Source organism: Pantoea piersonii (genome assembly GCF_003612015.1).
GTDB lineage: Bacteria > Pseudomonadota > Gammaproteobacteria > Enterobacterales > Enterobacteriaceae > Pantoea > Pantoea piersonii.
On record NZ_RARB01000003.1, the window covers coordinates 412,384 to 468,640 of the forward strand.

At 59.2% G+C, this 56,257-nt stretch carries 57 protein-coding genes and 1 other RNA gene (2 of these 58 running past the window's edge); 20 read left to right on the top strand and 38 right to left on the bottom strand.

Annotated elements, in window-relative coordinates; genetic code table 11:
• The 3 genes from D7S44_RS11430 to D7S44_RS11440 form a co-directional block, all read left to right on the top strand.
• Positions 1-28, top strand: the 3' portion of a protein-coding gene (locus D7S44_RS11430; protein ID WP_120454939.1) for a DoxX family protein. The gene continues 386 nt to the left of window position 1, outside the view; the window shows 28 of its 414 coding nt (coding positions 387-414); its start codon lies beyond the left edge, outside the window; its stop codon occupies positions 26-28.
• A gap of 75 nt (positions 29-103) precedes the next feature.
• A complete protein-coding gene (locus D7S44_RS11435; protein ID WP_120454941.1) occupies positions 104-1,078 on the top strand; it encodes a glutathione S-transferase family protein in 975 nt (324 codons plus the stop codon).
• A gap of 129 nt (positions 1,079-1,207) precedes the next feature.
• Positions 1,208-1,690: a YlaC family protein gene (locus D7S44_RS11440; RefSeq protein ID WP_120454943.1), complete on the top strand. Its 483-nt coding sequence runs from the start codon at positions 1,208-1,210 to the stop codon at positions 1,688-1,690.
• On the opposite strand, the gene D7S44_RS11445 is transcribed toward D7S44_RS11440, so the two are convergent.
• The 3 genes from D7S44_RS11445 to rsmI form a co-directional block, all read right to left on the bottom strand.
• Positions 1,687-3,090, bottom strand: coding sequence for an aminotransferase-like domain-containing protein (locus D7S44_RS11445; RefSeq protein ID WP_120454945.1), 1,404 nt, complete (start codon positions 3,088-3,090; stop codon positions 1,687-1,689). The genes D7S44_RS11440 and D7S44_RS11445 overlap by 4 nt on opposite strands.
• A 151-nt stretch (positions 3,091-3,241) precedes the next feature.
• Positions 3,242-3,619: RNase P RNA component class A (gene rnpB, locus D7S44_RS11450), an RNA gene on the bottom strand.
• A 33-nt stretch (positions 3,620-3,652) separates the two neighbouring features.
• Entirely contained in the window at positions 3,653-4,516 is an 864-nt protein-coding gene (gene rsmI, locus D7S44_RS11455) for a 16S rRNA (cytidine(1402)-2'-O)-methyltransferase (protein WP_120454947.1), read from the bottom strand.
• Between the two features lie 62 nt (positions 4,517-4,578).
• Between rsmI and D7S44_RS11460 the strand changes: the two genes are divergently transcribed.
• The 4 genes from D7S44_RS11460 to dolP are packed head-to-tail and all read left to right on the top strand — an operon-like array spanning position 4,579 to position 8,142.
• The gene (locus D7S44_RS11460; RefSeq protein ID WP_120454949.1) at positions 4,579-6,600 is read left to right on the top strand and encodes a penicillin-binding protein activator; all 2,022 of its coding nucleotides are present in this window, start codon (positions 4,579-4,581) and stop codon (positions 6,598-6,600) included.
• A complete protein-coding gene (locus D7S44_RS11465; protein ID WP_120454951.1) occupies positions 6,558-6,953 on the top strand; it encodes a YraN family protein in 396 nt (131 codons plus the stop codon). The genes D7S44_RS11460 and D7S44_RS11465 overlap by 43 nt, the downstream gene beginning before the upstream one ends.
• A 14-nt stretch (positions 6,954-6,967) precedes the next feature.
• Positions 6,968-7,555 (top strand): DnaA initiator-associating protein DiaA, encoded by a 588-nt coding sequence (diaA, locus tag D7S44_RS11470; RefSeq protein ID WP_120454953.1) that lies wholly within the window; start codon positions 6,968-6,970, stop codon positions 7,553-7,555.
• A gap of 14 nt (positions 7,556-7,569) precedes the next feature.
• A complete protein-coding gene (dolP, locus tag D7S44_RS11475) occupies positions 7,570-8,142 on the top strand; it encodes a division/outer membrane stress-associated lipid-binding lipoprotein (protein ID WP_120454955.1) in 573 nt (190 codons plus the stop codon).
• A 42-nt stretch (positions 8,143-8,184) separates the two neighbouring features.
• On the opposite strand, the gene D7S44_RS11480 is transcribed toward dolP, so the two are convergent.
• Complete coding sequence (locus D7S44_RS11480) at positions 8,185-8,889, bottom strand: pirin family protein (protein WP_120454957.1); 705 nt, start codon at positions 8,887-8,889, stop codon at positions 8,185-8,187.
• A gap of 130 nt (positions 8,890-9,019) precedes the next feature.
• Here D7S44_RS11480 and D7S44_RS11485 point away from each other — a divergent pair, with 130 nt between their 5' ends.
• Complete coding sequence (locus D7S44_RS11485; RefSeq protein ID WP_120454959.1) at positions 9,020-9,919, top strand: LysR family transcriptional regulator; 900 nt, start codon at positions 9,020-9,022, stop codon at positions 9,917-9,919.
• 45 nt (positions 9,920-9,964) lie between these two features.
• Here D7S44_RS11485 and D7S44_RS11490 read toward each other — a convergent pair whose 3' ends face one another.
• The 11 genes from D7S44_RS11490 to pmbA form a co-directional block, all read right to left on the bottom strand.
• Entirely contained in the window at positions 9,965-11,875 is a 1,911-nt protein-coding gene (locus D7S44_RS11490; protein ID WP_120454961.1) for a BglG family transcription antiterminator, read from the bottom strand.
• A 130-nt stretch (positions 11,876-12,005) separates the two neighbouring features.
• A complete protein-coding gene (gene dagF / locus D7S44_RS11495; RefSeq protein WP_120454963.1) occupies positions 12,006-12,746 on the bottom strand; it encodes a 2-dehydro-3-deoxy-phosphogluconate aldolase in 741 nt (246 codons plus the stop codon).
• On the bottom strand, positions 12,743-13,864 hold the full coding sequence (locus tag D7S44_RS11500; RefSeq protein WP_120454964.1) for a DgaE family pyridoxal phosphate-dependent ammonia lyase: 1,122 nt from the start codon (positions 13,862-13,864) through the stop codon (positions 12,743-12,745). The genes dagF and D7S44_RS11500 overlap by 4 nt, the downstream gene beginning before the upstream one ends.
• On the bottom strand, positions 13,848-14,981 hold the full coding sequence (locus D7S44_RS11505; RefSeq protein ID WP_120454966.1) for an amidohydrolase/deacetylase family metallohydrolase: 1,134 nt from the start codon (positions 14,979-14,981) through the stop codon (positions 13,848-13,850). The genes D7S44_RS11500 and D7S44_RS11505 overlap by 17 nt, the downstream gene beginning before the upstream one ends.
• Before the next feature lie 45 nt (positions 14,982-15,026).
• Entirely contained in the window at positions 15,027-15,668 is a 642-nt protein-coding gene (locus D7S44_RS11510; RefSeq protein ID WP_120454968.1) for a DUF4310 family protein, read from the bottom strand.
• Between the two features lie 10 nt (positions 15,669-15,678).
• On the bottom strand, positions 15,679-16,455 hold the full coding sequence (locus tag D7S44_RS11515) for a DUF4311 domain-containing protein (RefSeq protein WP_120454970.1): 777 nt from the start codon (positions 16,453-16,455) through the stop codon (positions 15,679-15,681).
• Between the two features lie 28 nt (positions 16,456-16,483).
• Positions 16,484-16,783, bottom strand: coding sequence for a DUF4312 family protein (locus D7S44_RS11520; RefSeq protein ID WP_120454972.1), 300 nt, complete (start codon positions 16,781-16,783; stop codon positions 16,484-16,486).
• 2 nt (positions 16,784-16,785) lie between these two features.
• Positions 16,786-17,148, bottom strand: coding sequence for an SFCGS family glycine-rich protein (locus tag D7S44_RS11525; protein WP_120455125.1), 363 nt, complete (start codon positions 17,146-17,148; stop codon positions 16,786-16,788).
• Between the two features lie 15 nt (positions 17,149-17,163).
• The gene (locus D7S44_RS11530; RefSeq protein ID WP_240629457.1) at positions 17,164-17,496 is read right to left on the bottom strand and encodes a glycine dehydrogenase; all 333 of its coding nucleotides are present in this window, start codon (positions 17,494-17,496) and stop codon (positions 17,164-17,166) included.
• A 293-nt stretch (positions 17,497-17,789) separates the two neighbouring features.
• Positions 17,790-18,176, bottom strand: a complete 387-nt coding sequence (cybC, locus tag D7S44_RS11535; RefSeq protein WP_120454975.1) for a cytochrome b562 — start codon at positions 18,174-18,176, stop codon at positions 17,790-17,792.
• A gap of 69 nt (positions 18,177-18,245) precedes the next feature.
• The gene (gene pmbA, locus D7S44_RS11540; protein WP_120454977.1) at positions 18,246-19,586 is read right to left on the bottom strand and encodes a metalloprotease PmbA; all 1,341 of its coding nucleotides are present in this window, start codon (positions 19,584-19,586) and stop codon (positions 18,246-18,248) included.
• Between the two features lie 117 nt (positions 19,587-19,703).
• Between pmbA and yjgA the strand changes: the two genes are divergently transcribed.
• Positions 19,704-20,246 carry a ribosome biogenesis factor YjgA gene (gene yjgA / locus D7S44_RS11545; RefSeq protein ID WP_120454979.1) on the top strand — a complete coding sequence of 181 codons (543 nt, stop codon included), beginning with the start codon at positions 19,704-19,706 and terminating at the stop codon, positions 20,244-20,246.
• 102 nt (positions 20,247-20,348) lie between these two features.
• Here yjgA and mpl read toward each other — a convergent pair whose 3' ends face one another.
• Positions 20,349-21,701, bottom strand: a complete 1,353-nt coding sequence (mpl, locus tag D7S44_RS11550; RefSeq protein ID WP_120454981.1) for a UDP-N-acetylmuramate:L-alanyl-gamma-D-glutamyl-meso-diaminopimelate ligase — start codon at positions 21,699-21,701, stop codon at positions 20,349-20,351.
• 168 nt (positions 21,702-21,869) lie between these two features.
• Between mpl and fbp the strand changes: the two genes are divergently transcribed.
• Positions 21,870-22,874: a class 1 fructose-bisphosphatase gene (gene fbp / locus D7S44_RS11555; RefSeq protein WP_120454983.1), complete on the top strand. Its 1,005-nt coding sequence runs from the start codon at positions 21,870-21,872 to the stop codon at positions 22,872-22,874.
• A gap of 83 nt (positions 22,875-22,957) precedes the next feature.
• Here fbp and D7S44_RS11560 read toward each other — a convergent pair whose 3' ends face one another.
• Positions 22,958-24,517 (bottom strand): methyl-accepting chemotaxis protein, encoded by a 1,560-nt coding sequence (locus D7S44_RS11560; protein ID WP_120454985.1) that lies wholly within the window; start codon positions 24,515-24,517, stop codon positions 22,958-22,960.
• Between the two features lie 156 nt (positions 24,518-24,673).
• On the opposite strand from D7S44_RS11560, the gene D7S44_RS11565 reads away from it, so the two are divergent.
• From D7S44_RS11565 to ppa, 3 genes are all read left to right on the top strand, one after another.
• Positions 24,674-25,087 carry a lysozyme inhibitor LprI family protein gene (locus tag D7S44_RS11565; protein ID WP_120454987.1) on the top strand — a complete coding sequence of 138 codons (414 nt, stop codon included), beginning with the start codon at positions 24,674-24,676 and terminating at the stop codon, positions 25,085-25,087.
• A gap of 71 nt (positions 25,088-25,158) precedes the next feature.
• Positions 25,159-25,608, top strand: a complete 450-nt coding sequence (locus D7S44_RS11570; RefSeq protein WP_120454989.1) for a DUF441 domain-containing protein — start codon at positions 25,159-25,161, stop codon at positions 25,606-25,608.
• Positions 25,609-25,707: 99 nt separating this feature from the next.
• Positions 25,708-26,238 carry an inorganic diphosphatase gene (gene ppa, locus D7S44_RS11575; protein ID WP_120454990.1) on the top strand — a complete coding sequence of 177 codons (531 nt, stop codon included), beginning with the start codon at positions 25,708-25,710 and terminating at the stop codon, positions 26,236-26,238.
• Between the two features lie 135 nt (positions 26,239-26,373).
• Here the strand turns inward: ppa and D7S44_RS11580 are convergent, their stop codons facing one another.
• From D7S44_RS11580 to tamA, 3 genes are read right to left on the bottom strand one after another with little or no spacing between them, the layout of a single operon-like run.
• Entirely contained in the window at positions 26,374-26,730 is a 357-nt protein-coding gene (locus D7S44_RS11580) for a gamma-glutamylcyclotransferase family protein (RefSeq protein ID WP_033792318.1), read from the bottom strand.
• 2 nt (positions 26,731-26,732) lie between these two features.
• Positions 26,733-30,503 (bottom strand): autotransporter assembly complex protein TamB, encoded by a 3,771-nt coding sequence (tamB, locus tag D7S44_RS11585; protein ID WP_120454992.1) that lies wholly within the window; start codon positions 30,501-30,503, stop codon positions 26,733-26,735.
• On the bottom strand, positions 30,500-32,215 hold the full coding sequence (gene tamA, locus D7S44_RS11590; protein WP_179256416.1) for an autotransporter assembly complex protein TamA: 1,716 nt from the start codon (positions 32,213-32,215) through the stop codon (positions 30,500-30,502). The genes tamB and tamA overlap by 4 nt, the downstream gene beginning before the upstream one ends.
• Positions 32,216-32,686: 471 nt before the next feature.
• Here tamA and paeA point away from each other — a divergent pair, with 471 nt between their 5' ends.
• Positions 32,687-34,015 carry a polyamine export protein PaeA gene (paeA, locus tag D7S44_RS11595; protein ID WP_120454996.1) on the top strand — a complete coding sequence of 443 codons (1,329 nt, stop codon included), beginning with the start codon at positions 32,687-32,689 and terminating at the stop codon, positions 34,013-34,015.
• Positions 34,016-34,048: 33 nt separating this feature from the next.
• Here paeA and D7S44_RS11600 read toward each other — a convergent pair whose 3' ends face one another.
• Positions 34,049-34,255 carry a DUF1107 domain-containing protein gene (locus D7S44_RS11600; RefSeq protein ID WP_033754894.1) on the bottom strand — a complete coding sequence of 69 codons (207 nt, stop codon included), beginning with the start codon at positions 34,253-34,255 and terminating at the stop codon, positions 34,049-34,051.
• Positions 34,256-34,570: 315 nt separating this feature from the next.
• Here D7S44_RS11600 and D7S44_RS11605 point away from each other — a divergent pair, with 315 nt between their 5' ends.
• On the top strand, positions 34,571-35,125 hold the full coding sequence (locus D7S44_RS11605) for a YtfJ family protein (RefSeq protein ID WP_120454998.1): 555 nt from the start codon (positions 34,571-34,573) through the stop codon (positions 35,123-35,125).
• Between the two features lie 33 nt (positions 35,126-35,158).
• Here D7S44_RS11605 and cysQ read toward each other — a convergent pair whose 3' ends face one another.
• Complete coding sequence (gene cysQ, locus D7S44_RS11610) at positions 35,159-35,899, bottom strand: 3'(2'),5'-bisphosphate nucleotidase CysQ (RefSeq protein ID WP_120455000.1); 741 nt, start codon at positions 35,897-35,899, stop codon at positions 35,159-35,161.
• Positions 35,900-36,171: 272 nt separating this feature from the next.
• On the opposite strand from cysQ, the gene D7S44_RS11615 reads away from it, so the two are divergent.
• A complete protein-coding gene (locus D7S44_RS11615; RefSeq protein WP_120455002.1) occupies positions 36,172-38,115 on the top strand; it encodes a bifunctional 2',3'-cyclic-nucleotide 2'-phosphodiesterase/3'-nucleotidase in 1,944 nt (647 codons plus the stop codon).
• 93 nt (positions 38,116-38,208) lie between these two features.
• On the opposite strand, the gene bamJ is transcribed toward D7S44_RS11615, so the two are convergent.
• Positions 38,209-38,829 carry a BamJ family beta-barrel-assembly machinery protein gene (bamJ, locus tag D7S44_RS11620; RefSeq protein WP_120455003.1) on the bottom strand — a complete coding sequence of 207 codons (621 nt, stop codon included), beginning with the start codon at positions 38,827-38,829 and terminating at the stop codon, positions 38,209-38,211.
• Between the two features lie 218 nt (positions 38,830-39,047).
• Between bamJ and D7S44_RS11625 the strand changes: the two genes are divergently transcribed.
• Positions 39,048-39,719: an OapA family protein gene (locus D7S44_RS11625; protein ID WP_158591251.1), complete on the top strand. Its 672-nt coding sequence runs from the start codon at positions 39,048-39,050 to the stop codon at positions 39,717-39,719.
• Positions 39,720-39,818: 99 nt separating this feature from the next.
• Here D7S44_RS11625 and rplI read toward each other — a convergent pair whose 3' ends face one another.
• Genes rplI through rpsF form a run of 4 tightly spaced genes read right to left on the bottom strand, consistent with a single transcriptional unit; the run spans position 39,819 to position 41,259 of the window.
• A complete protein-coding gene (gene rplI / locus D7S44_RS11630; protein ID WP_120455007.1) occupies positions 39,819-40,268 on the bottom strand; it encodes a 50S ribosomal protein L9 in 450 nt (149 codons plus the stop codon).
• A gap of 39 nt (positions 40,269-40,307) precedes the next feature.
• The gene (gene rpsR / locus D7S44_RS11635) at positions 40,308-40,535 is read right to left on the bottom strand and encodes a 30S ribosomal protein S18 (protein WP_000135199.1); all 228 of its coding nucleotides are present in this window, start codon (positions 40,533-40,535) and stop codon (positions 40,308-40,310) included.
• A 4-nt stretch (positions 40,536-40,539) separates the two neighbouring features.
• Positions 40,540-40,857, bottom strand: a complete 318-nt coding sequence (gene priB / locus D7S44_RS11640; RefSeq protein ID WP_120455009.1) for a primosomal replication protein N — start codon at positions 40,855-40,857, stop codon at positions 40,540-40,542.
• Positions 40,858-40,863: 6 nt separating this feature from the next.
• Positions 40,864-41,259 (bottom strand): 30S ribosomal protein S6, encoded by a 396-nt coding sequence (rpsF, locus tag D7S44_RS11645; RefSeq protein WP_120455011.1) that lies wholly within the window; start codon positions 41,257-41,259, stop codon positions 40,864-40,866.
• A 373-nt stretch (positions 41,260-41,632) separates the two neighbouring features.
• Here rpsF and D7S44_RS11650 point away from each other — a divergent pair, with 373 nt between their 5' ends.
• Positions 41,633-41,839, top strand: coding sequence for a hypothetical protein (locus D7S44_RS11650; protein WP_120455013.1), 207 nt, complete (start codon positions 41,633-41,635; stop codon positions 41,837-41,839).
• Between the two features lie 46 nt (positions 41,840-41,885).
• Here the strand turns inward: D7S44_RS11650 and yjfP are convergent, their stop codons facing one another.
• Positions 41,886-42,635, bottom strand: coding sequence for an esterase (gene yjfP / locus D7S44_RS11655; RefSeq protein WP_120455014.1), 750 nt, complete (start codon positions 42,633-42,635; stop codon positions 41,886-41,888).
• Positions 42,636-42,791: 156 nt separating this feature from the next.
• Between yjfP and D7S44_RS11660 the strand changes: the two genes are divergently transcribed.
• Together D7S44_RS11660 and bsmA are read left to right on the top strand one after the other, a co-directional pair.
• Positions 42,792-44,723 (top strand): methyl-accepting chemotaxis protein, encoded by a 1,932-nt coding sequence (locus tag D7S44_RS11660; RefSeq protein WP_120455016.1) that lies wholly within the window; start codon positions 42,792-42,794, stop codon positions 44,721-44,723.
• Positions 44,724-44,779: 56 nt separating this feature from the next.
• Positions 44,780-45,106 (top strand): biofilm peroxide resistance protein BsmA, encoded by a 327-nt coding sequence (bsmA, locus tag D7S44_RS11665; RefSeq protein WP_120455017.1) that lies wholly within the window; start codon positions 44,780-44,782, stop codon positions 45,104-45,106.
• On the opposite strand, the gene D7S44_RS11670 is transcribed toward bsmA, so the two are convergent.
• The 10 genes from D7S44_RS11670 to hfq form a co-directional block, all read right to left on the bottom strand.
• Positions 45,080-46,708 (bottom strand): isovaleryl-CoA dehydrogenase, encoded by a 1,629-nt coding sequence (locus tag D7S44_RS11670; protein ID WP_120455019.1) that lies wholly within the window; start codon positions 46,706-46,708, stop codon positions 45,080-45,082. The genes bsmA and D7S44_RS11670 overlap by 27 nt on opposite strands.
• An 85-nt stretch (positions 46,709-46,793) precedes the next feature.
• Positions 46,794-47,528 (bottom strand): 23S rRNA (guanosine(2251)-2'-O)-methyltransferase RlmB, encoded by a 735-nt coding sequence (gene rlmB / locus D7S44_RS11675; RefSeq protein WP_081140753.1) that lies wholly within the window; start codon positions 47,526-47,528, stop codon positions 46,794-46,796.
• 83 nt (positions 47,529-47,611) lie between these two features.
• A complete protein-coding gene (gene rnr / locus D7S44_RS11680) occupies positions 47,612-50,041 on the bottom strand; it encodes a ribonuclease R (RefSeq protein WP_120455020.1) in 2,430 nt (809 codons plus the stop codon).
• 16 nt (positions 50,042-50,057) lie between these two features.
• Positions 50,058-50,501 carry a nitric oxide-sensing transcriptional repressor NsrR gene (nsrR, locus tag D7S44_RS11685; RefSeq protein WP_120455022.1) on the bottom strand — a complete coding sequence of 148 codons (444 nt, stop codon included), beginning with the start codon at positions 50,499-50,501 and terminating at the stop codon, positions 50,058-50,060.
• Positions 50,502-50,720: 219 nt separating this feature from the next.
• The gene (locus D7S44_RS11690; RefSeq protein WP_120455127.1) at positions 50,721-52,019 is read right to left on the bottom strand and encodes an adenylosuccinate synthase; all 1,299 of its coding nucleotides are present in this window, start codon (positions 52,017-52,019) and stop codon (positions 50,721-50,723) included.
• Between the two features lie 164 nt (positions 52,020-52,183).
• A complete protein-coding gene (locus tag D7S44_RS11695; protein WP_120455024.1) occupies positions 52,184-52,384 on the bottom strand; it encodes a DUF2065 domain-containing protein in 201 nt (66 codons plus the stop codon).
• Between the two features lie 56 nt (positions 52,385-52,440).
• The gene (gene hflC / locus D7S44_RS11700) at positions 52,441-53,445 is read right to left on the bottom strand and encodes a protease modulator HflC (protein ID WP_120455026.1); all 1,005 of its coding nucleotides are present in this window, start codon (positions 53,443-53,445) and stop codon (positions 52,441-52,443) included.
• Positions 53,446-53,448: 3 nt separating this feature from the next.
• Positions 53,449-54,684, bottom strand: coding sequence for an FtsH protease activity modulator HflK (gene hflK / locus D7S44_RS11705; RefSeq protein WP_120455027.1), 1,236 nt, complete (start codon positions 54,682-54,684; stop codon positions 53,449-53,451).
• 183 nt (positions 54,685-54,867) lie between these two features.
• On the bottom strand, positions 54,868-56,148 hold the full coding sequence (hflX, locus tag D7S44_RS11710; RefSeq protein WP_120455029.1) for a ribosome rescue GTPase HflX: 1,281 nt from the start codon (positions 56,146-56,148) through the stop codon (positions 54,868-54,870).
• Positions 56,149-56,229: 81 nt separating this feature from the next.
• Positions 56,230-56,257 carry the final stretch of an RNA chaperone Hfq gene (hfq, locus tag D7S44_RS11715; protein WP_081140747.1) on the bottom strand. The gene runs 284 nt beyond the window's last position, so only the last 28 of its 312 coding nucleotides appear in the window; its start codon lies off the right edge, out of view — the gene reads right to left on this strand; its stop codon occupies positions 56,230-56,232.

Here is a 56,257-nt window from a genome sequence, read left to right on the forward strand (position 1 = left end):
AGCGCAGCCGGTGGGCGCACTTCGCTAAGCACACATCTGGCGTAATGCCGCATATACTTAGCAGGGCGAGGAGACTCCTCGCCCTGTTTGCACTGGAGGCGATATGGGCCAACTGATCGAAGGTGTCTGGCATGACACCTGGTACGATACCAAATCAACCGGCGGACGCTTCAAGCGCACTGAAGCGGTCTGGCGCAACTGGGTAACAGCGGACGGCAGCGCTGGCCCAACGGGCGAAGCGGGCTTCAAAGCTGAACGCGATCGCTATCATCTGTATGTTTCTCTCGCCTGCCCCTGGGCGCACCGCACGCTGCTGATGCGTAAGCTGAAAGGGCTGGAGTCGATGATCGACGTCTCCGTGGTGCATCCTTTGATGCTGGAAAACGGCTGGACATTCGACGACGATTTTCCCGACGCCACCGGCGACAAGCTCTATCAGAACGAATTTCTCTATCAGCTCTATCTGCATGCCGATCCCCACTACACCGGACGCGTCACCGTGCCGGTTCTGTGGGATAAGCAGCAGGGCACCATTGTCAGCAACGAATCGGCGGATATTATCCGCATGTTCAACAGCGCTTTTGACGCTGTCGGCGCCCGCGCCGGGGATTACTATCCTCCCGCCCTGCGCGAGAAGATAGACGAGCTGAACGGCTGGATTTACGACACGGTTAACAACGGCGTCTACAAATCGGGCTTCGCGACTTCGCAGGCGGCCTATGACGAGTCGGTGACGGCGCTGTTTCACTCGCTGTCGCGGCTGGAGCAGATTCTGGGCCAGCACCGCTACCTGACCGGCGATCAGCTGACCGAAGCGGATCTGCGCCTCTGGACCACGCTGGTGCGTTTCGATCCGGTTTACGTCACCCACTTTAAGTGCGACCGTCATCGCATCGGCGACTACCTCAACCTGAGCGGCTTTCTGCGCGATATCTATCAGATGCCGGGCATCGCCGATACCGTGAATCTGCCCCATATCCGCCATCACTATTACGTCAGCCATAAAACCATCAACCCGAACGGCGTCATTTCGCTGGGTCCGGCGTTTGACTGGGATGAGCCGCACGGCCGCGGTTAATCGTTCGCGCCGTCTCCTTGCCGGGACGGCGTGCGTCTGAACTGTTATAAAAATTCTGCGCGGTTCTGTGTCTCCTCCGGCTCACTGTTATCTGTTCTACTGAGCAGAAAAGTGACGGTGAGGTGAACAATGGACGCCATTAAACAAATCTTAATCGATGAGATCGCTACGCTTAATCGTGAGGAACGCCGCGACAACCGCCCGCGTTTTAGCTTCTCTTTTCTGAAAACCCATCCCGGGCTTTGGGCAGTCATGTATCTCTGCTACGCCCTGTGCGTGGCGCTGATTTTTTCTACCGAAATGCTGGGCTGGCCCGCCTTCTGGTTCGCTACCATTTTCGTACTGGTCATGAGCTTTCTGATGCTGCTGGATATCAACCCGAAATACCGCTTCGAGGATATCGACGCGCTGGATCTGCGCGTCTGTTATAACGGCGAGTGGTACTACGTGCAGCCGGTTTCTGAAGGCGGCGTGAAGAAGATTTTGAATCTGCCGGATGCGCCGGAGCAGGTGAAAAGCGGCATTCATCGTCTGCTACAGCAGAAAGGCGAAGTCGATTTCTATGACATCTACTATCTGACCTGGGGCCACCAGCAGGCAGCGCAGGTTTAAATCTTACGCTGTTCGGCAATCAGCCTTCCCAGCGTCTCGACCGCCGCTTCGGCGCGTGTATCCCACGGCCAGGCGGCGTTAATGCGAAAACAGTGGGTAAACTCCTCGCCCGCTGAAAACAGCCGCCCCGGCGCGATGCTGATCCCCTGCTGTAACGCCTGCTGATAAAGCTGTGTCGTGTCATAGCCGCGCGGCAGCGTTACCCACAAAAAGAAGCCGCCCGGCGAATCGCTCACGCTGGCGCCGTCCGGCAGCACGCGGCGCAGCGCCTGACGCACCCACTCTTTACGCCGCGCCAGCGTCTGCCGCAGTTTTTTCAGATGGCTATCGTAGCGGCGCGTGGCGAGAAAATCCGCCAGCGCCAGCTGCATCGGCGCGCTGGTAGAGAGCGTGCTCATCAGCTGCAGGCGCTGGATGCGCTGCGCGTGCTGTCCCGCCGCGACCCAGCCGACGCGGAACCCGGCGACCAGACATTTGGAAAAGGAGCCGCAGTGCAGCACGTCGCCGCCGCGATCCCAGTATTTCGCCGGATGCGGCGGTTCATCGCCTGTCCAGAGTTCAGCGTAAACATCATCTTCTATCAGCGGCACCTGATAGCGCGCCAGCAGCGCTACCAGCTGCGCTTTGCGCGCGGGCGAAAGGGTAACGCCAAGCGGATTTTGCAGCGTAGTCATCAGCCAGCACGCTTTCACCGGCCAGCGCTGCAGCGTCTCTTCCAGCTGCTGCATATCAATGCCCTGCTGCGCGTCGCTCGGCACCGCGAGCGCTTTCAGCTTCAGCCGCTCGATCGCCTGCAGCGCGCCATAAAAGGTCGGCTGCTCGATAACCACATAATCGCCTGGTTCGGTAAGCGCCTGCAGGCTGAGATTGAGCGCTTCCAGCGCACCGTTGGTAATCACGATTTCATCTGGCGACAGCGTAATGCCCTGCCGCGCATAGCGCTGCGCCAGCATCTGCCGCAGCGCCGCATTGCCGGGTGGAAGATTATTGAGCGCGTCGAGCGGCGTCAGCTGATGTGAGACATTGGTCAGTGAGCGCATCAGCTGACGCTGAGGAAAGAGTTCGGGGTCGGGGAAGGCGGAGCCAAAAGGTACAATGCCCGGATCGCGGATCGCCTGCAGCACGTCGAAGACAAAATCGTTAATATCGACCTGCTCGCTGAGCGCCACCTGCGCTGGCGCGGTTTGCAGCGCGCGCGGCGCGACGTAGTAACCGGACTGCGGACGCGAGACAATCCAGCCCTGGCTTTCCAGCACCTCGTAGGCGTGCATCACCGTCATCAGGCTTAGCCCGTGCTGCGCCACCTGCTGACGAAGCGACGGCAGCTTCGTGCCTGGCAGCCAGATACCCGCCTCGATCTGCTGCTGAATCTCATCCGTCAGTTGCTGGTATTTCGCCACGGGCTGCTCCTTTCGTTGCCGCCGCGCAGTTTAGCATGGCAAGGTCCTGAGGCAACGGGGAAGCCCCAAACGCAGCGAGCGTGGCGCAAACGCGGGCGGCAGCTTGCTCCAGAAAGCAAAAACCCCGCTTGCGCGGGGTTTTCACCTGAAAAGTCGAAACTGACCGATAAGCCGGGTTCTGTCGTGGACAGTCATTCATCTAGGCCAGCAATCGCTCACTGGCTCAAGCAGCCTACCCGGGTTCAGTACGGGCCGTACCATGCGAACCCCTATTTGGCCTTGCTCCGGGTGGAGTTTACCGTGCCGCGAACTGTTGCCAGACGCGCGGTGCGCTCTTACCGCACCCTTTCACCCTTACCTGATCCCATAAATGGGCCATCGGCGGTTTGCTCTCTGTTGCACTGGTCGTAGGCTTGCGCCCCCCAGGCGTTACCTGGCACCCTGCCCTATGGAGCCCGGACTTTCCTCCCCTCTGCCCGTCTCCCTACAAGAGGGACGACGACAAAGCGGCGACTGTCTGGTCAGCTTCGGCGCCGGATGATAGGGCATTCGCCCGCAATTGTCACGTCTCTTGCTGATCAAGAGCAAAGCGATAGAGCGCATTTTTCTTCACGCCGTGGATTTCCGCGGTCAGCGCCGCCGCCTTTTTCAGCGGCAGCTCTTTCTGCAGCAGCGCCAGCGTGCGTAGCGCTTCGGCGGGCAGCGCCTCTTCGTCCGGCTTATGCCCTTCGACGACCAGCACCATCTCCCCTTTGCGACGATTCTCATCTTCTTTGACCCAGGCAAGCAGCTCGCCCACCGGCGCGCCATGAATCGACTCCCAGGTCTTGCTCAGCTCGCGCGCCAGCACCACATAGCGCCCGGGGCCCAGCTCGTTCGCCATATCCTGCAGGCTGTCGAGCAGACGATGAGTAGACTCGTAGAAAATAAGGGTGCGCGGCTCCTGCGCCAGCGCGCGCAGCGTGTCGCAGCGCGCCTTGGTTTTGGCGGGCAGAAACCCTTCGTAACAGAAACGATCGGACGGTAACCCGGCGGCGCTTAATGCTGTGACGGCGGCGCAGGCGCCTGGCAGCGGCACCACGCGAATGCCCGCCTCGCGGCAGCGGCGTACCAGATGGTAACCCGGATCGTTAATCAGCGGCGTCCCGGCATCCGAGACCAGCGCGATGCTCTGCCCTTCCTGCAGCTTCGCCAGCAGCAGTTCGGCCTTCTGCTGTTCATTGTGGTCGTGAAGTGCGAAGAGCCGCGCAGCGATGGCGAAATGTTGTAGCAACAGTCCGGTATGACGTGTATCTTCCGCTGCGACCAGATCGACGCCCGAAAGCACCGTCAGCGCCCGCTGGGTGATATCACCCAAATTACCAATCGGGGTTGGAACGATGTAGAGCGTGCTGGCAGAAATCTCTGCCCGATCGAGTTGTTTCATTGTTTCATCCGAATTGCCGATTTAATATTGAGCATCTTGAAAAAAACATCACTGGATACAGTATGCTTCCTTCAAAAGTCGTTCGTCATAAAGCAGGACGCTTTGTGCCTGTCCTTCTTGCTGGGCTGATTTTAGCCGCCTGTAGCGGTCAGGGGCCGCAAACCTCAAACGTTAATATTCAGGGACCCGTGACCGGCGGGTCTGATTACTATCTGCAGCAAGTGCAGCAAAGCAGCGATGATAGCAGGACAGACTGGCAATTACTTGCCATCCGTGCCCTGATGAAAGAAGGAAAGTATCCACAGGCTGGCCAGCAGCTTAACCAGCTGCCGAGCCGCCTCAGCGACACGCAACAGCAGGAACTGCTGCTGCTTAAATCGCAGTTCCTGTTTAGCCAGCAGAACGTGCCGGGTGCGACGCAGCTGTTGAATCAGGTGAAAGTCGACGACCTGTCGAAAGAGCAGCAGGCGCGCTACTACGGGCTGCAGATCGCCGCCGCGCAGGGTAAAACCTCGCTGGCGCTGCTGCGCGCCTATATTGCGCAGGAGCCGCTGCTGACCGGCGACGATCATCAGAAAAATATCGATGCCACCTGGCAGGCGCTGACGCAGATGACGCCGCAGGAAGCCAGCAGCCTGGTGATCAACGCCAGTGAAAATACCCTGCAGGGCTGGCTGGATCTGCTTAACGTCTGGCGCGCCAACGCGCAGGACGGCGAGATGCTGAAGTCCGCACTTAAAGACTGGCAGACGCGTTATCCGCAAAACCCGGCGGCTAAAACCTTGCCGACGCCGTTAAGCCAGGCGCAGAACTTTACCAAAGCGTCAACCAGCACCATCGCGCTGCTGCTGCCGCTGAACGGTCAGGCGCAGGTCTTCGCCAGCGCGATTGAGAAAGGTTTCAACGATGCGAAAAACGGCGCCCTGAACGCTGCGCCGCAGCCGACCGCGCCGACCGCAGCAACAGGCGCGCAGCCTGCGCCAACCGGCGCAGCTAACGCGGTGGTCAGCCCGGCAGCCGCCTCGATCACGCCAGCCGAGTCCCCGCAGCCCGCCGCGCAGCAGCAGCAGCAGCAGCAGCAGCAGCCAGCCAGCGCTCCCTCCAGCAGCGCGCAGGTCAAGGTGTATGACACCAGCAGCCAGCCGATTCAGCAGGTGATGCAGCAGGCGCAGCAGGACGGCGCCACCCTCGTGGTCGGTCCGCTGCTGAAAAACAACGTTGAAGCGGTCGCTAACAGCCAGACGCCGCTCAACGTTCTGGCGCTTAACGCGCCGGAGCAGATCCAGAACCATCCGAATGTTTGCTACTTTGCGCTTTCTCCTGAAGACGAAGCGCGCGATGCCGCGCACCATATGTGGGATCAGGGCAAACGCCAGCCGCTATTGCTGGTGCCGCGCAGCAGCTTCGGCGATCGCGTGGTTAATGCGTTTGCGCAGGAGTGGCAGAAACTGGGCGGCGGTGCGCCGCTGCAACAGCGCTTCGGCTCGACTGCTGAGCTGAAACAGGGCATCAACAGCGGCGCAGGCATTACGCTGAGCGGCACACCGGTTACTACGCAGCCGGCTGAACCGCAGGGCGTTGCCATCGCCGGGCTGAACATTCCCTCGCCGCAGCAGAGCGCGCCGCCAGCGGCGAGCAGCGGCGGCAACGTCGATTCGGTCTATATCGTTTCGACGCAGGATGAGCTGCAGCTGATCAAGCCGATGATCGCCATGCGCACCGGCAGCCGTAGCGCAGCGTCGCTCTACGCCAGCTCGCGCAGCTATCAGGCTGGCGCAGGCCCCGATTTCCGCCTGGAGATGGAAGGACTGCAGTTCAGCGATATTCCGCTGCTTTCAGGTCGTAATCCGGCGCTGATGCAGCGGGCAGCGCAGTCGTTCAACAACGACTATTCGCTGGTTCGCCTTTATGCAATGGGCATTGACGCCTGGACGCTGGCGAACAGTTTTAATCAGATGCGCCAGATGCCGGGCTTCACCATTGACGGCAATACCGGCAAGCTGAGCGCGAATCAGGATTGCGTGATCAACAGGGCGTTGTCATGGAGCCAGTACCGTCAGGGCGCGATCGTTCCCGCCTCCTGACCTCGCGGCGCCTTGGCGCTGAACAGGAACAGCGCGCCCGGCGCTATTTAGAGCGCGCCGGGTTGCGCTGGATCGCCAGCAACGTGACTTATCGCGGCGGCGAGCTGGATCTCATCATGCGCGACGGCGCATGCTGGGTGTTTGTGGAGGTGCGCTACCGGCGCGATGCGCGCTACGGCGGCGCGCTGGCCAGCGTCACCCGCCTCAAGCGGCAAAAACTGTTGCGCGCCGCCGCCCTTTGGCTGTCGCAGCGCGGCGGCAGTTTTGATACGGTGGATTGCCGTTTCGACATCATCGCCATTACCGGTACGGCGCTGGAGTGGCTGCCCAATGCCTTTAATGCAGACGTATAGAACCAGGTGGTCGTGTGCAGGACAGAATTAAAGCGTGTTTTACTGAAAGTATCCAAACCCAGATTGCCGCCGCGGAAGCGCTGCCGGATGCCATTTCCCGCGCCGCGATGACGCTGGTGCAGTCCCTGCTTAACGGCAATAAAATTCTCAGCTGCGGCAATGGCGCATCGGCCGCCAACGCGCAGCATTTCGCCGCCAGCATGATTAACCGCTTCGAGACTGAGCGTCCCAGCCTGCCTGCGCTGGCGCTCAGCGCGGATAACGTGATGCTGACGGCGATCGGCAACGATCGTCAACACGATGAAATTTACGCCAAACAGGTGCGCGCGCTGGGTCAGACCGGCGACGTCCTGCTGGCGATCTCCACCCGCGGCAACACGCGAGATATCGTCAAAGCGGTAGAAGCCGCGGTTACCCGTGATATGACCATCGTTGCGCTCACCGGCTATGACGGCGGCGAGCTGGCGGGCCTGCTGGGTCCGCACGACGTGGAAATTCGCATCCCGTCGCACCGTAGCGCCCGCATCCATGAGATGCATATGCTGACGCTGAACTGTCTGTGCGACCTGATTGATAACACCCTGTTTCCACACCAGGAATGACTGAAGGAGCAAACATGAAAGCATTGAATGCTGTCGCCATCCTGTTAACCGCCATGCTGTTGCAGGGCTGCGTCGCCGTTGTCGCCGGCGGCGCGGCCGTCGCCACCAAAACCGCCACCGATCCGCGCACCGTAGGCACCCAGGTAGACGACGGCACGCTGGAGCTGCGCGTCAGCAACGCGCTGGCAAAAGATCAGCAGATTAAAACCGACGCGCGCATCATCGCCACCGCCTATCAGGGCAAAGTGCTGCTGACCGGCCAGGCACCGTCGCAGGATATCGCCAGCCGCGCTAAGCAGATCGCCATGGGCGTAGATGGCGCGACCGAGGTCTATAACGAAATTCGCATCGGCCAGAAAGTGAGCCTGGGCACTTCGTCGTCCGATACCTGGATCACCACCAAAATCCGCTCGCAGCTGCTGGGCAGCGATCAGGTGAAATCGTCGAACGTGAAGGTGACGACCGAGAACGGCGAAGTGTTCCTGTTAGGTCTGGTGACGCAGGAAGAGGCGAAAGCAGCGGCGGATATCGCCAGCCGGGTCAGCGGCGTGAAGCACGTCACTACCGCATTCACCATGCTGAAGTAACAGGCAAAGAAACGGAACGGGCGGCCTGAGCCGCCCGTTTTTTTATACCGGTATATCAATCACCAGCGCCCGCGTCGCGGTTTTCGCCCGCAGCCGGATCTGCTGCTCCTCCTGCAAAAACGCCCCGTCGCCGCAGCCCAGCTTCTCCTGCCGCTCGCCTGAAGTTGCCGCCTCCAGCGAACCGTGAATCGACTGCAGATAGGCACGTGGCCCGCGCAGCGTCAGCGACTGCTCTTCGCCTGGCGCCAGCAGCAGCTGGTGAACCCACACCTGCTGACGCAGTTGCAGGCTGTTGCCCGCGCCGTCCGGCGAGGCGATCAGCTGCAGCTTGCCGCGCTCCGACAGCGCAATCTTCTGCAAGGTCGGGTTTTCACGCTCGGGACAGGCAGCCAGCCAGAGCTGCATACGCGTCAGCGGCTGGTCCTTGCGCAGGTTGATTTCGCTGTAGCTGACGCCCTGCTGCGTGGCGAGCAACAGCGCTTCGCCCTCGCGCGCGACGATATGATTGCCTTCGCTGTCGCGGTACTCCGCCTCGCCCTGCAGCACGATATTCAGCACGTCGACCTGCGGATAGGTGCGCGGCTGAAAGGCGGCCCCTGGCGCCAGCACTTCCTGATTCAGCACCCGTAGCGAGGCATAGCCCATGAGTTTGGGATCGAAATAGTGACCAAAAGAGAAACTGTAGCGTGCCTGCAACCAGCCGAAATCGGCCTGACCGCACGCGGACGCGCTGCGCGTCGTTATCATAATTTACCTCCAGCTCGCTGCGGCAGAGAGCGGCCGCAGACCTGATACCCATTATGGTAAAAGGCTGGACGCCGTATTGTTAGCCAGTTAATCTGCCGTGCATATTCAAATTTCCTGAAAGAGAGTTCGGATGGCTAAAGAGCGTGCCTTAACCCTGGAAGCGTTGCGCGTGATGGATGCGATCGATCGTCGCGGCAGTTTTGCGGCGGCCGCGGATGAACTGGGGCGTGTGCCATCGGCGCTCAGCTACACCATGCAAAAGCTGGAAGAGGAGCTGGACGTGGTGCTGTTCGACCGCTCCGGCCACCGGACGAAATTCACCAACGTCGGGCGCATGCTGCTGGAGCGTGGACGCGTGCTGCTGGAGGCGGCGGACAAGCTCACCACCGACGCCGAAGCGCTGGCGCGCGGCTGGGAAACGCATCTGACTATCGTTACCGAGGCGCTGGTGCCGACCGACGCGCTCTTTCCGCTGGTGGAGAAGCTGTCGGAAAAAGCCAATACCCAGATTTCGCTGGTGACTGAGGTGCTGGCGGGCGCGTGGGAACGGCTGGAGCAGGGTCGCGCGGATATCGTTATCGCACCCGATATGCACTTCCGCGCCTCGACCGAAATCAATACGCGTAAGCTCTACACCATGATGAGCGTCTATGTCGCCAGCGCCGACCACCCTATTCATAACGAGCCGGAACCGCAGTCGGAAGTGACGCGCGTGAAGTATCGCGGCATCGCGGTAGCCGATACGGCGCGCGAGCGCCCGGTTCTGACAGTGCAGCTGCTGGATAAACAGCAGCGCCTGACGGTGAGCAGCATGGACGACAAACGCCGCGCGCTACTGGCGGGCCTTGGCGTCGCCACTATGCCCTATTCGCTGGTGGAGAAAGATATCGCGGAAGGTCGGCTGCGCGTCGTCAGCCCGGAATATACCCGCGAAGTGGATATTATTATGGCGTGGCGACGCGACAGCATGGGCGAAGCCAAAGCCTGGTGCCTGCGCGAGATCCCGCGTCTGCTGGCGAAAAAAAGCTAAACGCGTTCCTGCTCCAGTCGGCCCTCAGCAGGCTGGAGCCTTATCTTACAGCCGCCCCAGACACTCAATTGCCACCGCCTTGAATTCGGCGAAATCTTTGCTGTCGCGCAGCCGGGCTACAGCCCTTTCGCGTAAAAAAGTCACGAACAGGTCGTAGATCGCCATCGCCTCTTCATACTCGCTTTTGCTGATCGCCAGCAGAAAGATCACCGAGGCGGTATCCTCTCCCCACGCAATGCCCTGCGGCGCCAGCACCGTGTAAACCACGGTCTTCTTCGCCAGCAGGCCGAGCGAGTGCGGCAGCGCAATGCCTTCGCCCAGCATGGTGCTGACGATCGCCTCACGCTCCTCGACCGAGGGATAAAAGCTCGCGTCGACAAAGCCTTCCGCCTCCAGCCGATCGCACAGCTGACGAAACAGCTGTGACTGCGTCATCGGCTTATCGACAATCAGGAAGTGCTGCGCGTCGAAGAATTTCTCCAGCATATAGGGCCGGGTGCGATCCACCAGCACCAGCTTGCCGATCTGCTCCAGCTGAAAGCCGGTGGGGAACGGCGATATCACCACTACCGGCTTATCCTTCTCGCTCAGGCGCGTGGTGGAGATAACGAAATCTTCGTCGATGCGCGTGCGCTCCTCATATTCGCGCTGCGACAGGCGCCCCGTGACCTGCAGCTGCGGATACTTGCGCAGCAGCATCGCCTCAATCATCCGCAGCGTCGAGTTGCCGCTGTCGCACACCAGCAGCACCTGCGGGTGGCGCTGGTAGCCGACGTCGTAATGCCGCTCCAGCCCGACGCCGATATGCAGCACCAGAAAGCCGATTTCGTTTTCGCTGATAACGTAAGGCGTATATTTGCCCCAGCTGGAGACCGCCGACAGCGTGACGTCATAGGCCATAGGGTAGTGCTGTTTAATATTGCCCAGCAGCGGGTTTGGGATATGGATCTGGTAACGCACGCGGGTGATCATCGTCTTAATATGCGTTAACAGATCGGCGCGCAGCTGCTCGTCGCCCTGCAGGTTGTAGTTATAGTGGGTATTAATATAGCTGAGCAGATAGTCCACCAGCGCGTCGGCGTCATCGGCGTTGATGGCGCTCGGCGCGACCTCCTGCATCTGGCGCGCCGCGATATTGACGCGCAGCCACCCCTCTTCCGCCGGCGATACCGGCTTGCCCACCAGCGGCCGCAGCAGATTAATCAGCTCGTGTGCCGCCTCGCGCACGTCGAGACCGACATCCTCCGCGCCGGGATCGCTGAGCGGGTAACCTTCGCTGATGCGCCGCACCGCCACGGCGCAGTAAAGGCGCAGATAGCGCTCTCCCTCATCGCTGAGGCGAACGTTGTGGCGCGACAGGCACTGCTGCAGCAGTGGGCGCAGCGTCTCCAGAATATTGCTGTGCAGCGCTTCGATAGTGATAAGCGGGCTGTCGGCCTGTTCCTGATCGATCTGCCACAGCAGATCGGTTAAGCAGGTACGGATCGCCACTTCGCTGCCGAACAGCTTCATGCCGTAATGGGGTTTGCTTTCGATATTCAGGTGATAGCGCGCCAGCCATTCACGCACCTCGGTCATATCGTTTTGCAGCGTGGCGCGGCTGACGAACCACTCATCCGCCAGATCCTCCAGCTTGAGCGACCAGGCGGCGGTCAGAAAGCGCGTCAGCATATAGCGCACCCGCTCGGCGGAAGTGCGCGGCACGCGCAGCGGCGAGCGTTTTTGCAGCTCCAGCCGCTGGAAACGCTGCGCATCCTCGATTTTTAGCTGATACCCCTCGCCGCGGCTGAGCACGAACTGCGCGCCATACTCCTCCAGCAGCGCGTTGAGCGCGCTGATATCGGCGCGTACGGTGCGCGTTGAAACGGCGAAGCGCCGCGCCAGCTCATCCTGAGGCAGCGTTTCGTTTTGCAGGGCGTCAAACAGCTGTGCAAGGCGTTGATTAGGAAATCTCAAAGCGGTCTACCTGTTACGGCGCTGGCATGCATTCAGCGGCATCATGTCGAAAAATAGCAGCCTAAAGCGAACGGCGCGTTACGTCCAGGCAAGCGCCGACGCCCTGTGAAGCGCGCCGGCGTGGTGGTCGTTACGGCAGCAGTTTTTTGCAAATCGCCAGAAGCTGGCGCACATCTTCCACCCGCGTATCGCCGCTGGCGGGATCGATAATGGAGCTGTAGACGTGCGGGATGATTTTACTGACGCCTGCCTCCAGCGCGATCGTCAGGATCGCTTCGACGTTATCGAGATCGATGCCGCCGGTCGGCTCCAGCCAGAAGTCATGCGCCGCGCACGCCTGGGCGACGGCGCGATACTCGTCGACCGCCTTCAGCCTGCCCATCGGGAAATATTTCACCGAGCTGCCGCCCATATCCTTCAGCAGCGCGATGGCGCTGTCGATCGGCACCAGGGCGTCGCTGCCCTGCGAGCTTAGCGGGCCGGTAGAGATTTTTACCAGACCCGGCGTGCCGGTCGGCGAAATCAGCCCGTTAACCACGGTTTGTGACTGACCGAGCAGCGCGCGGCTGGTGGCGACGCCGGTGAATACCTGGTTAACGTGCTGCGGCTGCAGCACGGCGGAAATTTCGCTCACCATTTTTGACTGGTTCGGGTCGCCCGCGCCAAGTCCGACCGAGAGCGCGTTATCGATCAGCGCGGCATATTCGCGCATATCGGCGATAGCCGCCTCGTTGCTGCTGTAGTTTTTTGACAGCACCCCTACCAGCACATGTCCTTCCGCCGCTTCCCAGATGGCGCGCGCGTTCGCTTTCGATCCGGCCAGCACGTTAAGGCACAGACGATCCTGATAGAAATTTGGGGTCAGCTTCATGCGATTTTTTCTCCGTTCAACAGCGCCTGGATCGCGGTGAAAATGGTGTGCAGCTGCTCAGCGCTGACGCTGCGGACATCCGCCTCGATAATGCCTTCATTGGCCTTGTAGCCGCGAAAATAGATAGCGGTCTCGCCGCTCTTCAGCGCCTGTACGATATCGCCGGTACGCTGACCGATAGCCGCCTCGTCGAATTTGATCTCGGCACGGGCGATATCGCGCCCTGCCGCGTCCCAGACTACGCGGGCGCTAACGCCGTGCAGCTGGTTGAGATGGTCGATAAAGGGCGTCATCTTCTCTACCATCTGCGCGCCGCTCACCTTTTCCAGCCGTAAATAGTTTTCAATCGCCTGCGTCAGGCCAAGGATCCCCTCCTTGCCCACCTTCATCGCCCGGCCGATACCGCTGCTCTGCCGCTTCACCCATTCAACATACTGCTGTCGGCCGATTACCAGCCCGCTGGTCGGCCCTTCAATCGCCTTCGCGCCGCTGTAGATCACCAGATCGGCACCGTACTGGTAGTAGCACTGCAGATCCTCTTCGGCGGCCGCATCGACGATCAGCGGGACGCCGTGCTTGCGCGCCACCACCGCCGCCTGCTCGACGCTTAAATGACTTTTTTGCACGCAGTGGTGAGATTTAACGTAGAGGATCGCAGCGGTTTGCTGCGTGATCGCCGCCGCCAGCTGCTCAGGTGAACACTCGTTGCTGTAGCCCGCTTCCACCAGACGGCCGCCGCCCAGCGCCACCATGCTGCCGACCGGCGCGCCAAAATTGACGTTATGGCCTTTCGGCACCACGATGTCGTGCGGCACCTCGAGCGGCGCGGCGTGCAGGTTATCCAGCAGCCAGTCACTCTCTTTCACGATGACCGCTGCGACGCACTGCGCAATGCCCGCCGAGGCGCAGGAGACCACTACCGCGTTTTCGACATTCAGCAGCCGGGCGATATACGCGCCGGTCTTGTTGACCAGATCTTTCATTTCAAAATAGTGGCTGAGGCCGGTCTGCACGGTATCGACCACCTCAGCAGAGGGCGTAGAGACGCCGAGGATCGTCATGCGGCCCGAGGCGTTGATAACCGGCTTCAGGCCATATTTTTCATAGATCGAAGACATTGGCTTTCCCTTCTTCTGTCAGGAACCACTCGCCCGCCACCACGGCGGCCAGCGGCGTAAGATGTTTCTCCCCGGTGACCTGTTCGCCTTCGGAATCAACAAACAGGCGGGGTGCTTCTGTGACGCTGAAAATGGTGAGATCGGCGTCGAAACCCGCCTCCAGACGCCCCTTTCGCGTCAGATGCAGCCCATCCGCCGCTTTCCAGGTAACGCAGTCGATCACCTGCGGCAGCGTCATACCGACGCTGAAAAATTTCGACATGACGTGCGCCAGGTTATGCACCGGGCCGTTGAGGCGGTTGCGGCAGTAGATATCCGAGCTGATGGTGTCAGGCAGAATGCCCTGCGCGATGGCGACGCGCGCCACCTCGAAGCTGAAGCTGGCGCTGCCGTGGCCGACGTCCATCTTCACGCCGCGCGCGATAGCCTTTTGCACCGACGCCTTGAGTTCGCCCTGCGGCGTCAGTACGCGGTTGGGCTTGCCGTTAAAGCAGTGGGTGATGATATCGCCTGCGGTGAGCCGGTCGGCGATCTGCGCCAGATCCGGCGGGTTGTTGCCGATATGCACCATAAGCGGCAGATCCCCGACCCGCTTCTGGATCGCTTTGGCTTCGATCAGCGGCTGAATGCCGTTCTCGCCGACCACGCTGCTGCTCATGCGCGCCTTCAGGCCGACGATAAAGTCAGGCAGCCGCTCGACGGCTTTCTGCACCGCATCGCCGTCGATCTGTCGCATATCCGCCAGTTCGTTCTGCGTCACGATGCCGGTGCGCGCGATATTGATCAGCGCGTAAACCTGCGTACTGGCCGCCCGCGTAATGGCATAGAAATCATCAACATGGTCTGCGCCGGTGCTGCCTGCGTCGATCACCGTGGTAACGCCGGTGGCGACGCCGATGGCGTCCGCCTCGTCATGATAGATCGGCGATTTGGGGTAGCAGTGCACATGAGAATCGATCCAGCCTGCGCTGACGTAATAGCGCCCGGCCAGATCGCGTTCGCTTTTTGCTTCGCCCTGCACGCTGTCGGCAACGACGGCGATTTTCCCGTCCTGAAGAGCGATATCCACCCGCCGCTCATCCGCCAGCCTTGCGCGACGAAGAATCAGATCGAACATAGCACCTCCTTAACGCGGCGGCCCGCTGACGAGCCGCCGCCGGTTTCAGATAGCGATCGGGAAGATCGCGCCGAGGATCATGGCGCCCAGGATCGCGCCGCCGGTGATCGGCTTGTTCCACAGATAGAACAGCAGCGCGCCGAGCAGCGAGCCAAGCCCGATTGGAATCGAAGCCGCCATCGCGGAAAGGATGATCAGCGGCCCCAGAAAGCGGCCGGAGGCGTTGCCTGCGCCCATCATGACGTCCGCACCGTAGGTAGAGTCGCTCTGGTTAATGGTGAACTTGCGCGCCAGGATGATGATGTAGCCGATAGCCAGGCCAATCACCAGGCCCGTCGCCAGCGAGGCGGCGAAATTCGCTACCGGGAAGACGATGCCCGCCCCGAGCAGCAGCGCCGGAACGCCCAGGCCAACGCCGGTCTGGATGGCGCCGCCGATGTCGAGGATGCCCACCAGCGAGCCTTCGATGATGCGCGCAAAGAGAAAACTCGCGCCGAAGGCCGCTACCGCGCCATAGACGCCGGTTTCCATGCCGGCGCGCAGCATAGAAACAAACGCCACTTCATTAAACGCGCCGATGCCGTAGAGGTAGTACATATGCGTACCGGCGAATACGCCCGCCGAGAGCAGGCCGACGAAGATCGGGAAAGACCAGTCGGCGTACCAGAAGCCTTTATTTTCAGTCATATCGTTAGCCTTACTTGCCGCTCAGAGAGTTGTGGATCATGTCGAGCCAGCCGGGAATGCCTAACTGGAACGACTGCAACAGCTTCATATCGAAACCGCGGAAGAAGCCGCTCAGCACGAACAGCAGCACGATCGCCACCATCATTACTTTGGTGACTTTGTTCCAGCCGCTCTCTTCGACGCCTTTGCCGATCAGAATGCCAAGCACCAGCCCCGGTACGGCGTTGCCCATGATCAGCTGCGCCAGGCCGCCGAAAATCGTCGCCCAGAAGCCCGATTTTTTTCCGGCGTCGATCGCCGCCAGCCAGAAGATCACCGGCATGACGGTGTTAACCAGCAGGTTAGCCGCCGGCACCAGCACTTTAACCGCGGTCACCTGCAGCGCGGCGGGGACGGCCGACGCGGTGGAGTTCAGGAAGGCCACGACGATCATGCCGATAATGCCGCAGGCGACGGCCATCTTTTTCGGGTCATGCAGGGTTTCGGCCAGGTTGCGGTTTTTAACCATCAGCGCGGCCGCGCCCCAGTTGGGAATGATGCGGTGGTCGACGTCCTGAGTGAAGGAGCCTGCTGCGACGGAAGATGCCCAGGCATTGAAGAAAAAGCCGAGACCAAAGGAGAAATGCGAGGCGGGATCGCCCTCGCAGGAGTTGAGCTCGCCCAGCGTACGGAACGCGCCCATGCCCTGCGACGTCGGCGCGTGGAACATGCGCGCCGCACCGGCGCCAACGCCCACACCGACCAGCCCCCCAATGATCAACGACTTAAACAAAATAATTAAAAACATGTTTTTTTACCTTTGTTGTCGTCTGTTTTTACGGTGCCGCCGTGAATGTCACCTGCCCGGTATCAATCACGGTGACGCTGACGGAAATCTCCAGCTCAACGCTGTAGTTCCGCCGCTGGCGCGCCAGAAAGAAGAACAAAAACTTCTCCGTTCTGACGCTCTCCTGCGCGCGCAGCACCCGAACATCCAGGGGTTCAATGCGCAGCAGAATTTTTTGCGTCGCGCGCAGAACCTGGTTCTGCACGTGACTCAGGGCATCGGCAAACGCCTTCTCTTTGCTGTCGCCTTTGCCCTGCACCGTCACCTGAGTAACGTATTGTTCTTTCATAATCAGCTGCCGTGCTTCTTGTTCCAGGCCTGCACCAGCCGCTCGCCTAACTCTTCTTTGTCCATAAAGCCGAAGCCAAGCACGTTGGCCCCTTCGTTGATGGCGGTGACGCCTTCGTCAACGGAGCGCATACCGTGGCGCGCTTTGTAGCCATATTTGTTCTGGGCAGTGATGGCGCCCGCGCCGCCGCTGCCGCAAAAGGAGATACCGAAGTCGGCGTTTTCCGCCTTCATCACGTCGCCCAGCTTCATGTCCGCTGCGACGCCCGGTACGACGACGGCGCGCCCGCCCGCTTTTTCTACGCCTGCGGCCACTTTCTGTCCTTTACCTAAACGATCGCCAATCACTACGGTCACCATGGTTATTTCCTCTTTATACAATTAGTTAGAACGAGCCACTTCTATATGGACGGAGAGAAGCCAGGCCTCTTCGCGCGGCAGATTGCCGAACAGATCGACGATCTGCTGCGCCAGCTGCATGGTTTCCGGCGAAATATCCTCAAACAGCTCCTCTTCCACCTCCGGAAGCGGTTCGCCAGTCAGCGAGCGCTGCGCCATGGCGCGGACGTGCGAAGCCAGCATCTGCTGCTGCACCGCGTTCGGCTCTATATCGTGTCGGGCATAGATCGCCGCGATTTGCGCCATGACCTTGTCGGCCAGGGCCTGAATCTCTTCCGGCGTTGCCTGCCGTACCGAAGCTCCGTTGCTGCTCACCTTGCTACTCCTGTTCACGAAAATTCGCGTTACGAATAAATTACGGCGTGCCGCGGCGGAAGTGCAGACGCACTTTTTCCGCATGGAAGTGGAAATCACAGGGCAGGCTGTGCGCCAGATCGCAGGACGCATGGATTGTGTGACAGAGGCCGCGTTATGCGTGGATTGCGCCCGATTGCGCCATTAAAGAAGAAATGTGCGCACGTCCTGCGGCGCGGCGCGCATCAGGAGCGGATTCAGATAAGAAAATATGATGACGATGCGAAGCCGGTCGCGCGGACCGGCCCGATAGATCAGCGGAATTTTTTATGGTTGGCGTTGCGGATATCCGCCAGCTTCTTCGCTTCGGCTCTGGCGCCGTCCAGGTTGTTGGCTTTCGCCAGCTCGTTAACCACATCAATCTGCGCAATCAGCGAGTCAAGCCCGGCGTGGTAATCTTTGATCGGCGCGCTGTCGGCTGGCTGACCTTCAAGCTTCTCCGGCGTCGATTTTTTAGCGTCCTGCGCAGCCTGACGCATCTCGCCCAGCGCTTTCTGCATCGTCTGCGCGTCGCTGGTTTTCATAACGGTATTCAGCCCGTCTTTCAGGGTATCCATATCATTTTCTAAATCCGCCGCGTAAAGGCTGGCGCTTCCGAACAGCAAAGAGAGAGACAACATAGCAATCACATGCTTACGCATCGGTATATCCTTTTTTATTGTGGGTAAAAAAAAGCAGCCAGAGCGGCTGCTTTCAGGAAGCGAGTTTTCTTATTGTCCGGCGATTTTCATCTCCGGCAGCAGCACCGAGCCACATTGTATGTTGCTGCGGGTTTCAATGTCGTTACCGACCGTGACTATATTTCGCCACATGTCCTTGAGATTTCCTGCAATAGTGATCTCGCTCACAGGATACTGAATCTCGCCGTTCTCGACCCAGTAGCCGGCCGCGCCGCGCGAATAGTCGCCGGTAATGGCGCTGACGCCCTGTCCCATCAGTTCGGTAACGACCAGGCCGCGTCCCATTTGCTTCAGCAGGTCGTCAAAGCTGCTGCCCTGCCCGGCGATGCGCCAGTTGTGAATGCCGCCCGCATGACCGGTGCTTTTCAGGCCCAGCTTGCGCGCCGAGTAGCTGGTCATCAGCCAGGTTTGCAGTACGCCATCCTTAATGATGTCGCGCGCCTGGGTACGTACCCCTTCGCTGTCGAACGGCGTTGACGCCAGGCCTTTTAACAGATGCGGATGCTCCTGAATCGTGAGCCACTCCGGCAGGATCTGCTGGCCCAGCGCATCGAGCAGGAAAGTCGATTTACGGTAGACGCTGCTGCCGCTGATGGCACCGACCAGATGGCCGAACAGGCCGGTGGCGACTTCCGGCGCGAAAATAACCGGCGCTTTCATGGTGGAGAGCTTGCGCGGCGCCAGGCGCGACAGCACGCGACGCGCGCACTCTTCGCCGACCCAGTCGGGACTTTTCAGATCTTCAAAAGCGCGGCCGATGGTGTAGGCGTAATCGCGCTCCATATTGCCGTCCTGCTCGGCGATAACGCAGCTGGAGAGCGAATGACGGCTGGAGCAGTAGCTCTGCAGCATGCCGTGGCTGTTGCCGAATACCTTAATGCCGACGTGGCTGTTGAAGCTGCCGCCTTCGGTATTGGTGATACGCGGATCCGCCTTCAGAGACGCCTGCTCCGCCTGGGCGGCGAGCTCGATGGCGCGATCGGCGTCGATCTCCCAGGGGTGATAGAGATCGAGATCCGGCGCCTCGAACGCCAGCAGATCGGCATCCGCCGGTGCGGCGTAAGGATCCGCCGAGGTATAGCGCGCGATATCGATCGCCGCCTGCACGGTGCGTTTGATCGCTTCCGGGCTGAGATCGGTGGAGGAGGCGCTGCCCTTGCGGTTCTGGTGATAAACGGTGATACCGAGCGCGCCGTCGCTGTTGAACTCGACGTTCTCCACTTCGCCGTAACGGGTGCTGACGCCGATTCCGGTGGTTTTGGTCACTGCCACTTCCGCGCCGTCGGTGCTGGCTTTTGCCAGATCGAGCGCCTGCGCCACTGCCTGTTCCAACACTTTTCGCTGTTCTGCAACCTGAGTAGATACGTTCATCGGCCTGCCGTCTAATCTTATGTATGAAAGTTTTGAGTCTATCAGAGTCAGAGAACAATTTCGCAGTCACCCGATAAACTGATAGGATTAGCCTCTTTTTTTAGGGGAGCCCAGAAAATGACCAAACAGCCCGATGAGTGGCTCGACGATGTGCCGGATAATCAGGAAGAAGATGATGAAGAGATTATCTGGGTCAGTAAAAGCGAAATTAAACGCGACGCTGAAGAGCTGAAACGCCTGGGTGCCGAACTGGTCGATCTGGGCAAGAACGCCCTGGAGAAGATCCCGCTGGATGAAGAGCTGCTGGCCGCTATCGAACTGGCGCAGCGCATCAAAAAAGAGGGCCGCCGTCGTCAGCTGCAGCTGATCGGCAAAATGCTGCGCTCCCGCGACGTTGACCCGATCCGTCAGGCGCTCGATAAGCTGAAGAACCGCCATAACCAGCAGGTTGCGCTGTTTCACAAGCTGGAAGCGCTGCGCGATCGTCTGATCGATCAGGGCGACGAGGCGATGAACGAGGTGATTACCCTCTATCCCCACGCCGATCGTCAGCAGCTGCGCAGCATGATCCGCAACGCGCAGAAAGAGAAAGCGGGCAACAAACCGCCGAAATCGTCACGTCAGATTTTCCAGTATCTGCGCGAGCTGGCGGAAAGCTAAGCGGCGCTCAGAGGCGGGCGAAGCTGCCCGTCCGAAGGCGAACGCCAACGCAGCAGACAGATAACCGCATAAACAAGCGCCCTGAAACGGGCGCTTGTTCTTTCAGGCGAGGCGATCCAGCAGCTTCTGATGGATGCCGCCAAATCCGCCGTTACTCATGACCAGGATCGAATCGCCCGGCTGAGCGGCTTTCGCCACCATCTCGACCAGCGTATCGATGTCGGCGCTCCAGTGCGCCGGCGGCATGCAGGCTTCAGCAACGTCAGAGACCTGCCAGGGAATATGGTGCGGCTGGAACAGAAAGACCTCGTCCGCACGCGCCAGCGACGGCGCCAGATCGTTTTTGCTCACGCCCATTTTCATGGTGTTGGAGCGCGGCTCCAGCACCGCCAGGATACGCGCTCTGCCGCCGACTTTGCTGCGCAGCGCGGATAAGGTCGCCAGAATCGCCGTCGGATGATGCGCGAAGTCGTCATAGACCTTAATGCCGTTCACTTCGCCGCGCAGTTCCAGACGGCGGCGCGCGTTGATAAAGCTGTCCAGCGCCTGCGCCGCGTCTTCCGGTTTGACGCCGACGTGACGCGCGGCGGCGATCGCCATCAGGCCGTTATGCATGTTGTGCTCGCCGACCAGCGACCAGTTCACCTCGCCAGCTTTCTCGCCGTCGAGCAGCACTTCCCAGCGCGAAGCGTCCGGCGTCAGTTTCTTCGCCTGCCAGTGACCGCCTTCGCCGACGCTCTCCTGCTCGCTCCAGCAGCCCATCGCCATCACCTGGCGGATATTGTGATCGTGCTCCGGCAGCAGGATTTTGCCCTGGCCCGGCACGATACGCACCAGATGGTGGAACTGCTTCTGAATGGCGCGCAGATCGTCGAAGATATCCGCGTGATCAAACTCCAGATTGTTGAGGATCAGGGTGCGCGGGCAGTAGTGAACGAATTTGGAACGCTTGTCGAAGAAGGCGCAGTCATATTCATCCGCCTCGATGACGAAGAATGGACTTTTTCCTAATTTTGCCGAGACGTCGAAGTTGCCGGGCACCCCACCGATGATAAAGCCAGGTTCCAGTCCGCACGACTCCAGAATCCAGGCTACCATACCAGAAGTGGTTGTTTTACCGTGAGTTCCTGCTACCGCCACCACCCAACGATCGCGCAGTACAAAGTCATGCAGCCACTGCGGGCCGGAGAGGTAGGGAATATTGCGCTCCAGCACCGCCTCTACGCAGGGGTTGCCGCGCGTCATGGCATTGCCGATGATAACGAGGTCCGGCGCGGGATCGAGCTGAGAGGCGTCGTAACCCTCTGTTAATTTAATGCCCTGCTGCTCAAGCAGCGTGCTCATCGGCGGATAAACGTTGGCGTCCGAACCGGTCACCTGATGGCCCAGGGAACGTGCCAGCATCGCCAGACCGCCCATAAACGTGCCGCAAATCCCAAGGATATGAATGCGCATAACAAGATCCATTACTCAAAAGTTCGGCGCACAGTGTAACCCCGCTCGCAGAGTTAAGAAACGGATTAGGACTATGGTTTTTGAAGTTCAATCGGCTAAACTGCGTACGCAAACGTTGGCGGTTTGACAGGCAGGCTGCCACTCCATCGAAGATTCAGGGAATGTGTTATGAAAACGTTAGGCGAATTTATCGTCGAGAAACAGCACGACTTTCCTCACGCTACAGGTGAACTGACGGCGCTGATTTCCGCTATCAAGCTGGGCGCGAAAATTATCCATCGCGACATTAACAAAGCTGGCCTGGTGGATATTCTCGGCGCAAGCGGCGTTGAAAACGTCCAGGGCGAGCAGCAGATGAAGCTCGATCTCTTCGCGAACGAGAAGCTTAAAGCGGCGCTGAAAGCGCGCGGCATCGTGGCGGGGATCGCCTCGGAAGAAGAGGACGAGTTTGTAATCTTCGAAGGAGTAGAACACGGTAAATATGTGGTGCTGATGGATCCGCTGGACGGCTCCTCAAATATCGACGTTAACGTCTCTGTCGGCACCATCTTCTCTATCTACCATCGCGTCAGCGCCCCTGGTACGCCGGTAACCGAAGCGGACTTTATGCAGCCGGGCCACAAGCAGGTGGCGGCAGGTTACGTGGTATATGGCTCCTCGACCATGATGGTCTATACCACCGGCTGCGGCGTGCACGCCTTTACCTACGATCCGTCGCTCGGCGTCTTCTGCCTGAGCCACGAGCGCATGACCTACCCGCCGACGGGCTACACCTACTCCATTAACGAAGGCAACTATATTCGTTTCCCGCAGGGCGTGAAGAAATACCTGAAGTTCTGCCAGGAAGAGGATCATGCCACGCATCGTCCTTACACCTCGCGCTATATCGGATCGCTGGTAGCAGATTTCCATCGCAACCTGCTGAAAGGCGGCATCTACCTCTATCCGAGCACCGCCAGCCACCCGAACGGCAAGCTGCGCCTGCTCTATGAGTGCAACCCGATGGCGTTCCTCGCCGAACAGGCGGGCGGCAAGGCGAGCGACGGCGCGAACCGTATCCTCGACATCCAGCCGGAAACCCTGCATCAGCGCTGCCCGTTCTTCTGCGGCAACAACGCAATGGTGGATGACGTTGAGCGCTTCCTGCGCGAGTACCCGGACGCGGCGCAGTAAGTTCGCAAACGTGTAAAACAGACTGCGTTCCGCGTGCTGATTGACGCGGAACGACAAGGGCGCGAATATCGCGCCCTTTTCTTTTACGCCGTTTCCAGACGGAACAGCGAGACCGTGGACTGCAGATGCTGCGACTGCGCCTCCAGCGACTGCGTAGCCGCCGTGGCCTGCTCTACCAGCGCCGCGTTCTGCTGCGCCACCTCATCCATCTGCGTCACCGCCTGATTAACCTGCTCAATGCCGCGGCTCTGCTCATCCGACGCCATGGAGATCTCTTTCATCAGCGTCGTGACACGCATCACCTCGCTGGAGATCTCATCCATGGTTTCGCCCGCGCGCGTCGCCATATCGCTGCCCTCTTTCACCCGCGTCTGCGACTCGGAGATCAGCCCGCGGATCTCTTTCGCCGCGTTGGCGCTGCGCTGCGCCAGAGTGCGCACTTCATTCGCGACTACGGCGAAACCGCGTCCCTGCTCGCCCGCGCGCGCCGCTTCTACCGAAGCGTTCAGCGCGAGAATATTGGTCTGGAAGGCGATGCCGTCGATAACGCCGAGAATATCGCCGATGCGGTTCGCGCTGTCGGTAATTTCCTGCATTTTTTCCATTACATAGCAGACCACTTCCGCGCCGCGATCGGCCGTGTCCGAGACGCTGTTCGCCAGCTTATGCGCCTGCTGCGCGTTGGCGGCGTTAAGGCGTACCGTGGCGGTAAGCTGTTCCATGCTGGCCGCCGTCTGCTCCAGCGACGCCGCCGACTCTTCGGTGCGCTGGGAAAGATGCACGTTGCCCGCCGCCAGCTCGCGGCTGCCGACGTCGATCTGCTGGCTGGCGTCGAGCACCTGACTCACCTGCACGCGCAGCGCCTGCTGCATCTCGCCGAGCGCGCGGTTAAGGCGGCCCAGCTCGTTGTCGCCCGGAGGCGGCAGCGTCTGCGAGAGATCCCCTGCCGCAACCTGTTCCAGATGCGCGATGGCACGGTTAAGCGGCAGCAGCAGCAAGCGACGCATCAGCACCCAGGCCAGCACGAACAGCAGCAGCGTCAGCGCCACCGCTGCGCCGATCAGCGCCTTCATAAAGGCTTCGTTTCTGGCCGCCTGCGCCAGCTGCGCGTCGGTGACCTGATCGGCGTAGCTGCCAAACGCCCCTACCGCGTTGCTGTAGTTAAGCGCCAGCTTAGCGAGATTGCCTTCCAGTACGCTGTAATATTCATCGGTATACTGTTTTTCCAGCGCGCTCATGATGGGTGTGATGCCCTGCGCCAGATAGGCGTTCCAGGTGGCGACCACCTCGTCGGCCAGCTTTTTGCCCTGCTCCGTCACCGTCCCGGCTGCAATAAAGGCTTTCATGCTCTGCTGCGACGCCTGGACGTCAGCCTGTGCCTGCTTCACCGAGGCGGTGCCCTCATCCAGCAGGCCGATCTCGATTTTGCGCACCGCCAGCGCGGCGGTGGCGCGCGCGCGCATCAGATCGCCGTTGCTTTGATAGAGCGCGTTGAGTTCGATACCCTGAATGCGGTTGATAACATCCAGCGATCGGTTTCCTTTGTTAATGGCAATAATCCCCATGACGCTGACCGCCAACAGCAGCAGAGTCATAAAGGCGAGTAAAGCTAATAGTCCTGTGCGTAGTGAGAGCTTATTCATGATGTTGTTTTCCGTTTGCTTATATAAAGGCAGAGAATCCAGCAGCCCTAAAACGTACAAGTTATCGGCAGTTGCGCAGGGAAACTTTATCGCTATTGATGGTCATTAGCCTGATCATCACCCAGGCTTAGCCCCTTCAGAAAAAGGATCGCAAGAATGAAAATGTGGATTGCCGCCGCAGGCTTGCTGGTATGCGCCTCCGCGCAGGCGCAGCAGAACCCCGTCGACGAGGCGCTTAAGCACTGCCTGAATGACGCCTCCACTACCCTGGCGATAGTGAACTGCTACGGCCGCGCCAGCCAGGCGTGGGACAGCGAGATGAACGCGCAGTATGCGCAGCTGATAAAGCAGCTCAGCGGCGAGCCGAAAGAGAAACTGCGCCGCGCGCAGCGGCAGTGGCTGACTTACCGCGACAGCTGGCAGGCGGCGAGTGCGGCTTATTTCACCCACACACAGGGCTCGCTGGCGCAGGTTTCGCTGGCGGCGCAGGGCGTCGATCTGGTGCGCAATCAGGCGCTGATGCTGCGGTCGCTGAATAAAGGCAGTTGCACCCGCGACGCCGATTGTTGATTAATGGGGGGTATCTCTTACTCACGCGCTGGCGCTGGCCAGCGCATCCGTCTTTTTTTCAGGGAGAAATCATGGCTGCGTATGCCTCTACCCTTATTCTTATCGGCCTCGCGGTCCTCAGCTATTTCGTTCACAACAGCGCGGTCACTATCTCTATTCTGATCCTGCTGGCAATCAAGCTCACGCCGCTGTCGCAGTTTTTTCCCTACGTTGAGAAACAGGGCATCCAGCTCGGCATTATTATCCTGACGGTCGCGGTCATGGCACCGCTCGCCAGCGGTTCGCTTCCCGCCTCCTCGCTGCTGAAATCTTTTGCCAGCTGGCAGTCGATCGTGGCGATTCTGGTGGGCATTTTCGTCGCCTGGCTGGGCGGACGCGGCGTCAGTTTTATGAGCGTGCAGCCGTCGGTGATCGGTGGCTTATTAATCGGCACGGTGATTGGCGTCGCCTTCTTTCGCGGCGTGCCGGTCGGACCACTGATTGCTGCGGGGATCGTCTCGCTGTTTGTGGTCGCGAAGTAAGGCGAGGAGCATTCCGAAAGGTCAAAATTGGGGCATACTTTCACAGGCAGTTGGCTATAATAGCCGACACTCAACATGTGACTATTGAAGGAATGCCCGATGAGTTTGAACCAGGTGCCTGCAGGTAAAGAACTGCCAGAAGATCTCTACGTTATCATTGAGATCCCGGCTAACGCCGATCCGATCAAATATGAAGTCGACAAAGAGTCTGGCGCCCTGTTCGTGGACCGTTTCATGTCCACGGCGATGTTCTATCCGTGCAACTATGGCTACATCAACAACACGCTGTCGCTGGATGGTGATCCGGTTGACGTGCTGGTTCCAACCCCTTATCCACTGCAGCCGGGCTCCGTGATCCGCTGCCGTCCGGTTGGCGTGCTGAACATGACCGACGAATCGGGTCAGGATGCGAAAGTGGTCGCCGTGCCGCACACCAAGCTGACCAAAGAGTACGATCACATCAAAGATGTGAACGACCTGCCGGAACTGCTGCGCGCGCAGATCACCCATTTCTTTGAGCACTACAAAGATCTGGAAAAAGGCAAGTGGGTGAAAGTTGACGGCTGGGCAGACGCCGAAGCGGCGAAAGCTGAAATCGTTGCCTCTTTCGAGCGTGCGCAGAAGAAGTAATCTGTCGCCGACCGATATAAAAACACCGTCCCCTGGACGGTGTTTTTGTTTACAGCGGTTAGGGTTCAGTGGGCGATATGCCCGCCTGCAGACGCTTCCGGTAAAAAAACACCGTCCTCTGGACGGTGTTTTTGTTTATGCGTCTGACGGTGGATCGTCGCGCCGTAGCCAGTCGCCGCTGGCGATGCGCTGACGCCCCTTAACCGGGCGCTGGTAGACGTAGAGCCATGCGCTGCCGTAAGGCGTTTGCATCAGCTGGCGTTTGTATTCGCCAGCCTTTGTGCGCAATGCATCCAGCTCACCCAGCGTGGTGGCATCGATGCGGTAAACTTCACAATAGACGGTTCCTTCGCCCGGGATCACGCCCGGATAATGGCCAAGACTGTAGAGCTCATAGCCCTCAATCTGCATATCCCCCAGCCATTGCGCATTCGTCATCCAGTGACTGTTTCCCTGTTTGCGCCGTAAACTGCCGTAGACAATTATTCGCATTGCTAAAACTCAAACTGATAGAGCAAATCAAGAGCCTGGTCCACACCGGACACGGCTTCCAAATAGAGTTTGGGCATCAGGCGATAACGCAAGGTTAACGTCGCCAGTGAATCAAATATGCCAACACCATATTTTACTTGTAGACCCGGCAGCACATAGCCACTGACCTGCACCTGCTGGCTGTCGCCAACGCCGGCAGTATCAAGGGCAAGATTGCTGACGCCGAACGTCTCGCCGATTTTACCCACAACCTGCCCACTTTGTGCAACCCCCAGACCCACTAAGGCAGAAGTTAATGCGTTGCTGTCGCCGTCCGTTCCCAGTCCCTGGCCGCGCAGCAGGTAGGAGAGCGCTTCCTGCTGCGACATCGCCGGATCGGAGAAGACCTCGACTTTCGGCTCGTCCGCCAGTCCGGTGACGCGCAGGCCAGCCGTCACGTCATTTTCTGTCGCCTCGGGATTACGGATCGCCTCAAGGTTGATATAGGGCTGATCCGGCGGCCCGGCGAACTGCAGCTCGCCTTTACGCACGATAAGATCCTGGCCGTAAGCATGGAAGCGGCCGGACGGGATATTAATCTGGCCGTTGAGGCCCAGCCCGGTTTTATCCTGCACCACTTTCAGGTCGCCGTTAAGCTTCGCTTTCAGGCCAAAGGCGGACAGGCGAACATCGTTGCCGACGTGAATGACCAGATTGCTGTTAATCGGGATCGCGGCGGTTTTCGGCTGAATCGGCTGCAGGTTTTTATCCAGCAGCACTTCGTCCGACGAGACGCCTGTGGCGCTCTCCGGCACTTCCTGCACCGTAATGCGCGCCCAGGGAATATCTACGCTGCCATCCAGACTGAAGGCCGCTGGCGTCGCTTCGAAGACCAGATCCGGCGAGACGTCCATGCGCACCATCGGCGGAACGGTGACCCGCACGCGGCTGCCCTGCGCGGCAATACGCGCGCGCCAGTTGTCGAGCTGGCTCCAGTCCGCATTGCCGTTGAGGTTGATATTGCCCTGCGCGGTTTGCACCAGTCCATTGAGCGTTGAGCTCATGCCGTTGAACACCATGTTCAGGTTAGCGGCGGTGAGATCGACCGGCATAAAGTTGCCGTCGACGTCGACACCCTGCAAACCAAGCTGGCCGAAGATCTGCGGCTGCTTCACGCTGCCGCCGAGGCGCAGGCTGCTGTTCAGGTTGCCTTTGATCTTCTCGCCCTGCGCCAGCGCTGGATTGAGCATCGTCAGTGAGATATTGCGGATATTGACGTTGCCGCCCAGCGTACGACGGTTCTGCGGATCGCTGATCTGCACGTTGCCATCGAGCTGGCCATTGTTGGCAATGCGGATCAGCCAGTCGAGATCGGCGCGGCCGTTGCGCAGCGCCGCGTTGAGGTTCAGCGTGTTGAAGTCGACAGGCAGCGTATTGCCCTGCACATCCTGCCTGACCTTAACGCCGCTGCCCTTCAGCGAGACGGTGCCGGTCGGCAGCGCGCCGTCCGCCGTCCAGTTTACGCGCGCGTCGCCGCTGAATACGCCCGCCAGCTGGGTGGCATCAGGCAAGAACGGCTTGATCATCGCCAGGTCGAAGCGGTTAAGCGCGATATGCGCATGACCGCTCGGGCCAGCTTCGACCGGCTCCGGCACGCAGAGCTGCGCGTTGGGGTTCTGCCAGCAGTGCGGGCCGATGGTGGCGGTCTGCTTCGCGTTCAGGTAGTCGATCGCCATCGCGCGCGTCAGTCGCCATTCGCCAACCGGCGTATCGAAGCGCGTGTCGTTAAGCGCCCCTTTCCAGCGCTGCTGCTGACGATCAAAGCTGCCGCTAAGCGCCAGCTGACCAGAAACCGGCTCGCCCTGCACCTGCAGCTTCAGCTGATGCTGTTTTTCATTGCCGTCGGCGTTGAGCGTCAGCAGGCTGATAGTAAGCGCATCCTGTTTCAGCTGCTCGACGCGCAGCTGCAGCTTGCCGGCGATCTGATCGCTGGAGCGGACGTCGCCGTCCAGCGTTACGCGCCGGATCTGCAGCTGCTGCCAGCGCAGGCCGGTGGCGTTAAGATCGGCCAGCAGCTGCGGCGCCTGCAAGGTGCCGCGCGCCTTGATGGTGCCTTTAGCAACGCCACCCAGCCCCGGCAGCGCGTTATCGAGATGGGGCGCGTCGATGGTGGCGTCAAGATTGAGCGCGTCGCCCAGCGAGCCTTTCACATCCAGATTATTGCGGCCCAGGGCGATTTTCACGCCCGGGATCTCCCACTGGTTATAGCTGTTGCCCTTCAGCGACCCTTCGGCGCTTACCGCATTCTGCTTAACGTTGCCCTTCAGCTGCAGCTGCGGCACGCTCACCTGCCAGCTGCCGCCGTAGAGGCTGCCGCGCGTGGTGATTTTACCGTCCAGCTTCGCTGGCCAGTCAGGATACTGGCGCGCGGTGTTGATGCCGGAGAGCGTCAGCTCGCTGCGCCAGCTAATGGCTTTGCTCCAGTCCACCAGCGCCGTGAGATCGACGTTGCCCTGCAGCGCGCCGATGCGCAGCTTGTCGAGGTTGAACTGCTCGACGTTGCCTTTGCCGTCCAGCGCCACGGTGGCGGGCGGCACACTGTCGCCTTTCACCGCCGTACGCAGCGACATCACGTAGTCAGTGGCTTTGCCTTTGAACTGATAGTCGAGATTATCCGCCTGATACTGCACCGCGCCGGTCAGCGGCCAGCGCAGCTGCGGGCTGGTGAGATGCAGCGACAGCGGCAGGCCCGCCACCGCCAGCTGGGTGGCGGCGTCGAGCCGGGCGCGGACCGGACCGGAGAGGTTGAGGCCCAGCTTCAGCTCGTCGCGCATGGCGCCGCCCAGCTCGAGCTTGATCTTCTCTCCTTTCAGCGGATCGACGTTCGCCGTGCCGTTGAGCGTGAAATTTACCGGCCAGTTGTCCGCCAGCGTCGCTTCGCCGCTGCCGTTAAGCTGGCCAAGCGTCGAGTCGACGTCCAGCGTCTGGAGCTGCAATCGTCGGTCGGCCGTTTTCGCTTTCAGCAGCAGGCGATTTACCGCAATATCGGTATCGCCAGTGAGACGCAGCTGCTCGCCAAGGATCTCCTGCACGTCAATATCGAGCGGCAGACGAAAATCGGGCAGCTCCGGCAGCAGCGGTTTCGCAAACATCGCCTGCAGGGTTTCGCCCAGCGGCTTTTCGTCCGGCTGCGGTTTCTGCACTTTCGGCTGCACCACCTCTTCGCTGGCGACCTGTGCCGCTTTCGGCAGGGCCACCAGCAGACTCTGGATATGCGTCGGGTTGAGCGTCAGCGCGCGCCCCTGCCACTGCAATCCGGTGGTGAAATCGAGCAGCGAAATGGCAGTATCGTCGATTTTCACATTGATGTTATGCAGGCCGAGATGGCGCAACGTAACGGGATAAGGCGTGCTGAGATCGCCGCTGCCATTATCCTCTTCCTGCGGCGCCTCCTGCGCGGGGGCCATCTTTTTGCTGTCGACCACCACGCTGACATCTTTCAGCGCGATGTCGTTAACGCACACCGAAGAGTGCAGCAGGCAGTTGAGATCGACCGCCAGATGAAAGGTGCCGGCGTCGACGCTGACGCCGGGCATTTCATAGCGCAGCCCGCTAATGGTCAGGTTGCGCCAGCCGCCCTCGACCTGTTTGATCGATAAACCCGGTACCCAGCGCGCCGCGCCGTTCAGCACCAGATGCAAGCCAGGCGTCGTGCCGATTAAAAACGCCACGCCTCCCAGCAGCACTACCAGAAAAATCAGGATGCCGATCAGGACCTTTTTCCACAGCTTCATAGTTCAGGCCCCAGTCCGATATAAAATTGCAAACCATGCTCCTCGCTGTCGCCAATCGGCCGGGCAATATCCAGTTTGATCGGCCCGACCGGCGACGCCCAGCGCACGCCGAAGCCCGCGCCGGTTTTAAAATTGCTCTGTTTGATGTCGTTGACCGCTTCACCCGAGTCAATGAACGCCGCGCCCCACCATTTGCCGGTCACGTTGTACTGATACTCCAGCGAGCCGGTGGCGAGCTTCGAGGCGCCGGTCAGCTTGCCGTCCTCGTCGCGCGGGGAAATATCTTTGTATTTGTAGCCGCGAATACTGCGATCGCCGCCCGCGAAGAAGCGCAGGTCAGGCGGCACCTTTTCAAAGTCGTTGGTTTCGATCCAGCCGAGATTGCCGCGCGCCACGAAGCGATGTTTATCCGCCAGCGTGCGGATCCAGACGTTCTGCGCCTGCAGGATCAGGAAGTCGACGTCTGAGCCCCAGGTAGTGTCGGAGACATCCACCGAGTAGCGTTGCGAATCGCCCCATGTCGGCATCAGGCCGCCGCGCGAGCGGGTGCGGTTGAGGCTGACGCCCGGATAGAGCAGCATCGTGGTGTTGGTAACGCTGCCCTGGGTAAAGTGATCGAGGCTCCATTTCAGGTTGATCGCCTTCTGCCAGCCGGAGCTGTTCTCCCAGTAACGCGATACGCCGAGCGTCGAGGTGTCAGCTTTGGTGTCGTTCAGATCGGTGCGCTTCAGGCCGCCGGAGAAGATGTAATACTGCTCCAGCGGGCTTTTCAGCAGCGGCACTTTGTAGCTGAGGTCGAGCTGCTGTTCCGGCGCGGAGAGATAGGCGTCCGCCGTCAGGCTGTGGCCGCGATCGTTGACCCAGGGCTTTTTCCAGCTGCCTTTCAGACGCGGGCCGACATCAGTCGAGTAGCCGATACCGGTTTCGATGGTGTTTTCGGTGCGCGGCGACACCACCGCGCTCAGCGGCAGCACTTTGGTTTTTCGCCCCTGCGCGAATTCCGGCGCGACCACCACCGAGTTAAACCAGCCCGTCGCCGAGAGACGCCGGTTCAGCTCGGCGAGATCGCGCGAGCTGTAGTAGTCGCCTTTCTTAAAGGGAACCAGGTTTTTCAGATACTCTTCGCGGATCTGCGAGCCGGAGAAGCTGACGTCGCCGAAGCGATAGCGCTGGCCGCTGTCATAGTCGATATCCCAGAAGGCTTCGCGCCGTTCGACGGAGACGCCGAGCTGGCTCTTTTTAAAATCGCCGTCGAAATAGCCGTTGCGCAGCGCCAGGTTCGAAAAGCCGCTTTTGAATTTGTCATACTCGCCGTGGTTGAGCTGCCGCCCTTTTTTCGGCGTCCCCTCTTTCACCCAGGCCCGGTAGTCGGGATCGCGCAGCGCGTCGCCTTCGAGCACGATGGTGCTGCCTGCGATTTTTACCGGCTCGCCGGGTGTGACATGGGCGATGAGCACCGGTCGTCCGCCGTGCGGCGGCGCGGGACGCGATTCAAAATCGATGTCGGGCTCGTAGTAGCCGAGCGCCTTAAGCCCTTGCTGGATCGCCTCTGAAACACGTGCGCGAAAACGGCCATCGTTCGACACCTCATCGGCGCCGATGGTCGAAAGGCGAGCACGCACGTTTTTGTTGAGATCCCCGGTTAAGCCCTGCACTTCAAGGCGCACTTTCGCTGCCTCAGCGACTGGCGCGGCGGCCAACAGGCAGGTCATAAAACAGACGTGAATTCGTGGCACGCGTACTCCTGTTAATCATGCCGCCCCCTATTCCGCGGGGCGTGATATATCCCTGATATAAGAACATCGCAGCGGCGCAGTCATCATCATAGCCGTATAAAGCGGCCTGCGGCTGCGAAAAAACGTTAACAAAGCCAAATAGCGCCCTATTGTCAGCAAATGACCGGACTGATACAACCGCTGCGCAGCATAAGCGCTCGCCACTCGGATTAATCTGAGCGAAACGGCGTCACCGGGATCTCTGGCGGCGTTGAGGGCGCTGCTGCTATAATCAGCGGCGCAGGTTACGCCTGCTCTATTTCTGCCCCGGCGCTGCTCCGCACCGTCGATAAGGCGCAGACATTTTTGGCACGGATAGCCCAGACTACGAGGTGAGTACAATCGGTACGCCCTTTGCGTGCGCTGCCCAGGCCAAAAATGACAAGTGGATAACCTTTTGGATAACCTATGTTAGATAGCTTGCTTGTCATATTATTGCTGATCGTGATCAGCGCCTTTTTCTCTCTCTCGGAAATCTCGCTGGCCGCCGCCCGCAAGATCAAACTGAAACTGCTGGCCGATGAAGGCAATATCAACGCGCAACGCGTGCTGAAAATGCAGGAAACGCCCGGCACTTTCTTTACTGTCGTGCAGATCGGCCTGAACGCGGTCGCCATCCTTGGCGGTATTGTCGGCGACGCGGCGTTCTCGCCAGCCTTCCGTAGCCTCTTTAACCGCTTTATGGAGCCGGCGCTCGCCGATCAGCTCAGCTTTATCTGCTCCTTCGTTATCGTCACCAGCCTGTTTATTTTGTTCGCCGATCTGACGCCGAAACGCGTCGGCATGATCGCGCCGGAAGTGGTGGCGCTGCGAATTATTAACCCGATGCGTTTCTGCCTGCTGGTGTTTAGCCCGCTGGTATGGCTGTTTAACGGCCTGGCGAACGTCTTCTTCCGCGTCTTTAAGCTGCCGATGGTGCGTAAAGACGACATTACCTCCGACGATATCTACGCGGTGGTGGAAGCGGGCGCGCTGGCGGGCGTGCTGCGTAAGCAGGAGCACGAGCTGATTGAAAACGTCTTTGAGCTGGAATCGCGCACCGTGCCCTCCTCCATGACCTCACGCGAAAACGTGGTCTGGTTCGATCTGCGCGAAGACGAAACCATGCTGAAAAGCAAAATCGCTGAGCATCCGCACTCTAAGTTTCTGGTGTGCGACGGCGATATCGACCATATCGTCGGCTATGTCGACTCTAAAGAGCTGCTGCTGCGCGTGCTGGCCAATCAGAGCATGGCGCTCAACAGCGGCGTGCAGATCCGCTCGGCGTTGATTGTGCCGGATACGCTGACGCTCTCTGAAGCGCTGGAAAGCTTTAAGACCGCCGGTGAAGACTTCGCGGTGATCATGAACGAATACGCGCTGGTGGTGGGCATAATTACCCTGAATGACGTGATGACGACGCTGATGGGCGATCTGGTCGGCCAGGGTCTGGAAGAGCAGATTGTGGCGCGCGACGAAAACTCCTGGCTGGTAGAGGGTGGCACACCGATCGACGACGTAATGCGCGTGCTGCATATCGACGAGTTTCCGCAGTCGGGCAACTACGAAACCATCGGCGGCTTTATGATGTATATGCTGCGCAAAATCCCGAAACGCACCGATTTTGTGAAGTTCGCCGGGTTTAAGTTCGAAGTGGTGGATATCGACAGTTATCGTATCGATCAGCTGCTGGTGACGCGGATTGACGATCGTCCGCCGGTGCTGAATGTGGCAAAAACCACGGAAGCTGAAGAGTAGAAAATCAGAGGGCGCCGACGGCGCCCTTTTTTATCAGTTGAACTCCGCCTGAAGGCGCAGAACCTGACGGTTAATTTCGGACATCACGCTCAGGTGCTGGATGTCCTTTACGCGCGGGATCAACACTTTCCCTTTGTCGAATTCGAACGCGCCAACGTCCTTGATATACATCCTTCCTTTGAACAGCGTTTTTACATATTTCGCTATTTGCAGTGGATTATAGCGTTGGAAGATCTTCATGCTGTCTAACTCCTGTACATTTATAAATACGCTTCGCCGTTTCCAAGTTCGGTACGAGCCCATGAAGCGCAAAGTGCCGGTAAACTATAGAACACTCAGCTGGGATAATGTTCCGAAAACTGAACTTTTTTACTGAATTGACACATCATTACAGAATAGTCTGTTATCACGCTTTACCAACACAGTATAAATCCAAACTTGTTAAGAAATTGTGGCATGAATAACAAACCTGACACCTTAACAAGACAGGCGCATCATCCCTGCTTACTATTGCAGAAAAATGACCAACTGGTCCGATCACTAAGGAGACTCACAATGCGACTCGCCTGTGCCCTGTTTGCGCTGGTTTTATTACCCGGCGCGGTTTTCGCCCATAGCCTGAAAGAAGATCAGCGCGTGCCTGCGGTCGGCGTCGACGATAAAGGCGAGCTGCTTTACCAGCAGGATGACTTTAGCTACAAACGCTGGAACAGCGCGCAGCTGCCGGGCAAAGTGCGCGTTATTCAGCACATCGCCGGTCGCTCATCCGCTAAAGAGAAAAACGCCGCCGTGGTTGAGGCGATCAAAGCCGCGGCCTTCCCGCACGATCGCTATCAGACCACGACTATCGTTAACACCAATGATGCTATTCCCGGTACCGGCATGTTTGTGCGCAGCAGCATTGAGAGCAACAAAAAGCAGTACCCCTGGTCGCAGTTTATCGTCGACAGCAAAGGCAACGTAAAGCATGCCTGGCAGCTTGCAGATGCCGGTTCGGCCATTGTGGTGCTGGATAAGAGCGGTCATGTCCGCTTTGTTAAAGACGGCGCGCTGACGCAGGAGGAAGTGACGCAGGTCATTACGCTGGTGCGCACGCTGCTTAAACCATGAATGAAAACGGGAGGCTTTCGCCTCCCTTATTGATCAAAACAGCGACACGCGAAAACCGGGATTGAGAAAAGATTCACGCGGCGCGTAGTCCAGGGTTTTGCCTTGCCAGTCGTGGACGTGCGCGCCAGCCGCAACGGCGACGGCGTGCCCCGCGCCGGTATCCCAGATATTGGTCGGCCCGAAGCGGGGATAGAGCTGCGCTTTGCCCTCCGCCACCAGACAGAACTTCAGCGAAGAGCCGATGGCGACGGTCTGATGCTCGCCCAGCTGCTGCAGATACTCTTTCAGCTCGTCATCGGCATGGGAACGGCTGACCACGACCAGCGGCGGTCGCGCCTCCTGCACGTGGATCGGCGTCTTATGGCCACCCTCTTCTTTCCAGGCTTTGCCCTCTGCGGCGGAGTAAAGCACGCCGAGCGCAGGCGCATATACCACGCCCATCACCGGTTTGCCCTGATCGATCAAGGCGATATTGACGGTAAACTCGCCGTTGCGCTTGATAAACTCTTTGGTGCCGTCGAGCGGGTCGACCAGCCAGTAGCGCTGCCACTGTTGCCGCTCGCTCCATGAAGGTGGATCCTCTTCCGACAGCACCGGCACTTCCGGCGTCAGCTGTTTCAGCCCCTGCAGAATAATATCGTGCGCGGCAATATCCGCAGCGGTCACCGGGGAGTCGTCGGCTTTGCGGGAAACGTCTACCGGCGTTTCCTTTTCATAAACCAGCATGATCGCGTTGCCCGCTTCGCGCGCCAGCTGGCAGATTTGCTCTAACATCTTTCACCTCCTCATCGGTGGCGACTGCACGACGTCATCGTGCGCCACATCGGTTAAATTTTAGCAGCTACTGCGCCGCCGCCCGGGCTTCCGGGCGCTTTTCTCTCAATATTTTAACAATATCAATATCATAGATTGCGCCTGGCCGCTATGCCGTACAGTAATCACCCTTTTCAACCTGTAAAACGTTAAACCCATCACGTATTCCTCTGACACATCATCATTCTTTTACATTAATTTGAGAGACTTACTCTTTTGCAGCAGGAGCACGCATGTTTAAACCCACTATCACCTTTCTGGCGCTGAGCCTTTCAATGAGCCTACACGCCGCCACCGTTGATTTACGTCTGCTGGAAACCACCGATCTGCACAGCAATATGATGGACTTCGACTACTACAAAGATACCCCGACCGAGAAATTCGGACTGGTACGTACCGCGTCGCTAATCCATGCCGCGCGTCAGGAAGTGAAGAACAGCGTGCTGGTGGATAACGGCGATATTATTCAGGGCAGTCCGCTTGGCGACTATATGGCGGCGAAAGGGCTACAGCAGGGCGAGATCCATCCCGTTTATAAGGCGCTGAATACGCTGGATTACAGCGTCGGCAACCTTGGCAACCACGAGTTCAACTACGGTTTGCCCTACCTGCGCAAGGCGCTGGCGGGCGCGCGTTTTCCCTATGTGAACGCCAATATCATCGATCTTAAGACCAACCGCCCCATGTTTACGCCCTGGCTGATTAAGCCTGTTCAGGTGACGGATCGCGACGGCAAGAGCCAGCTGTTGAAGATCGGCTTTATCGGCTTCGTACCACCTCAGATTATGGTGTGGGATAAAGTCAACCTGCAGGGCAAAGTGCGCGTAGAGGACATCACCGAAACCGCACGGCGCTATGTGCCGCAGATGCGCGCGCAAGGTGCGGATCTGGTGGTGGCTATTCCCCACTCCGGCCTCAGCAGCGAGCCTTACCATGCGATGGCGGAGAACTCGGTCTACTACCTGAGCCAGGTTGCAGGCATTGACGCTATTCTCTTTGGCCACGCCCATGCGGTTTTTCCCGGTAAAGATTTCGCCGCCATCAAAGGGGCCGATATTGAAAAAGGGACGCTGAACGGCGTTGCAGCGGTGATGCCCGGCATGTGGGGCGATCATCTCGGCGTCGTGGATCTGGTGCTGACCCATGAAGGTGGCCGCTGGCAGGTCAGCGACAGTCGAGCGGAAGCGCGCCCGATTTACGATGCGGTGCAGAAAAAGTCGCTGGCAGCGGAAGATCCGGCGCTGGTTAAAGTGCTGGCGGAAGATCACCGCGCCACGCGGGAGTTTGTGGCGAAACCGATCGGTAAGTCTGCGGACGTGATGTACAGCTACCTTTCGCTGGTACAGGACGATCCGACCGTGCAAATCGTCAATAACGCGCAGCGCGCTTACGTAGCGCATTTTATTCAGGGCGATCCCGATCTGGGTCGTTTGCCGGTGCTCTCCGCCGCCGCGCCGTTTAAAGCGGGTGGTCGCAAGAACGATCCCGCCAGCTATACCGAAGTAGAGAAAGGCGACCTGACCTTCCGTAACGCCGCCGATCTCTATCTCTATCCTAATACGCTGGTCGTCATGAAAGTGAGCGGCGCACAGGTAAAAGAGTGGCTGGAGTGCTCCGCCGGTCAGTTTAACCAGATCGATCCGCAGCGAAGCAGCGCGCAGTCGCTGATCAACTGGGATTTCCGCACCTATAATTTCGACGTGATCGACGGCGTTAATTACCAGATCGATGTGACTCAACCGGCGCGCTACGACGGTGAATGCCAGCTCATCCATCCCGACGCTTCGCGTATTAAAAACCTCACCTGGCAGGGCAAGCCGGTCGATCCGCACGCCACCTTCCTGGTCGCCACCAATAACTATCGCGCCTACGGCGGCAAATTCGCAGGCACCGGAGATAAATTTATCGCCTTCGCCGCGCCCGATGAGAACCGCGCGGTCGTCGCGGCCTATATCAGCGCGGAGACCAAAAAACAGGGCGAAGTACGTCCGCAGGCGGACAACAACTGGCGACTGGCGCCGATAAAGAGCAGCACCCCGCTCGATATCCGTTTTGAGACCGCGCCGGGCGAGAAGGCAACCGCCTTTATCCGCAGCCATGCGCAGTACCCGATGCAGCCGCAGGGCAACGATGAGATCGGTTTTGCTATATGGAAGCTAGATTTACAGCAGAAATAAGGGCGTAAAAAAGCCAGCCTGCAGGCTGGCTTCATCATTCTGATACGCTGCGCAATTGCCGGGTGTGCGCCTCGTTAATCGCGCAGGCGTTGCTTACAGAATTTCCAGCAGCTCAACTTCGAAGATCAGGGTGCTGAATGGCGGAATTGATGCGCCAGCGCCACGCTCGCCGTAGGCAAGGTTGTGCGGAATCGTCAGTTCCCACTTCGAACCGACCGGCATCAGCGTCAGCGCTTCAATCCAGCCTGCGATCACGCCGGTCACCGGGAATTCTGCCGGTTCGCCGCGCGCGACCGAGCTGTCGAATACCGTACCGTCGATCAGTTTGCCCGTGTAGTGGACGCGCACGCGATCCTGACGTGACGGGACTGGACCGTCGCCCTGCTTGATCACGCTGAACTGCAGGCCCGATTCGGTGCTGTTGACGCCTTCGCGCTGCGCGTTTTCAGCCAGGAAAGTCTGACCTTCGGCAGCCATCGCCTGCACGCGCTCACGACGCACGCCTTCAGCGCGCTCGTGCACTTCACGCAGCGCACGATGCACGACGTCAACCGGCACCGCCGGCGAATTCCCTTCCAGCGCGTCGCGCAGGCCCGCGAGCAGCGCTTCCGGCTGAAGTCCCTGCAGACCAGACTCCAGCAACTGCTGGCCAACCTGTAAACCAATTCCGTAACTTGCTTGTGATTCGACGCTGTCGAATGAAGGGGTCGTCATCTTGATACCTGTCTCTTTCGCTAATTTGAACCGGAAGCATATCAGCGCGGGCCGCTGGCGTAAAATCCCACGCCGCGCAGGTGACTTTTCGCGGTGAAACAGAAACAATACGCAGGTCATATTTCTAAAGGCTGGCAGGCACGTCGCGCCCGTATTGCCCATACTATAAATCTGGACGAGGGCAACTTTTCCAGAGCACTGAAAAGAAGAGAAGATACATGGGTCAAATCGCCCCACAACGCCGCAGGACGCGCGCGCCACGCACATTGCGCACATTGCGCCAACGCTTCGCCTGGCGGTCTGTTAAACCGCCGCGCGCCGCTGGCGATGAGGAGGATTCACGAATGGCTTCAGACGCGCCTTCCCGCTTGCCCGCCTGGATCAGTAAAGTCTGGCACTATACGGATCACATCCGCTGGATGGCCCCGCTGCCGCCTGCGCACCGGCGCGGTATCATTATCGCCCTGCTGGTAATGCTGCTGGCGTTTTTATGGCCGTCTAGCTCGCCGCAATATCCTGTCGAACGTCCGCAGACACAAAGCACGGAAAAAGAGGTGCCGATGCAGGCGGAGATTTACGACCAGAAAGCGCCGCAGCAGAATACGCAGCCGCCGAAAGCGGATTCACAGGGTGAATGGCACAACTATACCATCGCCTCAGGCCAGACGCTGGCGCAGCTGTTTCGCGACAATAATCTGCCGGTGGGCGACGTGTTCGCCATGGCGCGCGTAGAGGGCAACGATCAGCCGCTGAGTGCGTTGCAGAGCGGGCAGCAGGTGAAGATTCGACAGAATGCGCAAGGCGTGGTGACGGGACTGACCGTGGACGGCGCTAACGGCCCGGTGCTCTTTACTCGCCAGCCGGACGGCACTTTTATCCGCGCGCAGTAAAAACCTGGTTTTACGAACGGGCCGCTTTTCCTGTCGGGCCCGATCGCCAGATACAAAAAAGCCGGCGCAAGGCCGGCTTTTTCGCATTACCGAGTAAAATTACTCAGCAACTACATTCACAACCAGTTTAGCGAAAACTTCGCTGTGAACCTGGAAGTCAACTTCATGCTCACCGGTGGTGCGCAGAACGCCGTTCGGCAGACGAACTTCGCTCTTAGCCACGTCAACGCCAGCTGCAGTTACAGCGTCAGCGATGTCGCGAGTACCGATAGAACCGAACAGTTTACCTTCGTCGCCTGATTTAGAGGCGATGGTCACTGAACCCAGTGCATTGATTTTCTCAGCGCGTGCGTTGGCAGCAGCCAGAACGTCAGCCAGTTTGGCTTCCAGTTCAGCGCGACGAGCTTCGAAATATTCAACGTTTTTCTTGGTAGCCGGGACAGCTTTGCCCTGCGGTACCAGGAAGTTGCGCGCGTAGCCCGCTTTAACGTTGACCTGGTCACCCAGGCTGCCCAGGTTTGCTACTTTATCAAGCAGAATAACTTGCATTACCTTATCCTCTTAAAGTCGTTAATGGACAGTTGCCGATTACTGATGACGATCAGTGTACGGCAGCAGAGACAGGTAACGCGCGCGCTTGATAGCACGAGCCAGCTGACGCTGGTATTTTGCGCGAGTACCGGTGATACGGCTCGGTACGATCTTACCGCTTTCAGTGATGTAGTTTTTCAGCGTAGCGATATCTTTGTAGTCGATCTCTTGAACGCCTTCCGCGGTGAAACGGCAGAACTTGCGACGACGGAAATAACGTGCCATTTGGCTAGTCTCCAGAATCTATCAATTCAATCTGCTCGGCATGCAGCACCATTTTACTCTGTCCATTTCGCGCCTGATGGCAGCTAATGAAGCCTTCGAGGGTGAGCAGCGTGCCGACCGTTATATGTTGAGTAATCTCCTGATGAAGCGTGCCGCTGATAATCACGGGCATTCTGCACCAGGCTTGCCGGTGGAAACCGGCCTCTTCCTGCACTGAGCGGTGCTCAAGCACGAACTGACAGTGAGGAATTCCTGACGGGCTCACTTTTCGAACCGGCGTCTTGCACACGGTGCCAGACAGGCGCAGTCGATTGGCCGTCACGAATGATTACTCTTCAGAATCCCCAGCATCTGACTCGTCAGAGGTTTCGTTAGCGAAGTCTTCGCGGCGCTCACGACGCTCGTCTTTCGCTTTAACCATCGGAGATGCTTCGGTTACCGCGTGCTTAACGCGCATAACCATGCTGCGGATAACGGCGTCGTTGAAGCGGAAGTTCGTTTCCAGCTCGTCGATCACTTCCTGCGGCGCTTCAACGTTCAGCAGAACGTAGTGAGCTTTGTGCAGTTTGTTGATCGGGTAAGCCAGCTGACGGCGGCCCCAGTCTTCCAGACGGTGGATCTTGCCTTCTGCACCAGTGATAGCACCAGTGTAACGCTCGATCATGCCCGGAACCTGTTCGCTCTGGTCAGGATGGACCATAAATACGATTTCGTAATGACGCATCGAAATTGCTCCTTACGGATTATTCAGCCTCCTGTCAGGGTCAGCTGCGGCCCACGGAAGCAAGGAACGTTATAGGTCGTGAAACATTCGATGAATGTAACGCGCCCCTGAATGCAGCTGAAAAATTGACGCGTAATCATACTGACGCCGGGCGCTAAACTCAAGCGCACATTTCATTAAATCGTCATTAAAGAGGCTTTATGTGCTAACCCCTGAAATTCATCGGGTTGCGCCTCACTCCATCAGTTTTTCTGATAAAGGCGTTCAGCGCTGCCGTCTGGTATCGGCGCTGGCGCGCACTAAACTTAATCATGGCGCGGCGAGATTGCTTCGCGGCGTCGCAGAGTGTGTTCCCATCAGTGAGGAGTCGGGCATGAAAACGTTCGTCATCGCCACTTTACTGGGTCTCTTCCTGTCTCCACCCGCCCTTGCCAGCCAGACTGACTGTGCGCAGCAGATAAGAAGTAACAGCAGCAAAGCGGCTTCAGGCTATGTCTACGTCAATCGACTGGACGCGCCGGGCAATACGCACGCCAGCGCCACCACCAGCGCGGCGGAGCGATTGTCGAATCAGCTGTAATACCTGCAGGGCAACGGGCTGACGGGGTTCCGCCAGCCCGGCTGCGTTACAGATGCTGTTTAAAGAAATCCGTCAGCGCGCGCAGAGCGAAAGGGGTAATTTTATGGCCAATTGCTTTTTCTGAAAGGAAGGTCATATTGTCCGCCTCGCCGCTGGCCCGCAGCGCCTCCACTAACCGCGCCGTTTCGGCGAAAGGCACCACGTCGTCCGCTTCCCCATGCCACAGCAGCAGCGGCCGGTTCGCCAGCGCCTCCAGCTTTTCGCAGGGATCGTAAACCGCCAGCGGCGCCATAAGCCGATCGAACTGCGCCTGCTCCTCTGGCGTGCTCACCTGCAATGGCGGAAAGAGCGACCGGCTCAGCTGCATAAAGTAGCCGGAGCCCATCAGACAGGCGACGCTGCGGATGTGCGGATAGCGCGCCATCGCGCCCAGCGCGGTCATGCCTCCCAGCGACGCGCCCGCCACGCCGAAGCGGTCGCCGTCAATCAGGCCAGCGGCGCGCAGCGCGTTTTCCAGCTGCGGCATCTCGTCAATATTACGCTGCAGAATCTGCCAGAAACGGGCGAGTCGTACGGCGTCGTTGCCATTATCGCGCGCGCCGTGCAGGTCGGCGTCAGGCATCACGGCGCGAAATCCCGCCTGCGCCAGCGCCACGGCCAGATAAGCGTAAACCTCTTTAGACGAGGTGAACCCATGGTAAAGCAGCACCGTCGGCAGCGCCGCGTCGCGCTGGCCCGCTGGCGCGGCGTGCAGCACCTGAATGCCCGCCAGCCGTTCTGTATTCAGTTCAATCATGCTCGCCCCGCTGTGGATGTCGACTCCGCTGAGTTTACGTGCCCCAACCTTAATCTGCGAACAACTTCACAAATCCTTTACAAGATTTAGGGGGTAAACCTTTTGCTGCCGATGCCGTTAATCGTATATCCCCCAAATCCCATCCAAAGGTATCTTATGAAGCGTCTCTCTCTCAGCCCCATGAGTCTTGGAGTTAAGCTGTCTGTACTGACGTCTCTCAGCGTCGCGCTGTTGCTGTTCGCCCTGACACTGACCCAAAGTCACAACGCCTCCCGCCAGCTGCAAAGCCTGGCCACGGACGACATGCACAATCAGGTGCAAGGCATCAGCGAAATGGCAACGATGTTTAACGCCACCCTCACCGAAGAGGTGGACAACTATACCCAGCTGTTCGCCAGCTTTTTACCGCAGCGCTTTAGCCGCGACGAGAGCTCGCGCATTCAGGTAGGGGAATTCTCGACCCCGACCCTGCGCGCCGGACTCAAAACCCTGAACCTCGATCAGGTCGCGGTCGATGACTTTTTACAGCGTACTACCGCCGTTTCCACCATCTTCGTACGCGACGGCGATGATTATTACCGTGTCTCCACCTCGCTGAAAAAAGAGGACGGCAGCCGCGCCATCGGCACCCGCCTCGACCGCAGCAGCGCGGCGTGGAAAAGCGTGAGCCGTGGCGAGATCTATCGCGGGCTGGCGACGCTGTTCGGCCACCGTTACATCACGCAGTATCAGCCGGTTAAAGATGAGGGCGGTACAGTTATCGGCATCCTGTTCGTCGGCGTACAAATCGATAAGCAATACGCGCTGATGCGCGACAAAGTGCTGGCGCGCAAGCTGGGCGACAGCGGCCATTTCTACGTGCTGAACGGCGCGCCAGGCGCAGCACAGGGACAGTATCTCTTTGCCGCGCAAAATGAAGGCAAGCAGCCAGTCTGGGACGCCAGCGTGCAGCAGGCGCTGCTGAGCCAGCCGCAGGGCGTGCAGGAAGTCGAGCTGGATGGCGAAAGCAAAATGCTGGCATGGCAACAGCTTCCGGGCTGGAACTGGATTATCGTCGGCGAAGTGAGCCGCGACACGCTGCTGGCGCCGATTACCCACAGCCGCAACCTGTTTATGCTGACCGGCCTGGCGCTGGTGCTGATTTTTGCGTTGGGCTTCGTGCTGTACAGCCGCCGCGCCATTACCCGACCGCTGCAGCAGGTGATCCACCTGGCCGAGCAGTACGCGGCGGGTAACCTGCGCGTGCATCTGGACACCCAACGCCATGACGAAGTCGGCCAGCTGATTAGCGCGATTAACGGCATCGGCGACGGGCTGGAAAAGATTGTCAGCCAGGTACGCGTCGCCGCGCAGGAGATCAGCGACGGCACCGATACCATCGCTGCCAGCAGCCTCAATATCAGCGAGCAGATCGGTCGCCAGGCGAGCAGCGTCGAAGAGACTTCAGCCAGCATGGAACAGTTCGGCGCGACGGTAGAGCATACTGCCGATAACCTGCGTCAGGCGATGACGCTGGTAGCGGAAGCGAGCGGCCTGGTGACGCACGGCAGCCAGACGGTGAGCCGTTCGGTGAATACCATGTCGGCGATCCAGGTCTCTTCTAAGAGCATTGCCGATATCACGCACGTTATCGAATCCATCGCTTTCCAGACCAATATCCTCGCGCTTAACGCGGCGGTAGAAGCGGCGCGCGCGGGCGAGCACGGACGCGGCTTCGCGGTGGTGGCGGCGGAAGTACGCGCGCTGGCGCAGCGCAGCGCGCAGGCGGCGAAAGAGATCGACGGCCTGATCGCCACCTCGATCCGCAACGTCTCAGAAGGTCACCAGCTGTCGCAGCAGACCCACGACGCCATGACCCATATCGTGTCGCATATCGAACAGGTGCAGGCGCTGATGAGCGAAATCAACGTCGCAGCGCAGGAGCAGGCGGCAGGCATTGGGCAGGTCAACCTGGCGATGAATCAGATTAGTCAGGCGACCCATGAAAATAGCGAGCTGATGGCGCAGGCGGATGCTTCGGCGCAGAACCTGAGCCACAAAGGTCATCATCTGACGCAGTTAGTCAGCGTATTTCATCTGAAATCCTGACCCTCTTTTGGGACGGTGGCTTACACTTACTGCACCGTCCCTCTGGAGGAAACGTTATGCGTTACGCTTACTTACTGACAATGGCGCTGCTGTTAAGCGGCTGCTCGGCGATGAAAACCACGCCGCAACCGCCGCCTGCGCCCACTCACCAGGCGCAGGAGATCACGCGCGCGCAGAGCGCCGGTTTGCCAAGGCTCGGCAGCATCACCACGCAGGTACGCGGTTCGCCGGATGACGCGCAGCGTTCGCTGGCGGCGGAGGCCAATCAGCGCGGCGCGGTTTACTATCAGGTGATTATGCTGGACGAAACGGTGACGCCGGGATACTGGTACGGCACGGCGATCCTGTACGGCGCATCACCCACCGCTGGCGCGCATCAGTAAGCGCTCAGCCACCAGGTTTTCCAGCGGACGGACGCCGCGACTGTCGAGCCACTGCCGGCACCATGCATCCGCCAGCGGCGGCTCGGCATATTTCAACAGCTGCGCGCCCGTCGCCAGCAGAAACAGGCGCTGGGCGGTGTCACGTGCCTGGCTCTCCTGCAGCCGGTTCAGGCGCAGTTTTAGCTGTCGCCAGCCAGCGTCAAACAGACGATTGACGCCCCTGACCGCGTCGAACTCCTGATTCAGCATCTCCATTACGCCCGGCTGCTTACGCAGCACGCGTAGCACGTCCAGGCACATCACGTTGCCCGATCCCTCCCAGATGCTGTTGACCGGCATATCGCGATAGAGACGCGGCAGCTCGCTCTCTTCGCAGTAGCCGATGCCGCCCAGCACCTCCATCGCTTCAGCCACAAACGGCATTCCCGCTTTGCAGACGGCGTATTTTGCCGCTGGGGTGAAGAGCCGCGCGAACACGCCTTCCAGCGGCTGCGCCGGTTGCGACCAGGCGCGCGCCAGCCGCATCAGCAGCGCCGTTTGTCCTTCAAGCTGCAGCGCCTGCGCCGCTAACACCTGGCGCATCAGCGGCTGATCCACCAGATTTTTACCCATAACCTGACGCTGGTGCGCATGGTAAAGCGCAACGGAGAAGGCGCGCCGCATCTGACCATGGCTGCCGAGGGCGCAGTCGAAACGGGTCATACCGCCCATTTTGAGTATCATGCGCACGCCGTCGCCCTCTTCCCCCAGCAGCCAGCCGGTAGCGTCCTGAAACTCCGCTTCGCTGCTGGCGTTGGCGCGGTTGCCCAGCTTATCTTTTAGCCGCTCAAGGCGAATGGCATTGCGCGTGCCGTCCGGCAGCAGACGCGGCAGGAAGAAGCAGCTTAATCCACTGCCGCTTTGCGCCAGGATCAGGTGTGCGTCGCTCTGCGGCACGGAAAAGAACCATTTATGGCCGGTGATGCGCCAGAGTGAGCCGGGCGCGCGATCCGCCAGCGGCTCCGCGCGCGTGGTGTTGGTGGTGACGTCGCTGCCGCCCTGCTTTTCCGTCATGCCCATGCCGATCAGCAAACCGCGCTTCTGATCGCCCGGCAGCGCGTGGGTGTCGTAGCGATCGCTGAGCAGCGGGTCGCGCCAGTCGCTGAAGGCGTCGGGCAACCAGCGTTGCAGCAGTGGTATGGCGGCGTGTGTCATGGTCGCCGGACAGAGCGTGCCCGCCTCGACCTGAGCGTGAAGGATAAAGCGCGCGGCGCGCGCCACCATGGCGCGATCGAGCACGTCGGGCTGCCAGCTGAGGTTGTGCAGGCGGCTGGCGCAGACGCCCTGCATCAGCAGGTGCCAGGCGGGATGAAAACGCACCTCGTCGATGCGTACGCCGCGTGCGTCGTAGCGCTGCAGCTCCGGCGGCGCGGCGTTGGCCAGCCGCCCCAGCTCCAGCGACTCGGCGCCCCCAAGCTGCGCGCCTACCGACGCCAGCCACTCGCGATCCCACTCCGCGCCTTCGCGCGCCAGCGCTTCGCGCAGCGGCGTGTCGGAGAGAAAGAGATTACTGTTGCTAAGGGGCTGCGGCTGATTAAAAACGGTGTGGGTTGTCCAGGTCATAACCACTCCTCGCAATGCGTGTCCCGATAAGTATGGGAGAGCGCTGCGTGGTTATGCCTGGATCTGAAAGGTTTTGCGGCGGCGATCACGCCCCGCGCTGGCGTACCGCTTCGAACAGGCAGACGCCGGTCGCGACAGAGACGTTAAGCGATGAAACGCTGCCCGCCATCGGGATACTGATCAGCTCGTCGCAGTGCTCGCGCGTCAGACGGCGCATGCCTTCGCCTTCTGCGCCCATCACCAGTGCCATTGGCCCGGTCATTTTGCTCTGATAGAGCGTATGATCCGCTTCGCCAGCGGTGCCTACTACCCAGATGTTGTATTCCTGCAGCAGACGCAGCGTGCGCGCCAGGTTGGTGACGCGGATCAGCGGCACGTTCTCCGCCGCGCCGCTGGCGACTTTCTTCGCGGTAGCGTTGAGCGAGGCGGAACGATCTTTCGGCACGATTACCGCATGCACGCCTGCGGCGTCGGCGCTGCGCAGGCAGGCACCAAGGTTATGCGGATCGGTAACGCCATCCAGCACCAGCAGCAGCGGTTTTTCCAGACTCGCCAGCAAATCCGGCAGGTCGCCTTCCTGGTACTGACGGCCAGGTTTAATGCGCGCCACAATGCCCTGATGCACGCCGCCTTCAACCTGACCATCCAGCCACTGGCGGTTCGCCAGCTGGATAACGATGCCCTGAGCTTCCAGCGCCGCCACCAACGGCTGCAGGCGACGATCGTCACGGCCCTTGAGGATAAAGACTTCCTGGAAGCGCTGAGGATCGCGCTCCAGCAGCGCCTGCACGGCATGGATACCAAAAATAATTTCGCTCATCGATCTGCTCAGTTAAGAATTGAATGGACTTCAGCGGACGCTTTCTGCTGCGCAGAAAGCGTCCGTTAACGCATCAGGCCGAATCAGGCCTGCTTTTTCGCGGCGCGCTTCGCCTTTGTGGCGGCGGCGATTTTACGGGTTTTTTCCGACGGGGTTTTGCTTTTTTTCTCTTTCTTCCCTTTCTCCGGCGTCGACTTGCCGTCGCGGAAAGCTTCGTTCGGTTCGAAGTTGCCTTTTTTACCTAACTGACGACGACGCTTCGGCGGCGCTTTGCCTTCGCGCTTCGCCTTGTCGCGCGCGGTTTTGCCCTCGCCGCGCGGCTGGCGCTGGCTGGAGATCAGCGCGAAGTCGATCTTACGCTCGTCCAGATGCACCGCCTCGACCCGAACTTCAACCGCATCGCCCAGACGATAAGTGCGTCCGCCCGACTCGCCGATCAGACGCTGCCCCACCGGATCGAAGCGGTAGTAGTCGTTGTCCAGCGAAGAGACGTGCACCAGTCCGTCGATAAAGAGATCGTTCAGGCGCACAAAGAAGCCGAAGCCGGTCACGCTGGAGATCACGCCGTTAAAGGTGTTGCCAACCTGATCCTGCATAAAGTCGCATTTCAGCCAGTCGGCGACGTCGCGCGTGGCCTCGTCAGCGCGGCGCTCCGTCATGGAACAGTGCTGACCCAGCTGCAGCATCTGCTGCATCTCATAGTGGTAGCCGCCGGTCGCCGTGGTGTTACCTTTCACCTCGCCTTCGGCCTGCGCCAGCAGATATTTAATGGCGCGGTGCAGCAGCAGGTCGGGATAACGACGGATCGGCGAGGTAAAGTGCGCGTATGACTGCAGCGCCAGACCGAAGTGTCCGCGGTTTTCCGGATCGTAGACCGCCTGCTTCATTGAGCGCAGCAGCATGGTTTGCAGCATTTCCGCATCTGGACGATCGGCGATCTGCGTCAGCAGCTCGGCGTAGTCGATCGGTTCCGGTTTGGTGCCGCCTGGCAGCGAGAGGCCCAGTTCGTTGAGCACGGTGCGGAAGCTGGTAATGCTGTCGTCGCTGGGACGATCGTGATCGCGGAACAGCGCTGGTTCCTGATGTTTCTCGACAAAGCGCGCCGAGGCGATGTTGGCGAGGATCATGCACTCTTCGATCAGCTTGTGTGCGTCGTTGCGCACGGTGCGCTCTACGCGTTCAATACGACGTTCCGCATTGAAGATAAACTTCGCTTCTTCGGTCTCAAACGAGATGCCGCCGCGCGACTCGCGCGCTTTTTCCAGCACCTTATACATGCTATGCAGCTCTTCCAGCGGCTTCAGCAACGGCGCGTACTGTTCGCACAGCTCCGGGTTGCCCTGCAGGATATTCCACACTTTGGTGTAAGTCAGACGCGCGTGCGAGTTCATTACTGCTTCATAGTGCTTAAAGCCGGTCAGCTTGCCCGCGGAGGAGATAGTCATCTCGCACACCATGCAGAGGCGATCGACCTGCGGATTCAGCGAGCAGAGCCCGTTGGAGAGCACTTCCGGCAGCATGGGGACCACCTGCGACGGGAAATAGACTGAGGTGCCGCGCTGAAGCGCTTCGTCATCCAGCGGCGTGCCGGGACGCACATAGTAGCTGACGTCGGCGATGGCGACCCACAGGCGCCAGCCGCCGCCGCGTTTTTTCTCGCAGTAGACCGCATCGTCGAAATCGCGCGCATCTTCGCCATCGATAGTGACCAGCGGCAGCTTACGCAGATCGATACGCCCTCTTTTCGCCTCTTCAGGCACCTCTTCGCTGAGCTTGCTGACCTGTTTCTCTACTTCAGGCGGCCAGCTGTGCGGAATTTCATGGGTGCGCAAGGCCATATCGACCGCGAGGCCGGTGCCCATATTGTCGCCGAGGATCTCCGCGACTTTACCAATGGCTTTGGTGCGGCGCGTCGGACGCTGCATCAGCTCGACCACAACGACCGAGCCCATACGCGCTTGCATCGTCTCTTCCGGCGGAATAAGAATGTCAAAGCTGAGACGGCTGTCGTCCGGCACAACAAAGCCCGCGCCCGCATCGGTGAAGTAACGGCCGACGATTTGGTTGTTGCGCGGTTCCAGCACGCGCACGACGCGCGCTTCGCGGCGTCCTTTGCGATCGGCGCCCAGCGGCTGCGCCAGGATAACGTCGCCGTGCATACACATTTTCATCTGCTCGGCAGAGAGATAGAGGTCATCCTTCTGGCCCTCTACGCGCAGAAAGCCGTAGCCGTCGCGGTGGCCGATGACCTTGCCGCGCAGCAGATCAAGCCGTTCCGGCAGCGCATAGCACTGGCGACGGGTAAAGACCAGCTGGCCGTCACGCTCCATGGCGCGCAGACGACGACGCAGCGCTTCCAGGTGCTCTTCGTCGGTGAGGTTCAGTTCCTGCGCCAGCTCGTCGCGGCTGGCAGGTTTTTCGCGTTTTTCCAGATGAGCCAGAATAAATTCACGGCTCGGAATAGGGTTTTCATATTTTTCAGCTTCTCTTTGCTGAAAAGGATCGTTTGACATAGCGGTTCCTCCGATGTCATTTCAGATTCATTGCCACCGGCGGTTCGGACAATAAAATTTGGTATAAGGGTTCGTTGCCCTCGACTAAGTCTGCCAGCGTGTAGCTGTCCAGTTCCCGCAGAAACAGCTGTACCGCGTCGTTTAGCGCTTTTCTTAAGCGGCAGGCTGGCGTGATGGCGCAGGCGCCGCAGTCTACAAGCTGTAGCGGCTCCATTTTGCGCACCACATCACCGATGACGATATCATGCGGATCCATCCCAAGACGGATGCCGCCATTTTTGCCGCGCGTCGCGGCGATAAAACCCGCACGGCTGAGTTGATTAATGATTTTAACCATATGGTTGCGCGACACGCCGTAGGTCTCAGTGACTTCAGTAATACTCGTCATTCTGCCTTCCGGCAAACTGGCCATATAAATTAAAGCTCGCAGACCATAATCGGTAAAACTTGTCAGCTGCACAATTACCTCAGTGAATCACCCATGGCGTGTTGATTAACTTCGTTCGCGTTGCGGTTGATTTTAATAGTAAACCGGCTTGCGGTTACTCTAGATGATAAACCAGAGTCGAACCCAGAGTGTGTTTTTTTCAGCCGAACGGCGATGTGATAAAGCGAAGGGATGATAAGCGGCTTGCTAAGCGGGGAAACAGAGGCCGGAGCAGCTCCGGCCTGTGCAGGATTATGCGTCGAACGGATCGCGCAGAATCATGGTTTCGCTACGGTCCGGGCCGGTAGAGATAATATCAACCGGTACGCCCGTCACTTCTTCAACGCGTTTAATGTAGTCGCGTGCGGCCTGCGGCAGACCTTCCAGCGTTTTCACGCCAAACGTGGTTTCGCTCCAGCCCGGCAGGGTTTCATAGATCGGCTCAATGCCTTCCCAGTTTTCCGCCGCCAGCGGCGTGGTGGTAACTTCGCGGCCATCCGGCAGGCGATAGCCTACGCAGATTTTTACTTCTTTCAGGCCATCCAGCACGTCCAGCTTGGTCATGCAGAAACCTGACAGGGAGTTGATCTGTACCGCGCGACGCACCGCGACCGCATCCAGCCAGCCGGTGCGACGACGACGACCGGTGGTCGCGCCGAACTCGTTGCCCTTGGCGCACAGGAACTCGCCGATATCGTCAAAAAGTTCGGTCGGGAACGGGCCCGCACCGACGCGCGTTGAGTAAGCCTTAACGATGCCCAGCACGTAATCGACGCAGCGCGGACCAATGCCCGAACCGGTCGCCACGCCGCCAGCGGTGGTGTTAGAGGACGTCACATAGGGATAGGTGCCGTGATCGATATCCAGCAGCGTGCCCTGCGCGCCTTCGAACATAATCAGGTCGCCGCGCTTCTGCGCCGTATCCAGCAGGTCAGAGACATCAACCACCATGCTGGTCAACACGTCGGCAACCGCCAGCACGTCGCGCAGCACTTTGTCGTAGTCGACCGCATCTTCTTTGTAGTAGTTAACCAACTGGAAGTTGTAGTAATCAACAATCTCTTTCAGCTTGACGGCGAAGGTCTCTTTATTGAAGAGATCGCCGACGCGCAGACCGCGGCGCGCCACTTTATCTTCATAGGCCGGGCCGATGCCGCGACCGGTGGTGCCGATAGCTTTGGCGCCGCGCGCTTTTTCGCGCGCCAGATCCATCGCGACATGGTATTGCAGGATCAACGGGCAGGCTTCAGAAATCAGCAGACGTTCGCGTACCGGTACGCCACGCTCTTCCAGGCCTTTCATCTCTTTCATCAGAGCTTCAGGCGAAAGCACCACGCCGTTACCGATAATGCTGGTTACGTTTTCGCGCAGGATGCCGGATGGAATTAAATGGAGGACGGTTTTTTCACCGTTGATGACAAGCGTATGGCCTGCATTGTGGCCACCCTGGTAGCGCACAACATAGTTAGCGCGTTCAGTCAGAAGGTCTACAATTTTACCTTTGCCTTCGTCACCCCATTGGGTGCCCAGTACGACGACGTTCTTACCCATTTTCAAAATCACCGATTGCTTAAAAATGGATTCTACCATCTGATCTTGCTGCTTTCAGCACTTTTAGCATACGTTTGCGCGCATTTTTCGCCCGAATTTTGCTCACTACAACATCCTGGGGAAACGGAACGCAAAAGGCACAATTTAGCCGACGGATAAAAGATTCAGGCACCGCTGTGTACGCTGAGCATGTAATAAATCACCACGCCCGCGACCACCAGCCCGCCGCCGAAACGGTGCAGCAGACGATCCGGCAGCTGCGCCATGCTGAGGATCATACGGCGCCAGATGCGCGGCAGAAACATCGGACCCAGGCCTTCCAGCACCAGTACCAGCGCCAGCGCCATCCATATGGTTTTATTCATTTACCATTCCAAAAAAAAGGCCGACATTATTGTCGGCCCGTAGGTTATAGCAGTTCTTATCGCGTCGCGTTAGAGGGCGCTTTCATATATCGGAAGAAATCGCTATCCGGGCTGAGCACCATCACGTCCTGATTGCCTTCGAAGCTGTTCTCATAGGCGCGCAGGCTGCGGATAAAGGCGTAGAAGTCCGGATCCTGACTGAACGCGTCAGCGAAGAGTTTCGCCGCCTCGGCATCGCCGTCGCCGCGCGTAATCAGCGCGCTGCGCTGCGCTTCCGCCAGCGTGCGGGTAACCTGATAGTCCGCCTGAGCACGCAGTTTTTCCGCCTCTTCCTGACCCTGCGAGCGCTGGCTGCGCGCTACCGCTTCACGTTCGGCGCGCATACGGTTGTAAATCGCGTCCGAAACCTCGGTCGGCAGGTTGATCTGCTTAATGCGAACGTCAACAACCTGAATACCCAGCGCCGCCATGCTGTTTGGATTGATTGCCGGCTCTTTGCTGTTGGTTTCGCGCTCGACGCGCGCCGCCGCGCTGGCGATAGCGTCATCAGCCGCTGGCGTCTGCACGTCGTCGTCGTTGCCGGCGCTGCCGGTATTCAGCGCATCGCGCACGTCGGTGGTCAGACGGCCGCGGGAGTCCGTCACGATGTCTTTAACGTCAAGACGCCCCATCTCGGAACGCAGACGGTCACTGAACTTACGCTTCAGCAGCACTTCCGCCTGTGATACGTCGCCGCCGCCCGTCGCCAGGTAGTAGCGGCTGAAATCGCTGATGCGCCATTTGATATAGGAATCAACAATCAGGTCTTTCTTCTCTTTGGTAACGAAACGATCCGCCTGGTTGTCCATGGTCTGAATACGCGCGTCCAGCGTTTTTACCGTCTCAAGGAAAGGGACTTTCATATGCAGACCCGGCGCGAACACCTGCGGTTTGTTTTCATCGTCGCGCAGCACTTTACCGAAGCGCATGACGATACCGCGCTCGCCTTCCTGTACCACGAACAGTGAAGCGTAGAGCGCCACCAGTACAACAATAATGACTACAATTATGGGCTTACGCATCGATTACTCTCTCCCTTCGCGCTGGGTATCGTTGCGCAGAGCATTGGCCCGACGCTGATCCATGATGCTGTCTGGACTGTAGGCTGACGTGTCGCTGCGGCTGGCAGTGCTGCCGGGCGAAGCGGGCAGCGTAGTCAGACTCGCGCCTTTCTGGCCGCCCTGCGCCGCGCTGCTTGCGCCTCGCATCAGCTGGTCGAGCGGCAGTACCATCAGGTTATTGCTGCGATCGTTAACCAGCACTTTGCGGGTATGGCTCAGCACGCGTTCCATGGTCTCGATATAGAGACGCTCTTTGGTAATAGCCGGTGCCGCCTTGTACTCAGGCAGCAGCTTAGCGAAGCGCGCCACTTCGCCCTGCGCTTCCAGCACGGTCCGTTCCTTATAAGCGCGCGCCTCTTCGAGAATACGCTGCGCCTGGCCGTTCGCACGCGGCTGTACTTCGTTCGCGTAGGCTTCCGCCTCGCGCACATACTGCTCGCGGTTTTCGCGCGCGGCGATCGCATCGTCAAATGCGGCTTTCACCTCTTCCGGCGGACGCGCCGCCTGGAAGTTGACGTCCAGCAGCGTGATGCCCATGTTGTAAGGACGAATGGTTTCGTCAATTTCGCGCTGCGTATCGCTACGCACGACGGTACGTCCTTCGGTCAGGATACGGTCCATAGTGGAGCGGCCAATAACGCCGCGCAGCGCGCTGTCGGTCGCCTGGCGCAGGCTGTCGTCCGCGCTGGTGACGGCGAACAGGTAACGTTCAGGATCGGTTACGCGGTACTGCACGTTCATCTCGACGCGCACCACATTCTCATCGGAGGTCAGCATCACGCCCGATGCGGCAAGCTCGCGCACCGCTTCAACGTTCACTGCACGCACCTGATCGATAAAGGTGGGTTTCCAGTTCAGGCCTGGCTCAACCAGATGACTGAACTTGCCGAAGCGCGTAACGACCCCACGCTCCGCTTCTTTGATGGTGTAGAATCCACTGGCGGCCCAGATAACCACCGCCGCGACAGCGACGATACCAACCAGTTTGCCACCGCCGCCGCCGCTGCGCTGACCATTGTCACCCTGTTTGCCACCGCCCAGTCCGCCGAGCTTTTTGCTCAACTTACGGAAGATATCATCCAGATCCGGAGGTCCCTGTTCACGACCGCCTTTGTTTCCCCCAGAGTTGCCGCCTTTATTATTGCTGCTTCCCCACGGGTCGCGGTCCTGTCCGTTATTACCGGGCTGATTCCACGCCATGTTCTACTCCATTTATTGTTAGTGCGCTGTTTACCCTGCAGCTTTCAGGCTGTAGCTGTTGTTGGCTGCCTTCGTTCACCCCGCTATTTACCGGCGTAAACGGACAGGGAGAATCATCCCAGAAAAACGGCAGCCGCCTGCTACACCATACACGCTATTGCGTAAGGACGTTTGGGCAACGTGTCAAACTATGTAATCGAGCAGCGCCGGTTCCTGCTTGCACAGGCGTCGCCAGTCAACCATCGGCATACGCACGCGTAACCCGACGCCGCCATCTTCTTCATTCCATTCATCTTCAATGGCCTGCAGCTGATAGAAGCGGCTGCGCAGGCGGCCCGCTTCCGGCGGCAGGCGCAGCTCGAACTGTGCGATTTCGCCCGCCAGCCGCTCAGAAAGCGCCTGCCATAGCAGCGGTATGCCTTCGCCGCTCTGCGCTGAAAGCCAGACGCGGATCGGCAGATCTTCTTCATTACGGTCGATGCGCGGCACGAACCCGTCCAGCATATCGATTTTGTTCATTACCAGCAGCGTGGGGATCTCATCCGCCTCGATCTCTTCCAGCACCGCATCGACCGCTTCGATGTTCTCGTTTACACGCACGTCGGCGGCGTCGATCACATGCAGCAGCAGCGTCGCCTGACGCGTTTCCTGCAGTGTCGCTTTAAACGCGGCCACCAGGTCATGGGGCAGATGACGGATAAAGCCGACGGTATCGGCCAGCACTACTTCGCCGACATCTACGACGTTCAGACGGCGCAGGGTCGGATCAAGGGTTGCAAACAGCTGGTCCGCCGCATAGACGTTCGCGGAGGTAATGGCATTGAATAAGGTGGATTTACCGGCGTTGGTATAGCCGACCAGCGACACGGTCGGCACATCCGCTTTAGCGCGCGCCTGACGTCCCTGCTCGCGCTGTTTTTCTACGCGCTCAAGCCGGGACAAAATCTGGCTGATTCGATTACGCAGCAAACGGCGGTCGGTTTCCAGCTGCGTTTCGCCCGGACCGCGCAAGCCGATACCGCCTTTCTGGCGTTCAAGGTGCGTCCAGCCGCGTACCAGACGGGTAGCAAGATGGCGCAGCTGGGCCAGCTCGACCTGCAGCTTACCTTCATGCGTGCGGGCGCGTTGGGCAAAAATATCCAGGATGAGACCAGTACGGTCAATGACTCGGCATTCGCACAGGCGCTCCAGATTACGTTCCTGCGCAGGGGTTAAGGCATGATCGAATAAAACGACCGATGCTCCACTCGATTTTACCGCATCGGCAATTTCAGCTGCCTTTCCTTCACCGACAAAATATTTGGGATGTGGCGCTTTGCGACTGCCAGTAATCACTTGCAGCGCTTCTACGCCCGCAGAAGAAACCAGGGTTTCAAATTCCTGCAGATCTTCCATCTCTTTGTCTTGGGAGAACCAGATGTGTACCAGTACGGCCTGCTCACCGGCATCATAACGGTCAAACAAGCTATAACCTCGCTTATAAAATAGAAGACCAGGACGGAAAACGTTCTGCGTTCTCCCGCCCTGGCTTGTACGGGTAGCGCGTTATTCCGCGTTATCGCCGTCTTGTTGT

Coding starts and splice junctions, on each gene's coding strand:
- D7S44_RS11435 (WP_120454941.1), top strand. CDS start 104: ATGGGCCAACTGATCGAAGGTGTCTGGCATGACACCTGGTACGATACC.
- D7S44_RS11440 (WP_120454943.1), top strand. CDS start 1,208: ATGGACGCCATTAAACAAATCTTAATCGATGAGATCGCTACGCTTAAT.
- rsmI (WP_120454947.1), bottom strand. CDS start 4,516: ATGAAACAACTCGATCGGGCAGAGATTTCTGCCAGCACGCTCTACATC.
- D7S44_RS11460 (WP_120454949.1), top strand. CDS start 4,579: ATGCTTCCTTCAAAAGTCGTTCGTCATAAAGCAGGACGCTTTGTGCCT.
- D7S44_RS11465 (WP_120454951.1), top strand. CDS start 6,558: ATGGAGCCAGTACCGTCAGGGCGCGATCGTTCCCGCCTCCTGACCTCG.
- dolP (WP_120454955.1), top strand. CDS start 7,570: ATGAAAGCATTGAATGCTGTCGCCATCCTGTTAACCGCCATGCTGTTG.
- D7S44_RS11480 (WP_120454957.1), bottom strand. CDS start 8,889: ATGATAACGACGCGCAGCGCGTCCGCGTGCGGTCAGGCCGATTTCGGC.
- D7S44_RS11485 (WP_120454959.1), top strand. CDS start 9,020: ATGGCTAAAGAGCGTGCCTTAACCCTGGAAGCGTTGCGCGTGATGGAT.
- dagF (WP_120454963.1), bottom strand. CDS start 12,746: ATGAAGCTGACCCCAAATTTCTATCAGGATCGTCTGTGCCTTAACGTG.
- D7S44_RS11500 (WP_120454964.1), bottom strand. CDS start 13,864: ATGTCTTCGATCTATGAAAAATATGGCCTGAAGCCGGTTATCAACGCC.
- D7S44_RS11505 (WP_120454966.1), bottom strand. CDS start 14,981: ATGTTCGATCTGATTCTTCGTCGCGCAAGGCTGGCGGATGAGCGGCGG.
- D7S44_RS11510 (WP_120454968.1), bottom strand. CDS start 15,668: ATGACTGAAAATAAAGGCTTCTGGTACGCCGACTGGTCTTTCCCGATC.
- D7S44_RS11515 (WP_120454970.1), bottom strand. CDS start 16,455: ATGTTTTTAATTATTTTGTTTAAGTCGTTGATCATTGGGGGGCTGGTC.
- D7S44_RS11520 (WP_120454972.1), bottom strand. CDS start 16,783: ATGAAAGAACAATACGTTACTCAGGTGACGGTGCAGGGCAAAGGCGAC.
- cybC (WP_120454975.1), bottom strand. CDS start 18,176: ATGCGTAAGCATGTGATTGCTATGTTGTCTCTCTCTTTGCTGTTCGGA.
- pmbA (WP_120454977.1), bottom strand. CDS start 19,586: ATGAACGTATCTACTCAGGTTGCAGAACAGCGAAAAGTGTTGGAACAG.
- yjgA (WP_120454979.1), top strand. CDS start 19,704: ATGACCAAACAGCCCGATGAGTGGCTCGACGATGTGCCGGATAATCAG.
- mpl (WP_120454981.1), bottom strand. CDS start 21,701: ATGCGCATTCATATCCTTGGGATTTGCGGCACGTTTATGGGCGGTCTG.
- fbp (WP_120454983.1), top strand. CDS start 21,870: ATGAAAACGTTAGGCGAATTTATCGTCGAGAAACAGCACGACTTTCCT.
- D7S44_RS11560 (WP_120454985.1), bottom strand. CDS start 24,517: ATGAATAAGCTCTCACTACGCACAGGACTATTAGCTTTACTCGCCTTT.
- D7S44_RS11565 (WP_120454987.1), top strand. CDS start 24,674: ATGAAAATGTGGATTGCCGCCGCAGGCTTGCTGGTATGCGCCTCCGCG.
- D7S44_RS11570 (WP_120454989.1), top strand. CDS start 25,159: ATGGCTGCGTATGCCTCTACCCTTATTCTTATCGGCCTCGCGGTCCTC.
- ppa (WP_120454990.1), top strand. CDS start 25,708: ATGAGTTTGAACCAGGTGCCTGCAGGTAAAGAACTGCCAGAAGATCTC.
- D7S44_RS11580 (WP_033792318.1), bottom strand. CDS start 26,730: ATGCGAATAATTGTCTACGGCAGTTTACGGCGCAAACAGGGAAACAGT.
- tamB (WP_120454992.1), bottom strand. CDS start 30,503: ATGAAGCTGTGGAAAAAGGTCCTGATCGGCATCCTGATTTTTCTGGTA.
- tamA (WP_179256416.1), bottom strand. CDS start 32,215: ATGACCTGCCTGTTGGCCGCCGCGCCAGTCGCTGAGGCAGCGAAAGTG.
- paeA (WP_120454996.1), top strand. CDS start 32,687: ATGTTAGATAGCTTGCTTGTCATATTATTGCTGATCGTGATCAGCGCC.
- D7S44_RS11600 (WP_033754894.1), bottom strand. CDS start 34,255: ATGAAGATCTTCCAACGCTATAATCCACTGCAAATAGCGAAATATGTA.
- D7S44_RS11605 (WP_120454998.1), top strand. CDS start 34,571: ATGCGACTCGCCTGTGCCCTGTTTGCGCTGGTTTTATTACCCGGCGCG.
- cysQ (WP_120455000.1), bottom strand. CDS start 35,899: ATGTTAGAGCAAATCTGCCAGCTGGCGCGCGAAGCGGGCAACGCGATC.
- D7S44_RS11615 (WP_120455002.1), top strand. CDS start 36,172: ATGTTTAAACCCACTATCACCTTTCTGGCGCTGAGCCTTTCAATGAGC.
- bamJ (WP_120455003.1), bottom strand. CDS start 38,829: ATGACGACCCCTTCATTCGACAGCGTCGAATCACAAGCAAGTTACGGA.
- D7S44_RS11625 (WP_158591251.1), top strand. CDS start 39,048: ATGGGTCAAATCGCCCCACAACGCCGCAGGACGCGCGCGCCACGCACA.
- rplI (WP_120455007.1), bottom strand. CDS start 40,268: ATGCAAGTTATTCTGCTTGATAAAGTAGCAAACCTGGGCAGCCTGGGT.
- rpsR (WP_000135199.1), bottom strand. CDS start 40,535: ATGGCACGTTATTTCCGTCGTCGCAAGTTCTGCCGTTTCACCGCGGAA.
- rpsF (WP_120455011.1), bottom strand. CDS start 41,259: ATGCGTCATTACGAAATCGTATTTATGGTCCATCCTGACCAGAGCGAA.
- D7S44_RS11650 (WP_120455013.1), top strand. CDS start 41,633: ATGAAAACGTTCGTCATCGCCACTTTACTGGGTCTCTTCCTGTCTCCA.
- yjfP (WP_120455014.1), bottom strand. CDS start 42,635: ATGATTGAACTGAATACAGAACGGCTGGCGGGCATTCAGGTGCTGCAC.
- D7S44_RS11660 (WP_120455016.1), top strand. CDS start 42,792: ATGAAGCGTCTCTCTCTCAGCCCCATGAGTCTTGGAGTTAAGCTGTCT.
- bsmA (WP_120455017.1), top strand. CDS start 44,780: ATGCGTTACGCTTACTTACTGACAATGGCGCTGCTGTTAAGCGGCTGC.
- D7S44_RS11670 (WP_120455019.1), bottom strand. CDS start 46,708: ATGACCTGGACAACCCACACCGTTTTTAATCAGCCGCAGCCCCTTAGC.
- rlmB (WP_081140753.1), bottom strand. CDS start 47,528: ATGAGCGAAATTATTTTTGGTATCCATGCCGTGCAGGCGCTGCTGGAG.
- rnr (WP_120455020.1), bottom strand. CDS start 50,041: ATGTCAAACGATCCTTTTCAGCAAAGAGAAGCTGAAAAATATGAAAAC.
- D7S44_RS11690 (WP_120455127.1), bottom strand. CDS start 52,019: ATGGGTAAGAACGTCGTCGTACTGGGCACCCAATGGGGTGACGAAGGC.
- D7S44_RS11695 (WP_120455024.1), bottom strand. CDS start 52,384: ATGAATAAAACCATATGGATGGCGCTGGCGCTGGTACTGGTGCTGGAA.
- hflC (WP_120455026.1), bottom strand. CDS start 53,445: ATGCGTAAGCCCATAATTGTAGTCATTATTGTTGTACTGGTGGCGCTC.
- hflK (WP_120455027.1), bottom strand. CDS start 54,684: ATGGCGTGGAATCAGCCCGGTAATAACGGACAGGACCGCGACCCGTGG.